Annotated in this window: 52 protein-coding genes and 1 tRNA gene (2 of these 53 cut by a window edge); 25 read left to right on the top strand and 28 right to left on the bottom strand. The window is 70.1% G+C overall.

Translation table 11 applies throughout. From position 1 onward, the window contains the following. The 8 genes from BLU95_RS26655 to BLU95_RS26615 all read right to left on the bottom strand — a co-directional run. Positions 1-1,128 carry the 5' portion of an ATP-grasp domain-containing protein gene (locus BLU95_RS26655; protein WP_093862196.1) on the bottom strand. The gene continues 123 nt to the left of window position 1, outside the view, so 1,128 of the gene's 1,251 nt are visible here — the first part of the coding sequence; it begins with the start codon at positions 1,126-1,128; its stop codon lies off the left edge, out of view. Positions 1,129-1,196: 68 nt separating this feature from the next. Beyond that, positions 1,197-3,230: a fatty acid desaturase gene (locus BLU95_RS44380; protein WP_231977795.1), complete on the bottom strand. Its 2,034-nt coding sequence runs from the start codon at positions 3,228-3,230 to the stop codon at positions 1,197-1,199. 62 nt (positions 3,231-3,292) lie between these two features. Further along, a complete protein-coding gene (gene folE, locus BLU95_RS26640; RefSeq protein WP_093862195.1) occupies positions 3,293-3,889 on the bottom strand; it encodes a GTP cyclohydrolase I in 597 nt (198 codons plus the stop codon). Continuing rightward, a complete protein-coding gene (locus tag BLU95_RS26635; RefSeq protein WP_231977794.1) occupies positions 3,890-4,597 on the bottom strand; it encodes a 7-carboxy-7-deazaguanine synthase QueE in 708 nt (235 codons plus the stop codon). Next, positions 4,594-4,956: a 6-carboxytetrahydropterin synthase QueD gene (gene queD / locus BLU95_RS26630; RefSeq protein WP_093865148.1), complete on the bottom strand. Its 363-nt coding sequence runs from the start codon at positions 4,954-4,956 to the stop codon at positions 4,594-4,596. The genes BLU95_RS26635 and queD overlap by 4 nt, the downstream gene beginning before the upstream one ends. Positions 4,957-4,959: 3 nt before the next feature. Then, positions 4,960-5,622 (bottom strand): 7-cyano-7-deazaguanine synthase QueC, encoded by a 663-nt coding sequence (gene queC / locus BLU95_RS26625; RefSeq protein WP_231978853.1) that lies wholly within the window; start codon positions 5,620-5,622, stop codon positions 4,960-4,962. Positions 5,623-6,026: 404 nt separating this feature from the next. Next, positions 6,027-7,205 (bottom strand): ATP-grasp domain-containing protein, encoded by a 1,179-nt coding sequence (locus BLU95_RS26620; RefSeq protein WP_231977793.1) that lies wholly within the window; start codon positions 7,203-7,205, stop codon positions 6,027-6,029. Between the two features lie 245 nt (positions 7,206-7,450). Next, positions 7,451-8,521, bottom strand: coding sequence for a helix-turn-helix transcriptional regulator (locus BLU95_RS26615; RefSeq protein WP_093862193.1), 1,071 nt, complete (start codon positions 8,519-8,521; stop codon positions 7,451-7,453). Positions 8,522-8,983: 462 nt separating this feature from the next. Here BLU95_RS26615 and BLU95_RS26610 point away from each other — a divergent pair, with 462 nt between their 5' ends. From BLU95_RS26610 to BLU95_RS26600, 3 genes are read left to right on the top strand one after another with little or no spacing between them, the layout of a single operon-like run. Next, positions 8,984-10,123, top strand: a complete 1,140-nt coding sequence (locus BLU95_RS26610) for an ATP-grasp domain-containing protein (RefSeq protein WP_231977792.1) — start codon at positions 8,984-8,986, stop codon at positions 10,121-10,123. Next, complete coding sequence (locus BLU95_RS26605; protein WP_093865145.1) at positions 10,123-11,343, top strand: MFS transporter; 1,221 nt, start codon at positions 10,123-10,125, stop codon at positions 11,341-11,343. The genes BLU95_RS26610 and BLU95_RS26605 overlap by 1 nt, the downstream gene beginning before the upstream one ends. Before the next feature lie 47 nt (positions 11,344-11,390). Then, positions 11,391-12,143 carry a B3/B4 domain-containing protein gene (locus tag BLU95_RS26600; protein WP_093862191.1) on the top strand — a complete coding sequence of 251 codons (753 nt, stop codon included), beginning with the start codon at positions 11,391-11,393 and terminating at the stop codon, positions 12,141-12,143. Between the two features lie 95 nt (positions 12,144-12,238). Here the strand turns inward: BLU95_RS26600 and BLU95_RS26595 are convergent, their stop codons facing one another. Next, entirely contained in the window at positions 12,239-12,877 is a 639-nt protein-coding gene (locus tag BLU95_RS26595; protein WP_093862190.1) for a helix-turn-helix domain-containing protein, read from the bottom strand. Between the two features lie 220 nt (positions 12,878-13,097). Further along, positions 13,098-13,568: a hypothetical protein gene (locus BLU95_RS26590; protein WP_093862189.1), complete on the bottom strand. Its 471-nt coding sequence runs from the start codon at positions 13,566-13,568 to the stop codon at positions 13,098-13,100. Between the two features lie 650 nt (positions 13,569-14,218). On the opposite strand from BLU95_RS26590, the gene BLU95_RS26585 reads away from it, so the two are divergent. Next, positions 14,219-15,148 (top strand): SRA domain-containing endonuclease, encoded by a 930-nt coding sequence (locus BLU95_RS26585; RefSeq protein WP_093862188.1) that lies wholly within the window; start codon positions 14,219-14,221, stop codon positions 15,146-15,148. A gap of 1,297 nt (positions 15,149-16,445) precedes the next feature. On the opposite strand, the gene BLU95_RS26580 is transcribed toward BLU95_RS26585, so the two are convergent. From BLU95_RS26580 to BLU95_RS26555, 6 genes are all read right to left on the bottom strand, one after another. Further along, positions 16,446-17,075, bottom strand: a complete 630-nt coding sequence (locus BLU95_RS26580) for a HEPN domain-containing protein (protein ID WP_093862187.1) — start codon at positions 17,073-17,075, stop codon at positions 16,446-16,448. Positions 17,076-17,085: 10 nt separating this feature from the next. After that, positions 17,086-18,276 (bottom strand): DUF262 domain-containing protein, encoded by a 1,191-nt coding sequence (locus BLU95_RS26575; RefSeq protein WP_093862186.1) that lies wholly within the window; start codon positions 18,274-18,276, stop codon positions 17,086-17,088. Positions 18,277-18,805: 529 nt separating this feature from the next. Further along, on the bottom strand, positions 18,806-19,273 hold the full coding sequence (locus BLU95_RS26570) for an NUDIX hydrolase (RefSeq protein WP_093865144.1): 468 nt from the start codon (positions 19,271-19,273) through the stop codon (positions 18,806-18,808). Between the two features lie 250 nt (positions 19,274-19,523). Beyond that, entirely contained in the window at positions 19,524-20,348 is an 825-nt protein-coding gene (locus BLU95_RS26565) for a protein phosphatase 2C domain-containing protein (protein WP_093862185.1), read from the bottom strand. 4 nt (positions 20,349-20,352) lie between these two features. Next, positions 20,353-21,195, bottom strand: a complete 843-nt coding sequence (locus tag BLU95_RS26560) for a sigma factor-like helix-turn-helix DNA-binding protein (protein ID WP_093862184.1) — start codon at positions 21,193-21,195, stop codon at positions 20,353-20,355. 144 nt (positions 21,196-21,339) lie between these two features. Continuing rightward, complete coding sequence (locus tag BLU95_RS26555) at positions 21,340-21,774, bottom strand: ATP-binding protein (protein ID WP_093862183.1); 435 nt, start codon at positions 21,772-21,774, stop codon at positions 21,340-21,342. A 100-nt stretch (positions 21,775-21,874) separates the two neighbouring features. Between BLU95_RS26555 and BLU95_RS26550 the strand changes: the two genes are divergently transcribed. The 9 genes from BLU95_RS26550 (at position 21,875) to BLU95_RS42470 (ending at position 29,240) form a co-directional block, all read left to right on the top strand. After that, positions 21,875-22,660 carry a GntR family transcriptional regulator gene (locus BLU95_RS26550; RefSeq protein WP_231977791.1) on the top strand — a complete coding sequence of 262 codons (786 nt, stop codon included), beginning with the start codon at positions 21,875-21,877 and terminating at the stop codon, positions 22,658-22,660. Positions 22,661-22,825: 165 nt separating this feature from the next. Then, the gene (locus BLU95_RS26545) at positions 22,826-23,221 is read left to right on the top strand and encodes a plasmid replication, integration and excision activator (protein ID WP_093862182.1); all 396 of its coding nucleotides are present in this window, start codon (positions 22,826-22,828) and stop codon (positions 23,219-23,221) included. Positions 23,222-23,321: 100 nt separating this feature from the next. After that, positions 23,322-24,908 carry an FtsK/SpoIIIE domain-containing protein gene (locus BLU95_RS26540; protein ID WP_197698623.1) on the top strand — a complete coding sequence of 529 codons (1,587 nt, stop codon included), beginning with the start codon at positions 23,322-23,324 and terminating at the stop codon, positions 24,906-24,908. Next, positions 24,905-25,099, top strand: a complete 195-nt coding sequence (locus BLU95_RS26535; RefSeq protein WP_093862181.1) for a hypothetical protein — start codon at positions 24,905-24,907, stop codon at positions 25,097-25,099. The genes BLU95_RS26540 and BLU95_RS26535 overlap by 4 nt, the downstream gene beginning before the upstream one ends. Before the next feature lie 14 nt (positions 25,100-25,113). After that, positions 25,114-25,317: a hypothetical protein gene (locus BLU95_RS26530; RefSeq protein ID WP_093862180.1), complete on the top strand. Its 204-nt coding sequence runs from the start codon at positions 25,114-25,116 to the stop codon at positions 25,315-25,317. Next, the gene (locus BLU95_RS26525; RefSeq protein ID WP_173862130.1) at positions 25,317-26,930 is read left to right on the top strand and encodes a replication initiator; all 1,614 of its coding nucleotides are present in this window, start codon (positions 25,317-25,319) and stop codon (positions 26,928-26,930) included. Before BLU95_RS26530 ends, BLU95_RS26525 begins: the two co-directional genes overlap by 1 nt. After that, a complete protein-coding gene (locus BLU95_RS26520) occupies positions 26,927-27,142 on the top strand; it encodes an excisionase family DNA-binding protein (protein ID WP_093862179.1) in 216 nt (71 codons plus the stop codon). The genes BLU95_RS26525 and BLU95_RS26520 overlap by 4 nt, the downstream gene beginning before the upstream one ends. After that, positions 27,142-28,299, top strand: a complete 1,158-nt coding sequence (locus tag BLU95_RS26515) for a tyrosine-type recombinase/integrase (protein ID WP_093862178.1) — start codon at positions 27,142-27,144, stop codon at positions 28,297-28,299. The genes BLU95_RS26520 and BLU95_RS26515 overlap by 1 nt, the downstream gene beginning before the upstream one ends. A 434-nt stretch (positions 28,300-28,733) precedes the next feature. Then, the gene (locus BLU95_RS42470; protein ID WP_159425002.1) at positions 28,734-29,240 is read left to right on the top strand and encodes a hypothetical protein; all 507 of its coding nucleotides are present in this window, start codon (positions 28,734-28,736) and stop codon (positions 29,238-29,240) included. Positions 29,241-29,514: 274 nt separating this feature from the next. On the opposite strand, the gene BLU95_RS26510 is transcribed toward BLU95_RS42470, so the two are convergent. Beyond that, positions 29,515-29,586, bottom strand: a tRNA-Val gene (locus tag BLU95_RS26510). 214 nt (positions 29,587-29,800) lie between these two features. Between BLU95_RS26510 and BLU95_RS26505 the strand changes: the two genes are divergently transcribed. After that, positions 29,801-31,129, top strand: coding sequence for a hypothetical protein (locus BLU95_RS26505; RefSeq protein ID WP_231977790.1), 1,329 nt, complete (start codon positions 29,801-29,803; stop codon positions 31,127-31,129). Positions 31,130-31,228: 99 nt separating this feature from the next. Continuing rightward, on the top strand, positions 31,229-31,459 hold the full coding sequence (locus BLU95_RS26500) for an FmdB family zinc ribbon protein (protein WP_093862177.1): 231 nt from the start codon (positions 31,229-31,231) through the stop codon (positions 31,457-31,459). On the opposite strand, the gene BLU95_RS26495 is transcribed toward BLU95_RS26500, so the two are convergent. The 3 genes from BLU95_RS26495 to BLU95_RS26485 form a co-directional block, all read right to left on the bottom strand. After that, on the bottom strand, positions 31,456-32,421 hold the full coding sequence (locus tag BLU95_RS26495; RefSeq protein ID WP_231977789.1) for an HAD family hydrolase: 966 nt from the start codon (positions 32,419-32,421) through the stop codon (positions 31,456-31,458). The two genes, BLU95_RS26500 and BLU95_RS26495, sit on opposite strands and share 4 nt — an antisense overlap. A 5-nt stretch (positions 32,422-32,426) precedes the next feature. Beyond that, positions 32,427-34,958: a phosphoribosyltransferase gene (locus BLU95_RS26490; protein ID WP_231977788.1), complete on the bottom strand. Its 2,532-nt coding sequence runs from the start codon at positions 34,956-34,958 to the stop codon at positions 32,427-32,429. Positions 34,959-35,220: 262 nt separating this feature from the next. Continuing rightward, positions 35,221-36,480 (bottom strand): HpcH/HpaI aldolase/citrate lyase family protein, encoded by a 1,260-nt coding sequence (locus tag BLU95_RS26485; RefSeq protein ID WP_093862175.1) that lies wholly within the window; start codon positions 36,478-36,480, stop codon positions 35,221-35,223. Between the two features lie 342 nt (positions 36,481-36,822). Here BLU95_RS26485 and BLU95_RS26480 point away from each other — a divergent pair, with 342 nt between their 5' ends. Continuing rightward, positions 36,823-37,995 (top strand): TerD family protein, encoded by a 1,173-nt coding sequence (locus BLU95_RS26480; RefSeq protein ID WP_093862174.1) that lies wholly within the window; start codon positions 36,823-36,825, stop codon positions 37,993-37,995. A gap of 70 nt (positions 37,996-38,065) precedes the next feature. Here BLU95_RS26480 and BLU95_RS26475 read toward each other — a convergent pair whose 3' ends face one another. Then, the gene (locus BLU95_RS26475) at positions 38,066-38,794 is read right to left on the bottom strand and encodes a TerD family protein (RefSeq protein WP_173862128.1); all 729 of its coding nucleotides are present in this window, start codon (positions 38,792-38,794) and stop codon (positions 38,066-38,068) included. Between the two features lie 344 nt (positions 38,795-39,138). On the opposite strand from BLU95_RS26475, the gene BLU95_RS26470 reads away from it, so the two are divergent. Next, a complete protein-coding gene (locus BLU95_RS26470) occupies positions 39,139-40,314 on the top strand; it encodes a DUF2637 domain-containing protein (RefSeq protein WP_093862173.1) in 1,176 nt (391 codons plus the stop codon). Between the two features lie 169 nt (positions 40,315-40,483). Here BLU95_RS26470 and BLU95_RS26465 read toward each other — a convergent pair whose 3' ends face one another. The 5 genes from BLU95_RS26465 to BLU95_RS26445 form a co-directional block, all read right to left on the bottom strand. Beyond that, entirely contained in the window at positions 40,484-41,581 is a 1,098-nt protein-coding gene (locus BLU95_RS26465; protein ID WP_093862172.1) for a DUF475 domain-containing protein, read from the bottom strand. Positions 41,582-41,690: 109 nt separating this feature from the next. Further along, positions 41,691-42,266: a TerD family protein gene (locus tag BLU95_RS26460; RefSeq protein WP_093862171.1), complete on the bottom strand. Its 576-nt coding sequence runs from the start codon at positions 42,264-42,266 to the stop codon at positions 41,691-41,693. A gap of 252 nt (positions 42,267-42,518) precedes the next feature. Next, positions 42,519-43,094, bottom strand: coding sequence for a TerD family protein (locus BLU95_RS26455; protein ID WP_030395854.1), 576 nt, complete (start codon positions 43,092-43,094; stop codon positions 42,519-42,521). 252 nt (positions 43,095-43,346) lie between these two features. Next, positions 43,347-43,805, bottom strand: a complete 459-nt coding sequence (locus tag BLU95_RS26450) for a peroxiredoxin (RefSeq protein ID WP_093862170.1) — start codon at positions 43,803-43,805, stop codon at positions 43,347-43,349. Between the two features lie 249 nt (positions 43,806-44,054). Continuing rightward, positions 44,055-44,492 carry a DUF3052 domain-containing protein gene (locus BLU95_RS26445; RefSeq protein ID WP_030395852.1) on the bottom strand — a complete coding sequence of 146 codons (438 nt, stop codon included), beginning with the start codon at positions 44,490-44,492 and terminating at the stop codon, positions 44,055-44,057. A gap of 516 nt (positions 44,493-45,008) precedes the next feature. Between BLU95_RS26445 and aceE the strand changes: the two genes are divergently transcribed. Then, entirely contained in the window at positions 45,009-47,759 is a 2,751-nt protein-coding gene (gene aceE, locus BLU95_RS26440; protein WP_093862169.1) for a pyruvate dehydrogenase (acetyl-transferring), homodimeric type, read from the top strand. A 154-nt stretch (positions 47,760-47,913) separates the two neighbouring features. Further along, complete coding sequence (locus BLU95_RS45240; RefSeq protein WP_159425001.1) at positions 47,914-48,693, top strand: hypothetical protein; 780 nt, start codon at positions 47,914-47,916, stop codon at positions 48,691-48,693. Positions 48,694-48,822: 129 nt separating this feature from the next. On the opposite strand, the gene BLU95_RS26430 is transcribed toward BLU95_RS45240, so the two are convergent. After that, complete coding sequence (locus BLU95_RS26430) at positions 48,823-50,427, bottom strand: MFS transporter (protein WP_093862167.1); 1,605 nt, start codon at positions 50,425-50,427, stop codon at positions 48,823-48,825. A gap of 228 nt (positions 50,428-50,655) precedes the next feature. On the opposite strand from BLU95_RS26430, the gene BLU95_RS26425 reads away from it, so the two are divergent. The 6 genes from BLU95_RS26425 (at position 50,656) to BLU95_RS26400 (ending at position 57,543) form a co-directional block, all read left to right on the top strand. Further along, positions 50,656-51,318 carry a TetR family transcriptional regulator gene (locus tag BLU95_RS26425; protein ID WP_093862166.1) on the top strand — a complete coding sequence of 221 codons (663 nt, stop codon included), beginning with the start codon at positions 50,656-50,658 and terminating at the stop codon, positions 51,316-51,318. Between the two features lie 89 nt (positions 51,319-51,407). Further along, positions 51,408-52,772, top strand: a complete 1,365-nt coding sequence (locus BLU95_RS26420; RefSeq protein WP_093862165.1) for a sensor histidine kinase — start codon at positions 51,408-51,410, stop codon at positions 52,770-52,772. 22 nt (positions 52,773-52,794) lie between these two features. Continuing rightward, complete coding sequence (locus tag BLU95_RS26415) at positions 52,795-53,469, top strand: response regulator (protein ID WP_030395846.1); 675 nt, start codon at positions 52,795-52,797, stop codon at positions 53,467-53,469. A gap of 159 nt (positions 53,470-53,628) precedes the next feature. After that, on the top strand, positions 53,629-54,765 hold the full coding sequence (locus BLU95_RS26410) for an alpha/beta hydrolase (RefSeq protein ID WP_093862164.1): 1,137 nt from the start codon (positions 53,629-53,631) through the stop codon (positions 54,763-54,765). Between the two features lie 61 nt (positions 54,766-54,826). Beyond that, entirely contained in the window at positions 54,827-56,077 is a 1,251-nt protein-coding gene (locus BLU95_RS26405) for an acyltransferase family protein (protein WP_093862163.1), read from the top strand. A 254-nt stretch (positions 56,078-56,331) separates the two neighbouring features. Then, positions 56,332-57,543 carry an alpha/beta hydrolase gene (locus tag BLU95_RS26400; RefSeq protein WP_093862162.1) on the top strand — a complete coding sequence of 404 codons (1,212 nt, stop codon included), beginning with the start codon at positions 56,332-56,334 and terminating at the stop codon, positions 57,541-57,543. A gap of 120 nt (positions 57,544-57,663) precedes the next feature. Here BLU95_RS26400 and BLU95_RS26395 read toward each other — a convergent pair whose 3' ends face one another. Beyond that, positions 57,664-57,671: the 3' portion of a helix-turn-helix transcriptional regulator gene (locus BLU95_RS26395; RefSeq protein WP_093862161.1), read on the bottom strand. The gene runs 985 nt beyond the window's last position; the window shows 8 of its 993 coding nt (coding positions 986-993); the start codon falls outside the window, past its right edge; its stop codon occupies positions 57,664-57,666.

Below are 57,671 nucleotides of genomic sequence, written 5' to 3'. Positions count from 1 at the left end.
GGTGATCGGCACGTAGTCGCCCGGCTCGTAGATCGACAGGACCTTGTCGACACCCGGCATGTTCCGCACCTCGTCGAGGCCGCGGATCTCCTTGAGAACGCCGGCGGGGCCGTCGTTGCGTATGGCACTCGCGCCGCAGGCCTGCCGGAACCGGACCGGCGCCCGGAGACAGTCCGGACGGATGCCGAGGTAACAGTCGAGGGCCTGCTCGAAGGGGTTCAGGTCGGTGTGCGCGAGCCACTGGTCCGTCATCGGTCCGCCAGGCAGCCGCGCACCCACCTCCATGAGGTGGACGCCATCGTGAGCGACCTTCACCTCGGTGTGACTGGGACCCAGCCGTACCTCGAACGCGGTCAGAGCCTGGAAGACGTAGTCAGCGGCGGCCTGCCAGTCCGGGTCGTCCTCAGGCAGCTTGGCCGACTCCCAGTACGGGAAGTCGTAGTCGCCGTCATCGGGCTGCCGGTACTCCCAGATGTCGACGACGCGGTGTTCGCCGTTGTGGCTGAAGCAGTTCACCGCGAGTTCGCGGCCCCGGACGTACTCTTCGACCAACCACTGGTCCACCTCCCATCCGAACTGGTTCTTCACGTGCATGCCGGATGTCCGCGCCGCGTCCTCAGGGGTGCTCAACAGGTACGTGCCGTAGGAGCCGGCCCCCGTGGTGTGCTTGGCGATCGCCGGGAAGCCGATTTCCCCGGCGGCCTCGGCGATCCCGGCAGTGCTGTCGACGAGGACGAACCTGGGAATGCGCAGGTCCTCTTCTGCGGCGACCCTGCGCATCTCCGCCTTGTTCCGGCGTGCGGACGCCTTTGAGGTGCCGTTGCCCGGCAGGGACATGCGGTCCGCCAGTGTGTCGGCCAGGTGCACCGCGGAATCCATGGCCGGAACCACGCCGACGAGCTTCACACCGAGCTCGTCCAACTGAGCGAGGATCTCGTCGGCGTCGGCGGAGTAGATGCTGGCGTCGTCACCATCCGCGTGGTTGGGCCAGTTCTCCGCGATGACGTCCTTCGCGACGGTGTACACCGAGATGGCCAGGTAGCCGCGGCGACGGACCTCGGCCTTGTAGTGGGAACCGGTGCGTACGGGGTCCAGGAGCAGAACGGCTGGTGATTCATTGACAGGCATGGTCTGAGAGAACTCCTGTGGAGCGGAGGGAGCACGACGGAGTCGGTCCGCCGGCGGGCGAGAGATGGTCAGAACACGCCCAGGATGTCCTCCGTCGCCGGCAGGACCCGCTCGCTCGTCATCATCCGCCTCGCCCATCCGGGCACTGCATTGTGGGAGTAGAAGCGGCGCAACCACCGGTCCTGACCGTCGTAGCGCGGCGTGAAAGCAGCCCGCCCGTGGGCCGCGATGTGGTTGTCGAGGAGCAGGAGGTCCCCCGGCTTCAGAACGACTTCGACGCACACCTCCTCGAGGGCCTCGGCCAGCGCGGCGAACGCCTTCTCCGCCACACGGTCGACCGGCTCGGTGTTGAACGAGTCGAAGCGGAAGAACTCGGTTCCGGGGCTGCCGAACACAATCCGGTGCTTCGTCGTCGTCGGTCGCTCACCGAGCGCTTCCCTGGTGAACGAGGTCGGGAAGCGACTCTTGAATCGCGCTTCCCGCAGTACGGCGATCTCGGCGGCGGACAGGTGAGGCAACGCGCGCCGGACAGAGGCGACCCGAGTCGCGACACTGCTGTCGTGCCCCTGCCTCAGGCCCAGCAGCCCCAGGAAGTCGGGCCGCAGAGGGTGATGAACGTTCTCGGTATGGAAGTCGAACTCGATCGAGCCGCTGTTCTCCATCCGACGTTCCTCCCCCGGCACGGGGTGCACGTCGTGGAAGAGCTCACCGTTCTTCTCGTCGGCATAACCGATGAGGGTGCCCAGCACCTCGGCCACCAGGGCCAGCGTTCCGTTGGTCGGGTGTCCGGCGAGCGACTGTGTTCCGTGTACCAGCGGCGTACCGGGGAGTTCGCCCGTCAGCATCCCGGTGACAAGCAGGCACCCGCTGCCCGACGTCCCCTCCCGGAAGTCCACGAGCGCGCTCCGCAGCCGGCCGGGGGCGTCCGCGGAGAGCTCGGAGAGGTCGCAGGAGAGCGAGCGGCCCATGACACCGACCGCCTTCTCCGACAGGTTCCACATGGTCTCGCTCTCAGCCTGCGTGAGGTTGACGACGGGCTGGTCCACTTGTCGTGCTTGCACGGCGACTGCCACGCCTACTCCTTGATCACGGGGAACTCTGGAACTTGGGGGACGGGGCCGGGCGGGCACGCGGCCCGGTTCAGTCGGCGATACCGCGCTCGACGGTGTCAGCACGCTGTTCCGTATCCGGATCCGTCGGGCGAACTCTGTGTCCTCGGCCAGGAGGAGGCGGTGAACTCGGCGCACCGCGTGATGAGGGATTCCCGGCCACATGTGGTGAACCGTGTGATAGCCGTCGGCATGGGGATGGAAGAGCAGCCGCTGGACCCACCCGATGTTCGACACCGTCGCGTCGAACACCGTCCGCGCGTCGGAGTACACGTGCTCGTCCGCCTCCGCCACCAGACGCAGCGGCGGAAGCAGTACGAGGTATGCGAAGAGCCAGACGCCGGTGGCGATGGCGCCGGACCGTACGCCCATCAGGAGGGCGGCGGGGCCACCCACGACCACGGTGCTCCACAGCACGGTGACGACCGGAGCGAGGGCGTTCGTCCGGAGCTCGCGCAGCCAGCCCAGCTGGTAGCGCAGCAAACGTGTGGCTACGCCGGCTGTGAACGCCCCGACCGAAGTCCTGGGCAGGGACTCCAGATCCAGCTCCCGATAGCGGTTGCGATCCGGATCACTCGTCGTGCCGAACCGCCCGTGGTGCAGCAGATGGCCGGTGCGGTAGGTGCTGATGCGGCTGCCCGTGGGCGCTGCGGCGAGCAGATATCCGGCGACGTCGTTCAGTCTCCGTCGGCGCCGACTCCAGTTGAAATGGGAGGCCTCGTGGACGAGATTCTCCAACGCCCGCAGTTGGCGGGCGATGATGACGCCTGCCAGTAAAACCGGGACCGGCGAGATGAGCAGGTGATGTGTGATCAGCCAGGCCGATGCCGAGGCTGCCGTCCCTGCGACGAAGTGGTCGAGCAGCGCGCAGAGCACAGTGGTCGAGAGCCGTGTGCGATGGGCGTCCTTGATGTCCTGGCGAAGCCGCGAAGGGGCCCTGTACCCCTTCGCGTACGCCTCGTCAGTTGTTTGATCCTTTTCCGACAGAAGCATGAACAGTCCTTCGATGACAGCGAACGGTCACAGTGCAGGCCGTTCTGTCAGCGGTCGCCGACTCAGGAGTCGTTCATCAGGCTCAGCAGCTCGGTCCGCTCGAAGCTGTTCTCGCGGAAGACCCCTTGGAAGACCGCGGAGGTCATCCGCGCACCGGTCTTGATGCCCCGCATCGTCATGCAGAGGTGCTCGCCCCGGCCGATGACAGCCACGTCCGGGGACCCGGTGATCTCGGAGATCTCAGCGGCGATGTCGGCGACGAGACGCTCCTGCACCTGCAGCTTGTGAGCGTGCTTGTGTGCGATCCGGGCGAACTTCGAAAGCCCCAGGAGGCTGTTGCGCGCACGGTAAGCGACCTGGATGTCGCAGTTGAAGGGCAGCAAGTGGTGCTCGCACAAAGACCACACGCGCATGCCGGAGACCATCACGGTCTGGTTGCCGGCCACACTGCTGAAGACCGTGTCGAGGCTGCCGGGGTCGTACTCGGTGAACTCGCGCCACCATCGCGCGTAGCGCCGGGGAGTGTCGCGCAGGCCCTCGCGGTCGGGGTTCTCGCCCAGCTCGATCAGCAGTCGGCGGGCGATGGCCTCCAACGGGTCGGCCGTCTGCCTTTCCCGCTCCAGAACGGAGACGGCGGAGGTGTCGAGGTCGATGCTCATCTAGATTCCCCTCTTGTCGCCCCAGGCGAGGACGTGGAGGCGGGTGGAGAGATTCCAACCACGTCGCACGACCTCGTCGGCGATCGAACTCAAATGCTGACTGATGTGTGCCGCGTTTTTGCCCTCGGGCATGATCCACACCGGCGAGATGCCGAATTCCCGCTCAAGGAGAGCGACTTCATCGAGATCGGCGGTGTTGCGGCAGACGAACTTGAACGCTACGTCAGGCGTCTGCGCCAGCTTTCGCAGCGCGGCGGGAACGATCCGCTTGGACGCCGGATCGCCGGCATGGGAAAGCTTCGGCGAGACGTTGAAACGGATTCCCCCCGTGATGATCTCGTCATCCGGGACCACGGTTCCGTTCGTCTCGAACTCCACCGTGACGCCGGCTTCGCGCAGCCCCTTCAGGAGCGGGCGCAACCGACGCTGCTGGTTCAGCGGCTCGCCGCCACTGATCACGACGAGGGGGGCGCCGAGCGCGAGGAGCTCGCCGAGCACCCCGTCGACGTCCCGATTGTTCAGCTCCTTCCGGGGGTCGAACGCGATTCCCTCGTCGCTCTCCCCCGTCCAGTCCCAGGTGTACGGCGTATCGCACCAGTGGCAGGACAGGTTGCACCCGCCGAGCCGCAGGAAGGCGCACTGGCGGCCGGCCGACGGCCCCTCGCCTTGGATCGTCGGACCGAAAATCTCGTTGACGACGATACTCACGGCCGGTACTCGGCCCAGGTCTTGCCGGTTTCCGAAACCCGCACGCCGGTGAGCTCGGGGTAGCGCTCCGACCACTGCGCGAATATCCACATGGCCATGTTCTCGGCCGACGGGTTGCGGTCCTCGACAACGTCGTTGAGGTGCCGGTGGTCGAGGGTGCGGTCCAACCACTTCTTGAAGTCGGCCAGGTCTCCGTAGTCCCGCACGAAGCCGGCCTCGGTCAGCTTGTCCGGCGCTGCGGACAGGGCGAGTTCGATCACGTAGTTGTGCCCGTGCAGGCGAGCGCACTGGTGGTCCGCCGGCAGGTGAGCGAGTCGGTGACTCGCCGAGAACTGAAATTCCTTCGTGATGCGCAGCATCATCTACTCCTTGAAATAAACCGTGGGGTCGGTCGTTCCGGCCCGCTCGAAGGCCTGGATCCGGTCCACGCACGCGGCGCAGGTTCCGCAGTGCACTTCGGCCCCCTTGAAACAGCTCCAGGTATCGGTCCAGTCGACGCCGAGCCTCTCCCCGAGCCGAATGACGTCGTGCTTGTGGAGATCCATGAACGGCGCGACGACCTCCAGGTGATCCGGCGCGTAGCCGGCGCAGGCAACCTTCTCCATCGCATTGAACGCCGAGATGAATTCGGCCGAACAGTCGGGAGCGGTGGACGCATCACCCGCCAGCGCGCCGATGGCGACTTGATCCGCCTTGACGGCGGCAGCCTTTCCATACGCGACGGACAGCAGAATGACATTTCGATTCGGAACGACATTAACACTTCCCGGCGCCGTGTAGTGCTGATCCGGAACATCTACCTGTGAATCCGTCAGTGAATATCCGGGAAGCATGTTCGCGACATTCGCGAGGTCAACCGTCTCGTGCTCGGCACCGATGCGTTCGGCTGCGATCCGTGCGAAATCGTGCTCCTTCCGGTGCCGCTGACCGTAATCGATCGACAACAGCTGAACCTGATGTCCCTCCTTATGCAGGTAGTGGGCGAGAACGACGGAGTCCAGGCCGCCGGAGACGATAGCGATCACATGTGCCAAGGTGATGACATCCTTCTGCGAGGAGAGCTGGAATTAAATCGGCGCGCACCGAAAAGCCCTACGGTCGCCGGTAGGAACGCGCACCGCAGGCGAACGAGAGCCGGAGGCTCCTTGTGAGGAAGGCGAACCCCGCGGTGTCGGGGGAGAGAAGCCGTCGTAGCCGACGCACGTCGCAGCCGTCCCGATCATTGTGTGGCCCTCGGGTACGGCCGGGCGGGACCGAACAGGCACGACTCGTCGGTCTTTCCGCGAGGCAGCACGCGCGTCGCGCTACCGGCCGTGCCGTCGCCGGGCGACCCACGGCATCGGACGCGCGGAATGACGGGCCGGGCGCGGTGCCGGCGACATGGCGAATTCCAGGGCGAGGTTGCCGCAGGACGGTATTGCGGAGCCGTTCAGGCCACTGGCCGAACCGGCGCAACCCCCGCCAGGTGGACGAGCCGCGTGGCGGACTCGACTGCCTCGATGCACTGTTCCGTCGTCTCGCCGGTCGTGATCACGTAGGCGTAGCGCCCCCCCACGTGGTCACGAGGGGGCAGCCGGAGCCGTCGACCCGGCCCGACCATGGGCACGATCTCGTGGACCCCCGGCGGCAGCCCGTCGTCGACCGTCAGGGAGGTGACGTCGAGATCCTGGTCGGGGTACAAGAACTGGACATGAGCCACTCCGGACCACGTGGGCGCTACGGTCGGCTCGGCCCCGGCGACGAGATCTGCGACCACCATGCCGTAGTCGACCCCAGTGGCCAACTGGGCCACATAGGGGATGAGGTCCCCACCGAGACGGGCGTTGACCTCGACGACGCGCGGGCCCGTCCGGGTCAGGCGCAGCTCCGTGTGGGTCACCAGAGTGTCGAGGCCGAGTGCCGTGTGCGTCTCCTGCAGCACGCGCCGAACCGTCTCGTCATCGAGGAGCGGGTCGGCCGCACTGACCGTGTGGCCGACCTCCTCGAACTGCGGAGGAAAGCCGAGGGACTTGCGCGCCACGAAGAGCGGCGTTACACGGCCGCCCCTGCACATGCTTTCGACGCTGATCTCCGGACCGTCGAGGTACTCCTCGACCAGGACCCAGGCGTCGTCGCGCGGGACCTCGTCGAAGCGCGCTTCCGAGGCCTCCCGGTAAGCGGTCTCCAACGCATCGGCCCCGTCCACCCGAACGACACCGACGCTGGCGGCGAGGGCACGCGGTTTCAGCACGACCGGGTAGCCGATCGCCTGGGCTTCCTCCCGCGCCTGCTCCAGTGAGGCCACTGCCCGGGAAGCCGGCTGCGCCACTCCCGCCGCGGCCAGCGCCTCACGCCCGAGATGTTTGTCCCGGCACGCACGAACGCCTTGGATGTTCGCGCCGGGAAGCCTCAGAACCTCGGCCACGAAGGCTGCCACCGGCACCCGGATCTCGTCGTAGCAGAGGACACCTGCGATCGGCACGCTCTCGCCCAGCCGCACTGCGGACTCCGCCGTGGCTCGCGCGTCGAGCGTGTCGACGACCGTATTCCCCTTGAGATACGGGGATTCCCATGAGGGCTCGTTCGGCGCGAACAGCCAGAGGTCATAGCTGCTCGCGGCGGACTTCAAGATGTACTCGCGCCAAAGCCGCCCCCCACTGCCGACCAGAAGAAGCAGCGGGCGATTCTCCCGATCCTCTGTCCCGGTTCCTGTCACGTTCCCCCGTGACCCGTCGTGCCGCGCCACAGCGCTCCCCGTTCGATGTTCTGTGTGCAAAACCTTGTTCCAACCTCGACTCACTCTCCATGGTCCGGTGCACTCCGTCCATGGCGGCACGGGGTCGGAATCCCGTTGGCAACAACCCGCAGGATGGACTAAACGGACATCGGCTGCGAAAGCGGTTGACGGCCGACAGTCGACTCCCGTTCCGGCTCTTCCCCGGCCAGCAGGTCGCGCATGCGGTAGCCGGCTTGGAGGCGGTTGCGCGCCCCCAGCTCCTGCATCAGATCGGCGATATGCCTCTGGCAGGTCCGCAGCGACAGGCCCACCCGGGTGGCGATGTTCTTGTCACTCACCCCCTCCACCAGGAGCCGCATGATGGCCCACTTGACCTCGCAGGAGACACTGGCGACCTGTGTCCTGCTCGTTCGTACGGGAAAGGGCCCGGCGGCGTTCCAGGTCCGCTCGAAGGCGTCCACAAGTGTGGTGATGACGTCCTCGCTGCGGACGACGACACCCCCCTGGAGCTCGTTCCGGAGCGGAACGACGGCAACCCGCCGGTCGAAGACGAGCATGCCGGTGAAGCCATTGGCCGTGGTTCGCGCTTCGCCTCCGAGTTCCAACAGGTGCTCGACATGGGCGATCATTCCCTGATTGAACTGCGCAGCATGCTGATAAAGAGCACGCAGAACGGTGTCTCGACCGGTCAGTTCTCCGGCGAACGAGGCGACGATGTCCAGGTACCTCTCCGGTCCGCTGGCGCCCGGCCGAGAGAAGAGAATTTCGGTCTCAGCCCGCACGCCAAACTCCTTGACCAACGTCCTCAGCACGTCCGGATCGCTGACAACCTCGATCTGGCCGTCCATCCGGCCTGGTGCCGCCCCTTCCGCATCCAGATAGACCGGCTGGAGCGCACCGAATTCGGCGCGTATTCTGTCCACCTGTTCCTGAATCACCGACATCTGACGCACCAATGGCTCGAGAAGTCCGAGCTGTGCGAAGTCCGGTGCCACCGCCACGAAACATCTGGCGTCGGTGTGCGGATGCAGTAGCCGCAGATCCAGCAATTCGGCGAGCCGGCGGCCCGCCTCGCGCTCGTCCATGCGGAGTTCAAGACTCACATCCTCTGCGGACACGACACGACGGCGGACCGCGAGAGCATAGACGCGCCGCATCTCCGCGTTCAGCTCAGTCTTGATATTCATTACATCGGATCCGATCTCCATATCGCCCTTCCGTCCTCTCGGCGCAGTCGCCGTGCGACGACTTGAGGCCGAATCCGCAGCTCGCGGGTGCCATTGGCGATCGATAACGAACCTGGCATCCGACTTGCCCGATTGTCAAACATCATCATCGCGACTTCCTGCGTCTACGGTCGATCGTCAGGACTGTGGAAGCCTTGCGCGCCCATGTGCCTCCGGAAGAGGCACGTCGCCCCGAACCAGTTATGGACGGTACTGTCGACCGAAGGGAGCTCCGCCATGTCCTGCACGGGGCCGACAGCGAGCTCCTCCCGCAATTACGTGGCCGGCTTCAGAGCTTCTGCCATCCCCATTCCAGCTGTTCTTCAATCCCTACGAGGGAGCGCCTTGTTTCACACGCGTCGTCGTCCTGTGAGTTCCGTACTTGTCCTTGGAGGTACGCGCCCCGAGCCGATCAGAGCCGCCAGGGAGGCCGGGCTGCGGATCGTGTACCTGGGTGCGGCGGAACGGACGCCCGGCGCCGTCCTCGATGACGTCGACGAATCCGTACTGCTGGACCACCTCACAGCGGAGGTCGTCGCCCGTGCTGCCCGGGACCTGCACCGTCGGAATCCCGTCGGCGTGGTCATCACCGTGCTCGACGAGTTCCAGGAGGTCGCGGCTGTCCTCAACGAGGAGTTCGGCCTGACCGCCAACTCGGCCGATGCCGTACGAACCACGAACGACAAGTACCGGATGCGCACCAAGGCCATTGCCTCGACCTGCGCCCCCGTGGCCCACAGCAGCGTCCGCGGCGCCGAGGACCTCCGTGCCTTCGGCCGTCGGAACGGCTACCCCTTCATACTCAAGCCGGTCGACGGCTCCGCGAGCCGGGGGATCACCCTCGTCGACGATGAGAGCTCCATGGAAGCGGCAGCGCTGGCGTTCGAGGCTGATTCTCGCTCCGCGGAGTCCAGTTGGATCGCCGAGGAGTTCCTGTGCGGCCCCGAGTTCAGCGTGGAGACTTTCAGCGGCGAGGGCCATCACCACGTTCTCGCCGTCACCGAGAAGTTCAAGACCGACAACTTTGTCGAGGTCGGCCATCTGGTTCCGGCCCGTATCGCCGACGAGGACAGGGTCGCCCTGGAAGCCGAGGTGACGGCGCTGCTCGACGCTGTCGGTCTCACCGAAGGGCCGGCTCACACCGAAGTGGTCCTGACCAGCCGCGGCCCACGTGTTGTCGAGACCCACAGCCGGCCTGGTGGGGACGGAATCGTCGAACTCGTGCGGTTGGCGACGGGCCTGGACATGCAGCAGCTGACCTTCGACTGGCTCGCCGGCAAGCCTGTCGACCTGCGACCCGTTCAGCCCCACCGCGCAGCAGCAACGTGGTTTCTCATCCCACCCCAGGGAACGGTCGCAACCGTCACCGGACTCGACGAGGCGCTGAAGATGCCTGGAGTGACGGAGGGCTACACGGCGTTCGAGGTCGGCGACGTCGTTCTCGCGCTGCACAGTTCGGATGACCGGGGCGGCGCGTTCATCGCCGTTGCCGACGACCCCGAGACCGCGCTGACTCGAGCGCAGGCCGCTGCTTCCAGGGTCGAGATCGCGGTGGTCGCCGCGGACGCGGAGCCCGCTTCGTGATGACGAGCGATGCCCCGGCAATCGGGTACCGACAGCTCTTGTCGGAACCCGGCATCTTCAGGTGTGTGCTCGCGTCGGCCTCCGGGAAGCTCCAGGCCGGTATGTTCTCGCTGGGCATCCTCTACGCGGTCGCCGACCAACGGGGCTACAGCACCGGCGCATTCGTGGTCGCCGTGTCAGCACTCGGGGGGCTGTCCACACCGTTGCGTGGCCGACTTCTCGATCATTACGCGTACCGCGTCGTGCTCTGGTCGACATTGCTGCTCCACACCGTCCTGCTGGCCGGGCTGCTGATCAATGAGCACGCTCACGGACCCTTTTGGTTCACGGTCGCCTCTGCTCTGCTGGGTAACCTCGCGGCTCCTCCCATCGGAGTGGCCACCCGCGTGATGTGGCGGTCCGTGACCACCGAGGGCAGCCGACCCGCAGCCCTGGCCTTCGACTCGGTCCTGGCTGACGCCGGCTTCATCCTCGGCCCGACCTTGGCCGCACTGGCTTCCTCCGCGCTCGCCCCATGGGCCGGTGTCACAGCTGCCGTGCTCTTCACCGTGACGGCAACCCTGCTGCTTCCCCGCAACATTGATGACTGCATGCCGGCAGCCACGGTTGCTTCACGCCACTGGGCCGGACCACTCACGAGCTTGCGGTTGGTCCTCCTCCTGGGCGCGGCCGTCTGCTTCGCGACGGCCGTGAGCGTGCTGGAGATCGTCCTCGCATCACCAAGAGACGACAACGGCTCGCCGCTGCTCGGTGGCCTGCAGCTGAGCGTCCTGTCCATCGGCAGCATCGTGGGCGGATTGCTGATCGGGGCGGTGACACCGAGCCTGGCCGCGCAGCTGACCCGGTTGCCCCGACTGCTACTGGGCCTCGCTCTCTTCGCGACCGTGCTCGCCATGGCTGCCGACACAAGGTGGTTCATCACCGTACCGCTCTGTTTGATGACCGGTCTTGTCTTCGGGCCCTCCTTCGTCGCCATCTACGGCCGGTCGGGAGACCTCGCGCCGCCGGGTACGGCCGCGGAGACCCAAGCGTGGGTCGGCACAGCCCTTCAACTCGGCTCGGCCGCCGGCGCCGGTGCGGGCGGAGCGCTCCTGGGCGGTTGGGGGTCGGCCGGAGCTCTTGTTCTGGCTCCCGCCGCCGCGCTGCTGGGCTCGGCGGTCGCCCATATGGGCGACCGCGTACGGACGAGGATGTCCGGGGCCCCGGCAGCGAGCGCCTGAGGCAGAACCTAGTAGCTGCAACTGAAGCATCGACACAGGGGAAGACAATGCTTGAGGGTTTCTCTCTGGATCCGACCGTCTCTCGCGACTTCCCGGACTGCCAGGTGCGCTTCGTCAGAGCCACGGGTCTGCGAAACCGCGAAGAATGGGCAGCGACCGAGCAGGCCATCAGCAACCTGCAGGCCGAAGTAGCGGATGGAACGCGGGCCCTTTACGGCGAAGAACACGCCTTCACCGCTTCATGGTTCGAGGCCTACCGCAAGTTCGGGACGAATCCACGGCGCAGCCGACCGAGCGTCAACGCGCTGGCACGCCGGATGGAGAAGTCCGGCACCCTGCCTCGGGTCAATCCGGCCGTTGACACATACAACTTCGTGTCGGTCTCCCACGGGCTCCCGGCCGGAGCGTTCGACCTCGATCGGCTGACCGGTCATGTACTGATCCGCTACAGCGCAGAAGGCGACTGGTTCGCCCCCATCGGCGAACCGGGCTCACCGGAAGCACCGAAGCCGGGCGAGGTGGTCTACGCCCAGGGATCCCAGGTGCTCACCCGGCATTGGAATCACCGGGACGCTGATGCGACCAAGATCACCGAGGAGTCGTCCGACATCGTCTTCCTGCTCGAGCGGGTGGACCGCTCCGCTGTGACCGATGCCCACATGCGAGCGGCGCAGGAACTGCTGGCCGACCTCGTCCGCCCACACGCGGACGAGGTCATGCTCGACGTGATCGAGCCCGCGACCCCGGACACCACGCTCGCCGCGAACGAACGCACCCTTCGTCGCCCAGGTGTCAGATGACTTCCTGATCGTCGAAGAACACCGAGGCGTATCGAGGAAACGCCGGCGCCGGCGCTCGCATCGGCGCCGGCGCCGTCGGCACTCGACGCGAGCAGCTACGCACTCATTGCCCTCCGCTCGGCCAGGAGGCTGTAGACGGTGGATCGAGACACTCGCAGGGTCGAGCCGACAATCCGAGCAGCGTTGCGCACCGCGAACACCTGGTCCTCATCCAGACGTCCGACGACGGCCAGACGATCCTTGCGAGTCATCCGCTCCACGCTGCGCCCCGTCTCGCGTACATAGCTACTGACCGTGCACTGGATACGTCCGGACCAGTCCGGCTCGAACGATGACACCTGGCGCCGCGGGGTCGGCGCGCCGATGGTCGAGAGGACGGCTACGGCCTGCTCCAGCGGAGTGCGGTCGAGATTTATGCAGAGCACTGCCGCCGGGCCATTCCGAGAAGCTCTCAGGATCGTGCTGACCGAAGACAGCCGGCGACCGTCCGCACTCAGCTCCAACCGTGGGCCGTACACATCGTTCCCCATCGAGAGGAAATTCTCCAGCCGGCACGGCGGAACAAGATGCGCACGATCGTGAGAAGTTATCGGATTCCATATCCCCAGAATCCGACCGCTGCCCAAATCCCGCAGGACAACCTCAGCGTGCGGGGCGAGCAATAGGGCGATGGCTTGACAAGCCGGCTCCCACACACGCAGGAAAGCGTCTGAAAACTTGTTCGCATTCGTCACATACGAACCTTATTAGCCCGTTCGATAACTCTGCAACAGGCTTCCGGGGTGCTTTCCGGCGCACAGCTTTCGATAATCCGGGTGACCGCCGGGCCGGCCGCACCTCTCCAATGGCGAGCCACTGGGCTCCAACGGGCACGCGGCCCGCCCCAGGGCACTGCAACAGCGCCACGCGAGCTGAACGTTCGCCCGCAGGATCCGGTACTCGCGGAGGGTGCAGTCAGGGGGCACCGACGTCGTTCGGGCGGTCGAGGGTGTGCCTGATGAGGGGTTCGCGCTGGTGGGGACTCGGTCGACGGCGGTAGTTGTGGGCCCGGCCCGAGGGAAGAGTGCCGGCGAGGTCGAGGGCTCGGTGGACCAGCGCGGAGGCGACGTCGAGTTCGCCGAGGGCCGAGTGGGTGTCGACCGCGTACAGCGGCCACGGCGCGGCGACGGGGTGGCGAGCGGCGTCGTGCGGCCGGAAAAGACCGTCGGTGAGGGGACGGAAATGCGGTGCGGCCCTGCCGGGCCGGTTCAGGAAGCACAGCACGGAGCACGGCAGCACCGAGAGACACAGTGGGATACAGGGGCCGAGGGATCCGTCGTCGGGCACATCCGCCACGTGCTGTTCGGTACTGTCCATCGCGGCTTCGGCTGCGGCGACCCGGCCGAGGAGGGCCAGCGCGACCGAGCCGAAGCAGCGTGCCGACACCCGTACCCCCGCCGAACTGCGGGGGCCGGCACGACGAGCGGCGCGAGTGAGTGCGAGAGCATCCTCCGCCCTCACCCACGACCACATCGGCCGGGGCGCTTCCACGTCCGCCCCGCCCCTGCTCCCCATCATGACCAGCAAGAACGCCATGATCGTTCAGGGGAGATTCAGGCGCCGACTCCCCCGGGTGAAACACCAGAGAGACTCGGATGTCGTACAGGAAGTCTCCATGCACGACTGCGGCCCAGGCCGGGACACCTGTCCTGACCTGGGCCGCAGCCTGCGTTTCACCTGTTCGCGAGGTGGGCGCGGACGGTTTCGAACCGCCGACATCTGCTTTGTAAGGCTTGGCGTGGGGCACCCGCTCTGACCTGCACCCCGCCTGAGCTGCCCGTTCCCCGGCCGCCGCACCACCAGCGCCCGCGACTGACCGCCACATACCGCCCGATCTGGCACGCCTGTGGCACGGGTCGGCCATTGAGCCGCCAGTCTCCATTGGCTACCGCCGCCGCGAACACCACCTTCACCCGGCCGAGCCGGACAGGCACATCCAAGATTGACATCAGATTCCAATGCCAAAATTCGGTATCCGATTAGTGCATACACCGTTACGGTGGCGGCAACGCTCACACACGCAAAGGGGAGTAGCCGTGACCGAGACACCCGCCACCTGGCACCTCAAGCCGGGCGACCAGATCGAGCGCAAGCAGCTCCACATCGAGTTCGGGGGAAGGACACAGGGCGGCATCGGTCCGTCGGCCAAGTCCCCCCACGTGATGGTCTTCACCGACCCCGCCGCCGGCGAGAAGCACGGGTACTACGACGACTGGATGCCCGACGGCTACTTCCACTACAGCGGGGAAGGGCAGTACGGCGACCAGCGGATGATCTCCGGCAACGCCAGCATCCTGAACCACAAGGAAGAGGGCCGTGCGCTTCGCATCTTCAAGGGAGCCCGCGGCACGGTGACCTACCTGGGTGAGTTCGAGATCGCCCCGACCGACCCGTGGTACGAAGCCGACGCGCCGGAGACCAACGACGGTCCGCTACGGAAGGTCATCGTCTTCCGCCTCCGACCTGTCGACGCCGAAAAGCAGCCTCCGGCCACGCGCCTCGGCCGCCTACTGTCGGAGACCTCACACGCCGTCCAGAGCCTGCCGCTGGAGCAGCAGCTGACGGAGAAGATGTTCGTCAACCCGAATCGCGAGCAGTACGAAGCAGAACGCAAGGAGGCGAAGCTCGTCACCGCCTTCGGTGACCACCTCCGCAGCCAGGGCCACCAGGTCGACCGCCGCCAGATCCTGCCCCCCGGCGAGACCCGCCCCCTCTACACCGACCTCTACGTCGAAGCTCTCGAGCTACTCACCGAAGCCAAGGGCAGCGTCACGCGCGAGAACATCCGTATGGCTATCGGCCAGCTCGCCGACTACGCTCGCTTCCTTCCCTCGACCACGAAGGCCATCCTGGTCCCCTCCAAGCCCCGCCCGGATCTCCTGGAGCTGGCCACCAGCCAGAACTGCACGGTGATCTGGCCTGAAGGAAAGACCTACGGAACCACCGACCCCAACTTGGCACTGTAGCGCGCCGGCCCTCTCGGCCCACGAAGGCAGCGATCCCCGCAGCACCAATGCCGCGGGGCTCGCTGACCTTACTTCCACTCAGCGAGGCGTCCGCTTCGCCCCGAAGCAACCCGGGTACTCACCCGACCTTGGCGCGTAGTGCCGCCGACCTGCCTAGACAGTCTGCGGGCGTCCATGGCCGTTCGCCGTCGTGCGCACTCGTTGCACCGCAGTTAGACACTCAATCTCACGCAGTCTCCACCGTGGCGGTAGCCCACTCGTCCCGTTGGCTGGTGACGTGTCGGCTTCGGAAGTCTGCCCTTGGGGACACTCGTTCGGCTCCCAGGATCAAGGCCACGATGCCAGCTGCTGCTGATAGCGCGGCCGACATGGAGTTGGGTGGAACCCGCAGCACGATCACGACGATGATCACCGTAACTGGCCAGATCTGCGGGAGCCCGGTTGACAGATGCGGTGGGGTCCGAGTCAGACTCACGATGGTGCCTCCTGGGCATCGACCCGCTTGTACCCGATGCCGCCAAGCTGGAGGGTACAAGCGGGTTTTTGTCTTATCGGCAGGGGGGTTCCGCTGCCGATAATGGACGCTAGCAACGTGACGACCTACAGCCTCAGACTGTAGGCGCAATCCGGCTTCCGCGACCAAGGGGAAACGATGCGCAACGGATTGCGCATCGTATCGACCTTTGTACCACTTGCCTATGGGCACCTATAGGGACCTATAGCCACCCCACGTGCGGTGTTTCCCTAGATGGACGTTTTGTCTACCGATGTGGTCGCCCATCGGAGTGGCAACGAGTTCCCACGAGGGAGAACCGATGGGAAGTGTCCGACAAGTCGGACCCCGGAAACTCGGCCGGATCTGGACTGTGTGAATCGCCGGATCCCAGCGACGGCGCTCAGCGCCCTCATTAGGACTGAGCTTGGAAATCTCGCCCACTGTGACGACCGAACGTGCCCCTCACCTCAGTTACGGTCTTGGTCGCATCAATCGCGATGCCCCTAACCGGGGCCGCTACTGACCGTCATCTACAGTGGGCTGCTCTCTCCTTGAGGGCACGACTGGGGCACAGCATCAGGCAGCATGCCGGGTGGCCGGCGGACTCAGTACACACTGCCCAACCTCTTCATCTCGAAGCACCCCAGCCGCTCGCCCGACCTCGGCAAGCAAGCCGCCGACCTGCATCCAAAGCCGCCCCTGAGCCGCAACCATCTGCTGAAGTACCATGCCATGCATGGCAGTTACATACTCAGCTCGGCAGCCGGCAACGGAGGCTTACCGACCGAAGATCCATCGAGCTTAGGTCGTCGAAGCTGAATTTCCCGTACTTAGGTAATTGTCGAGCTGGTGCGCCAGATTGACGACGTCCTCCACCCAAACGATGGCTTGACTCGCATACACGGTCTCACTCGCAGCCTGATTTCGCGACGACGTGTGAGCCATTCGTCCCCGCTTGCCGCCGAGCGTATTCAAGGTTGCAAATAGCTGCTCGCACTCGCCTGAAAGATTCTCGCCGTGAACGCCGAGCGGCTTGGCGAGAGCCATCACATTGGACTCTTTGAGCCCGTGGTTCGTATTGACCACCTTTGAGATGTAAAGATTCTTGGCTGTAGTGCAGATCTGGCGCGTCTGAAGCTTATTTCCAGCCCCTTGGCCGATCAAGTCCGGCGAGAAGTGAAGCGCCAGCTTCACAAAGCAATGCGGAACGGCCAAATCGGCAATCTCTTTCTCACGCATCTCGACATACCGCAAGAAGAGGTTCTCGATGAACTCTTCAATGTGAGCATGGGAGAGAATTACAAAAGATGCAATGAGCAATTCCTGGCGGCGGGTAAGATCGTCTGGAGCCTTTACCTCAAGAACATCGTCCGAAAGTAACGACGCCTTAAGCTCGGCAATGTCGCTTTTTAGCGCATCGAGGAGTTCCATGGTCAGTCTCTCAACTGTCAAGGCAGGCGGGCCGAGAAATGGGAACCCCTACCACCCTCCCGAGCTCGGACGCCCAAATTTCAAAGCGACTCTTGGTGGCATCGATACTCTTAGTTGTACTAGTAATGGCCGCAATAAACTTTTCATTTTCGACGCAGAGTCCCTGGAAGGCCTTCAGGACCGCATCCTTTCGGCCGAGCGCGGCATCTCGAACCCGTTCATCCGAGAGAGCGTGGATCTGAACATCGAACACCGCACGGTTTAGAGAGCGCTCCCAGCGGACTCCTGACCACTTGTGACACGCCCCGAAATCGCTAAAGATTTGCCGGGCAGCATCAATCCCGCGCTCCATTTCTGACAGCTGACTTCTGATGAGATCTGACTTTGAAGACCAGTTCTTGTTGAGATAGACACAGGTCTTGTCCAAGAAATCCTTAAGATTTCCCTTATATGGCACGAAGTCGTTCTGGAAACCGAAGTGTCGTACGAGAATCTCCGCATCAATCATTCGCCTGTCGGGGCCTTTATTGCCCAGAAGATGCTGAAGGCCTGGACTGATTCCAGACTGCTCGTCAACAAAATTGACGAATGCTCCGGGGACCAATGCCTGACGTAGCTCCTGCGGCGAGAGTGGGACACTTCCCGTATTAAGCCTCAAAAAGAGAGTATAGAGGAAGTCCTCAGACTCCCATCCCTTGATGGTTACGGTACGGATAGTATGGTTCTCGAAGGCGTCAAATAGGTCGGATCGTTCGTCTTCAAGCCTGGTGATATCGAAGCCGCGAACACTACCCAAGATGGACGTTCCAGTGATCTTAAACGGCTCAAAATCGACATCGATTTCCTGCCCCTGGCCAGAATAGAACTGACGAAGAGCAAGCAACCTCTGCTTTCCATCAATCACAAAATAGTGCCCGGCGCGATCGGGCTTTTCGGCCAAGACGATCTGCGGGATCGGATATGACAAGATCGCCGACTCGACGAACCGACTCTTCGTCGGATTGGTCCACGCTGCGCGGCGCTGAAACGCCGGATTAAGATCAATCCTACCCTTGCGCATTTGCGCGACGATCGTCTCAATCGTCCAGTCGGTTGCCGAAACGCTGGCACGAGCAGCCGTGAGGCGTTCGATTACGTCTTCTTCGCTCTCGCCTGATTCGGGGTCGACAGGAAGCATTCCCTCTGGGCTCTGGCTGGTCACATCGGCCTCCAAGATCTCGGGTGACCAGGATAGGGGATCTTCAGTCGGCTTGTCCGGGCAAGAGCGGATTGATCAAGCTCGATAGTGAAGCGTAATCAGCCACCGCATGAAGCGAGAGGAGGAGGCAACTCGCGGGTGGTGGAGCGGTTTTGGCCGGTGTCCTGTCTGGTCTGGGTCCGAGCATGATCGGGGGGCCGTAAGCTGTTGCGACTCGGTCAGGGCTGTTGGGCCTGACCGCAATTTGGCCGAGTGGCCCCCCGGTCTTGCTCGGTGCGGGTCCCGGTCCTGGCAGGTGGGTAAAACCGTGTAGCCACCCGCCCCAGCCACGGCGCGGTTCTGGGCTCAGCCCTCTTCTGCCATCCGTCCGCCGGCGTGGCCGGGGCGCCGCCGGAGCGGGGCGGAGACAGGAGCGTCGGCGAGCGGCCAGGGCCGCGCGCTGGCGCGCTGTGCGCGGCTTGATGAAGTAGCGAAGTCGTAACAACTCCCTCCTGCACTCCACCTTTCGTTAAGACTTTTAACGACGCCAGCCTCAGCCAGCAGCCCGTTTACCAAGCAACTGCCGACCGTCATGGGTCCGGATTCTCGGGACCGCGTCACCCTGGAGGGCGTCCAGCATGCGCACGGCGAAGACCTCGCCCATGCGGTCGTCGACCTCGGCCGGGGTGAGCCACTCGACCGCCGTGGACTCGTCGGACAACTGCTCGGCGCCGCCTTCGGGGTGGCACCGGAAGACCAAGGCGACGATGCCGCGCGTCACGTTCTTGTAGACGCCGGTGAGCCGTTCGACGCTCACCTTGATGCCGGTCTCCTCGAAGATCTCCCGGCGCACGCCGTCCTCGACAGTCTCAGTCAACTCCAGCACTCCGCCCGGAGGCTCCCAAGTGCCGTTGTCGGCGCGGCGGATCGCCCGGAGCCGGCCGTCCTCGCGCACGACCACTCCCGCCACGGACACCGAGTGGAGCGGCGTTGTGTGAGACTGTCGCGCCTTGTCGCTCATGCAGAGAAGAGTAGGGCTCAGGGCTGTGTCAGGTACCGCCATGGCCCTCAGCGGCGACCAACGCACCTGCGCTCGGAATGGTCCATATGCCCGCGCTGCCCCGTCCGGGCGGTCGCGCCGGGACCGGGCGCCAGCCCGCACGCCCGGCGTCGGCCGCCGCGGGCGGGGCAGCGGCGCGCGCAGGGCGCGCGCCCTTGACCTTGTAGAGCGGAATTCGGCAGTGACTTCGGGTGGTTGCGGGGTTCGCGCTCTACAGCGTGACGGTGGCGACGGCGGTGTCGTCGTGGGCCTTGCCGCGGGGCCAGCGTTTGCCGTCGGCGTCGCCGAGTTCGGCAGTGCGGACGGCGCGGATGAGGGCTGCCGGGCCTTGGTCGTGGATGAGCTTCAGGGCCTCGGGCCAGTCGGCGAGGTGGAAGCGGTCGACCAGGCGGGAGGCGCCATCGCTGACCATGGTGAAGCCGGTGACCTCGGCACGGGGGACGGTGCCGGTGAGGGAGGCGTGGGCGGCGGTGGGGTCGGCGGCGGCGACCCAGAAGCCGTCGGGCTGGTTGCGGTGGGCTCGCATGGCCTCGACGTAGCGGCGGAGGGCGTCGCCGTGTTCGGCAGTGCCGGTGGGCACGGCATCCATGCTGCCGCGGAGGGTTGCGCCGACCAGGGCCTCGCGGTCGTCGGTGATGGCGACCGGTCCGGTGGCGGGGTCGGCGTGTTCGACGATCAGGGTGGAGTCGGCGAGCACCAGGTATTCGAGGTCCTGGTCGGTGAGGCGGACCGCGACGACAGTGGCCGACGGGGTGCCGGGGTGGGTGAGATCGCACTCGGTGTGCAGTGCGGCGGTGGTGGTGATGGCGTCCGCGAGGCAGTCGGTCAGTGCCCGGTCGGGCCGGTTGGTCGCGGCGGCGAGCAGGTTGACGCCGAGCCGGGCCACGAACCACGCCACGCCGTGGGAGCAGCCGGAGTCGGATCCGGGCGGGGTGCCGGCGCCGTCGAGCAGGACGACGGCGCTCGGGCTGGCCGCCACGAAGTCCTCGTTGGGGCGGTCCTGGCGGGCGGGTTCGGTGGCGATCTCCAGATGCACCCGGTCAGTCTGCCTCGTGCCGGTAGAACGGCGACAGTAGGCGGACGCGCACGGGTTCGTTGTCCTGGGGGTTGTAGTCGACGTTCAGCAGGACGGAGAACCTGTCGGTGCCGGCCTGCTGGTAGAGGTCGGCGAGGTCGTTGACGATCAGGTGGACGACGCCGAGCGTGCCCTGCGGGTGGATGCCGGTGAGGACCATGACCAGGCCCTGGCCGTCGGGCCGCGGGAGTCGGCCGAGGTAGGCCACGTCGGAGTTGGCCGCGGGCTCGGAGTCCATGCCGGAGCGATAGGCGACGCCGGCCTCGCGGTCGCGCAGGGTCCAGGGTCCGTCGGGGGCACGCTCGAAGCAGATCGACGGGTCCTGGGCGAGCACCCCGGCGACGTGGCTGGAGAGCCGGGGGCCGCAGATGACGATCATGTCCTCGCGGTTGAGGTCGATCTCTCCGCCGATCGGCACGTGCTCGAAGCTCGGTTCGAGCTTGTAGGAGCGGGCGAGATCGCCGAGCCGCTGAGCGGCTGCGAAGTCCTCGGCGGCCAGGACCGGCCTGGCGTTACCGGCCTCCTGCTTGAGCGGTGTCGCGATGATCAGCCGCGCATTGCCCAGGAACGCCCCCTCGGGCGCGGGCGCAGACTGCTTCAGCTGGTGGATCCGCCCGCGGGTGAGTCCGGCCTCGGCGGCGATCTGGGCGTAGGACATGCCCTGTTCGTGCAGCTCGGAGATCACCCGCTGCCGCAGTCGCGACAGCTCGGTGACCTCCTGCTGTGCCTCGGCGAGCCGCACGGTGGCTGCTCGAAGCAGCTCGAACGGATTCTTGATGGCGGCGATCCGCTGCGTTTCTCCCGCCATGTCCCCTCCGGTGTCTGCCCCAGTCAACGCAGAGTCTAGGGGGATAGACAGGATCAGCAAACGCAGGTGTCGGCCGGTTCGCTGTGAGTCGTGGGGCATCGCGGGGTCTCCTGACGGCCTCGTCGGCCGCCGTTGTATAGGGGGCTATACACCCTGTGAAATGGGCGAGTGATTTTTGGTGCAGGCGTTTTCCTCTGCGGTGGATGTTAGCTGCGCCCACACCGAGCGGAAATCATCGCCGTCGTTGTGCGCGCCCCACGAGTCGGCCAGGGCGTCCACCAGGGTGAGGCCACGACCGAAGTCCGCGGCCTCGTCGGGCGCTCGATGCAGGGGAAGGCCGTCGCGACCACCCTCGTCGGCGACGTCGATCCAGACCGTGTCGGCCGAGCGTCGGACCTCGACCCACACCGACCCGCCGGGGCGACCGGACTTGCTGTGGAGAACGGAGTTGGTCACCAGCTCGGAGACGATCAGCTCGGCGTCCGCGACCCGGGGGTGGTCGCCGAGCGCGTCACGAACCAGCTTGCGGGCGGCACCCGCGGACTCGGGGACTCCGGGGAAGCGAGCGATCCATGGCATGGGGGTGCCCCTCTGCTTCTCTGTGGCGCGATCAATCGGATACTTTGCGTGAAGCTCGGATTCGAGCTTGAAAGCTCGGGTCCGAGCTTGTCAAGCTGATGTGAGAAAACGTGAGATAGGGGCGCTCGTGCGAGAGTTGGGACGACCGGCGTATCTGCGCCTGGCGGATGCCTTGCGCGCCGAGATCGTTTCGGGCGACCGGGCGCCGGGCTCCCGGATGCCGAGCATCGCGGACCTGTGCCGCGACCACGCGATCTCGGAACAGCCGGTCCGACAGGCCCTGCGGGTGCTGACCGCCGAGGGATTGATCGAGGGGCGCCCGGGCTCGGGAACCTATGTGCGGATCAGGCCGGTGCCAGCACGGATGGCGCGCGGGCGCTACCACGCGGCCGGCAGTCCGTTCGCTGCTGAGAGCCGCGCCCGCGGGGTCGAGCCGTCGTGGTCGTGCGACTCCCAGAAGACCTACGCGACCGCCGCCCTGGCGCTCCGGCTCGGCATCCCGGAGGGCGACCCGGTGATGCAGAGCCAGTACGTCTTCCGCGCCGACCGCGAACCGACCCAGCTGTCGACCAGCTGGGAGCCGATGACGGTCACCGGCGGGACGGCCGTCGTCCTGCCCGAGAACGGTCCACTGGCCGGCTCCGGAGTAGTGGCGCGGATGTCCGCCATCGGCATCGTGGTCACGCGGGTGACTGAGGACGTGTCCGCCAGGCCGGTCCTGGAAATCGAGGCGGAACCCCTCGGCATCCCGCTGGGATCGACCGTGCTTGCGATAGAACGCACCCACTGGGCAGGCGAGTTGGCGGTCGAGACGGCGGACATCGTGCTTGCCGCCGACCGGTTCCGACTCTCGTACGAGATCGACATCCCGCCCGTTCAGGCCTGATCCGGGACGACAGGGCCGAATGCACCTGACGGTCAGTCAAGATCTTTGTATATCCCCCTAGACAGTCGAGCGGGCAACGCTCTACCTTGTTGTCTACCCCCCTAGACGGCAATCTCGGGGCGGTCGGCTTCCGACTGTCCAGGGGGGTAGACAGGAGAGATCCTCATGGCCATCCGTGGTGCGATCCCCGTCCGTTTCGAGGACGTCTTCCCCGCCGGCGCGTTCGCCGTCTCGGTCGAGCCGGTCGCCGACTTCGAGGCGAGCAAGAGCGGTACGAAGGTGCAGGCGCGCGACAAGTCGACCGGGCACCCGCTCTGGGTCGTCTCGGTGGTGGACCCGGACCCGGAGGCGCGCGACACCTCCGCTCGCGTCAAGGTCGTGGCCCCGGTCCTTCCGGTGCTGCCGGACGCGGCGCCGGGTCTGCCCTTCCGGCCGGTCGAGTTCGACGGCCTGACCGTGACGGCCTACGTCAACAACAGCGGCCGGGTCGCCTACTCCTTCAAGGCCACCGGCGTCCGGGCGCCCGCCGCGGCCCGCTCCTCCGCGAAGTCCGCGGCCTGACCCCGGCTTCGCCCGTCCTGGCGCGCGGCTGCACGTCGGCTCGCGCGCCGGGCGGCGCCACCCAACTTCCCCACGGTGTGAACTGAGGTGAAACGCAGACATGTTCAAGTTGAGCAGCACCCTCAAGTCCGTGCTCCTGGCCCTGCTGGCCGCCTTGATCGGCTACTCCTGGGTCGTGGCCCACCTCGGCCCGAAGGCCGGACTACTGGTGATCGCGGCCCTCGTCGCCGGACCGGTCGGCCGGCTGGTGTACCGGGCGAAGTCCTTGCGCTCACGGATCCGGCGCGGCTGGCCGGAGTTGAGCTACTCCCTGGGACTGTGGCAGCAGGCACCGCTGCCCCGCTTCGACGCTCCCTACGAGTACGTGTGGCCGCGCATCGCGCGGATGCGCAAGCACCCCGGCGGCCTGGACGTCCTGATCGGGCTCCTGCCCGGCCAGGTCCCCGAACAGGTCGCCCAGCACGCGCACGGGATCGCCCACGCCTGGCGCGTCCACCGGGTGGAAGTGACAAGCCCCCGCCGCGGGGCCGTGGTCCTCCGCGCGTGGACCTTCGACCCGCTCGCCAAGCCGTTCACGGTGGCCGGCCGGACTCCCAAGCCTGCACGGCGAACGTTCCGCAGCCGGGCGAGGGGGTGGTTCGGCCGGGCCCGAGTGCTGGTGGGGAGGTGCCGGTTTCGCCTTCGCCGCGTGGCGGTCGGAACGCGGAAGGCCGCCGCGTCCGCCTGGTCGGAAGCTTCGACACCTGGGCTTCCGGACACTGGTGGCCGCCCTGAGGCTGGTCCGCCGGACGGCACGACTGCTGGCGGAGGTCGCGGCGGAGAGGGAGCTGAGGCCGAACCGCTCGGCCAAGTCCCGTGGCGCTCGGTGAAGATCGGCACCCAGGAGGACGGCGAGCCCTGGCGCCTGCGACTGCACGGCACCCACGTCCTGGTCGCCGGAGTCACCGGCTCCGGCAAGGGGTCGATCCTGTGGGGCGTGGTCCGCGAGCTGCTCCCCGAGGTGTCCGCCGGCCTGGTGGAACTCTGGGCGCTGGACCCCAAGCGCATGGAACTGTCCTTCGGTGCCGGGCTGTTCACCAGGTACGCCAGCGACCCCGAGGCCATGGTCGAACTACTGGAACAGGCCGTCGACCGGATGCAGGAACGCGCGCTCGCCTTCGCCGGCCGCCTCCGGGCCCACGTTCCCACCCCTGCCTCGCCGTTCGTCGTCGTCCTGGTCGACGAACTCGCCTTCCTCACCGCCTACCAGCCCGACCGCGACCTCCGGCGCCGCGCCGAAGCCGCGATCGCCACCCTGACCAGCCAGGGCCGTTCGGTCGGTTTCTGCCTCGTCGGGGCGCTCCAGGACCCCCGCAAGGAGGTCATGAACCTCCGCAACCTGTTCCCCGACCGGATCGCCCTGCGCATGGACGAAGCCGCCCAGGTCGACATGGTCCTCGGCAGCGGCGCCCGCAACCGGGGCGCGTACGCGGACCTGATCTCCCCCGACCCCACGACCGGCGCGGGCGTCGGCTACGTCCGCAACGAGGGCAGCCCGACCCCGGTCCGCGTGCGGGCCGCCTACGTCTCCGATGCCGAGATCGACGCCCTGGTCGCCCGGTACGACAACGACTCCGTCTACGGGGTGTCTAGCCCCCTGGACATCAACCCCTCGGACACGTCCTCGGAAGGTGGTGCACAGCCGTGATCGTCACCGGCTCGCTCGTCCTGTTCCTCGGCGCCCTGATCGCCGTCCTCCTCCGGCACCAGGCCCTGAAGGCCACGCACCTGATCCTCTGCGGTGCCTTCGGCTTCCTCCTCGCCGAGACCGGCGCCTCCTCCCTGATCAAGCACCTGCTCGCCTGGCTCACCAAGACCCTCGCCACCATCCACCCCTGACCGGAGGTACCGCCATGACCCACCACCGCCTGCCCACCGCCGCCAACTACCCCGTCCCCACGCCGGCGAACGGCCAGGACCCGCGCTTCACCCGCGGCCTGCTCTTCGACATCGCCCGCCGGATCGAGGACGCTGGCTTCCCGCCCATCACCACCGGCCACGACCTGGTCCGCCTGATGGAGACCATCTACGTCTTCTGCTACTCGGAAGACCGCTGATGACCGGAACCACCCGCGCGGAACGGGCCCGGATGCCCCTGGCCCGTACCGTGCTCCGCCAGGTCGCCGAGGAACACGGCGTCTGCGTCCGGCCGGTGGCTGTCCGTCGCACCGACACCGCCACCGGTCACACCGAGATCATCGACATCCCCTGCGGCGCCACCCGCGCGAGCCTGTGCCCCAGCTGCGCCGAACGCAAGCGCCGCCTGCGCGCCGCCCAGTGCCGCGAAGGCTGGCACCTCACCGAGGAACCCGTCCTCGAACCCGACCCCGCCACCGCCGCGCAGCAGTTCCTCGGCGAACTGCGGGCCGACCTGACCAAGGCCCAGACCGCGGCCACCGGCGCGGAGGCCGACGAACTCGCCTCGCTGCTGGTGGAGATCGACACCGAACTCGCCGAGACCGGCGTCCGCGGCTCCCTCGCCCCCGCGCCGACCGCGCGCCGGGTCCGCTCCACCCGACGCCGGCAGGACACCAGCGACCTGCCCCGGCGCCCGGTCGAGAACCGCACCCTCGGCAAGGCATACACCACCCCCGACGGCCGAACCTTCCGCCCCTCGCTGTTCCTGACCCTCACCCTGCCCTCGTACGGACGCGTCCGCACCGACGGCACCCCCGTCGACCCGACCACCTACGACTACCGCCGGGCCGCACGCGACGCCCTCCACTTCCCCAAGCTCATCGACCGGTTCGTCCAGAACCTGCGCCGCTTCGTCGGCCACGACGTCCAGTACTTCGCCGTCGTCGAACCCCAGCGCCGCCTCGCCCCGCACCTGCACCTCGCCCTGCGCGGCACCGTCTCCCGCGCCGAACTGCGCCAGGTCGTCGCCGCCACCTACCACCAGGTCTGGTGGCCGCCCGCCGACCACCCCGTCCACGCACCCGACGCGCCGCCGCACTGGTCGCCCGAACTTGGCGCCTTCCTCGACCCGACCACCCACGAACCGCTGCCCACCTGGGACGAAGCCCTCGACCAACTCGACGACGAACCCGAAGCCCAGCCCACGCACGTGCTCCGCTTCGGCCCCCAACTCGACGCCCAGGGCATCCTCGTCGGCTCCCCCCAGGCTGCCCGCTGCGTCCGCTACCTGACCAAGTACCTCACCAAGTCCGTCGCCGAGTGCCACACCCCGACCGGCACGACCGAGAGCGACCACGTCGACCGCCTCGCCGCCGAACTCGGCCACGAACCCTGCTCGCCGACCTGCGCGAACTGGTTGCTTCACGGCGTCCAACCCAAGAACGCACACCCCGCCCTGCGCCCCGGCGCCTGCCGCTCCCGCGCCCACAAGCGCGAACACCTCGGCTACGGCGGGCGCCGCGTCCTGGTCTCGCGCAAGTGGTCCGGCAAGACCCTCGCAGACCATCGCGCCGAACGCCGGGCCTGGGTCCTCGACGTCCTCGGCGACACCGCCGGCCGCGCCGAGCCCCACCGCTACCTCTGGGAACCGGTCCGGCCCGGCGATCCGGACATGGCGCCGCTTGCGACCCGCCTCCTGCGGGCCGTCGCCGAACGCGTCCGCTGGCGGGAGGCCCTGAACGAAGCCCTGGCCCGTGCTGAAGGACCCCTCTCCCCCGCATCCGCGGTCACACCCGAAGGGAAGGCAGCATGACATCCCCGGACCCCCTCCTGACCATCGCGCAGGCGGCCGAACTGCTCGGCACCACTGAGCGCTTCCCCCGACGGCTGATCGCCGAACGGCGCATCGCCTTCGTGAAGGTCGGACGCCACGTCCGCATCCCGGCGTCGGCCGTCGCCGGGTACATCGCCGCCCGCACGGTCCAGCCGGTCAGCCGGACCCGTCAGCTGCGGAGGGCCGCCTGATGGCCAACAGCAAAGGAAACCGCCGGCGCTTCGGGTCGCTCCGCCAACTGCCCTCCGGGCGCTGGCAGATCCGCTACCCGGACCCGGCCACCGGGCTGATGCGCAATGGGGAGGAGACCTACCCGACCAAGACCGATGCCGAGATCGCGCTCACGCTCATCGAGGCGGATATCAAGCGCGACAAGTGGACCGATCCGGACGCCGGGAAGGCCAAGCTAGGCGACTTCGCTGCCACCTGGCTGCGGGACCGCAAGCTGGAGGAGAGCACCCGGGAGCGGTACGCGATCACGCTCCGCCAGTACATCCAGCCCGGTCTTGGCCACCGGACGCTCGCCGAGATCACCCCGGCACGGGTACGGTCCTGGCGGTCCGCGCTGCTGGAGGACGGGGTCGGCGAGCCCTCGGTGGTCAAGGCGTACCAGCTGCTGCGGGCCATCATGAACACCGCCCTCGACGACGAGTTGATCCAGCGCAATCCGTGCCGGATCAAGGGCGCCGACACCTACGACGTGCCGGAGCGGCCCGTCCTCTCCGTCACCGAGGTGTTCGCCGTCGCCGACGCGATCGGGCTGCGCTGGCGGGCCCTGGTGCTGCTGACCGCCTTCACCACGCTCCGCTTCGGCGAGCTGGCCGCGCTCCGCCGGCGGGACGTCGACCTGGCGAACCGGCTCGTCCGGGTACAGCGCAACCAGGCGGAGCTGAACAGCGGGCGGCTCTACGACAAGGCGCCGAAGAGCCGTGCGGGATTCCGGCCGGTAGCCTTCCCCGCCGAGATCGTCGACGACCTGGCCCACCACCTCGACCGGTACGCTGGCCCCGGCCCGGACGGCCACCTGTTCATCGGGCCCCGCGGTGGCAAGCTCCGCCGCAGCAACTTCCGGGACGACTGGATCCGGGCCCGCACGGCGGCCGGGGTGAGTGAGGATGCCCACTTCCACGACCTGCGGCATACCGGCAACACTCTCGCCTCGCAGAACGGGGCCAGTACCCGGGAACTCATGACCAGGATGGGCCACAGCAGCACCCGGGCCGCGCTCATCTACCAGCACATGACCAGCGACCGCGACCGCGCCATCGCCGATCGGATGGGGGCTGTTGTCCGACAGGAACTCGGCCAACCACAGTCACCTGGTGCGCGGGCGCTACGGGACGTGTAAGACGCTGGAACGATCAAGGGCCAGCTCGGGATGATCATCCGAGCTGGCCCTTCGTGTTAGCAGAAGCGAACGGCTTCGCACCGCCGACTGGCTGCCATCGTGCTCATCTACTGGAACCGCCACCGCATAATTCACCGCAGCACACCCGCCTGTTCTCAGCGGGCAGGACTCGCCCCGAAAGGCTGGCAGCCTGCGAGATTTACCAAGGGTACGACTCAGGGTGTTGCGATCAGTTGGCGCATCGATGTTGCAACGTCATCTCTTGCTGCATCTCGCTGACCGCTGGGCATTTCATCGCTAGCATGACGAAGCACGCGAAGAGCGCTGAGACTGATGCCTGCGGGCCACCGCACTCCTGCACTCGCGCCTGGCGCCATGACACCGGCTGCGGCACTCGACCACCTGAACGCGATGCCGCCATCGAAGGACCTGTGATGACCAATCACCCCAGCACGTACCCGTACTGGCCTCCCCCGCCAGAGCGTGAAGCCCCGCTCCACCGGTGGATACGGCGCAACCCGCGGCAGACCACTGCGATAGCGATAGCTGCGCTACTCGTGCTGGCGGCCGTCATCACTGGCTCTGCAACCTCGGACGACTCTGACCATAGAGAGTACGACGCGAGCGGCGACGTGGTCGGGGTGACCTGCAGAAGCAATGCTGAGCTCACCGTTGGGATTCTCATGGAGTGGACCGGATGCACCGCGAGCATCCACAACACCACCGGCCGCCTGCAGGCATACATGATCTACCTCAATTGCCATACGTTCGCCAGCTACGAACCAGGCGCAATACACGATCTCCAGTACGTTGCCCCTGACCCGAACCCCAGTAGTCAGTTCGTCAAACTGAGTCGATTCGCGAGCCAGGTCACCTACGGACCGCAGAACTGCACATTCATATCGGCGACGCGGCGAAACGTTCGTCCTGACGAGCTCTAGAGAGCCGACTTCTCGTACAGCGCAGCCTGCAATTATGCTCCGGGCCGCTGACCCGGAGCACATACTCAGAATCAGCCGCTGCGGCGCTTGGGGCGACAGCAAACCCACAGCGACCAGGACCGAACGACCACCAATCGAATGAGGCCGCGGTCAGGGAGGCGCTCAGCCGGCCGGGGGCTTCTGGCACGCCAGTGGCACGGGAGAAGTAGGACCCCGGGAACGATCAAGGGCCAGTTCGGGAGGATGCTGCCTCCGAACTGGCCCTTCTCTGCTGTGGGCGCGGACGGTTTCGAACCGCCGACATCTGCTTTGTAAGAGCAGCGCTCTACCACTGAGCTACGCGCCCCCGGTCGGGCGGGTCCCGGGGTGGGGCGCACGACGAGTGCCTAGGGTACCTGGTCCCGGGGGTGGTGTGGTGCAGGTGGTGGGGCGGTGGGGCGGGTGGGGTGCCGGGTCCGGGGGGTGATCGGGAAGAATGGGTGGTGGATCAGCGGTCGGGAACCAGGGAGCGCGCAGTGAGGGTGGCCGGCGGAGGCGGGCGGGGGCGACGGCGGGGGCCGGTGAGCGCGGTGGCCGAGGCGCTGGTGCTGCCGGTGGTGGTCGCCGGGGCGTTGGGGGCCGCGGGGGCGGCGTCGTTCGGGGCCGGTGGCGGCTGGTGGGGGCGGCGCGGCGGTGACGGGATGCGGGCGGACGCGCGGGCGGCCAGGGACGCGGCGCAACAGGCGTTCTACGACGTGGACTCGACCCAGCGCGAGGTGCGGCTGGCGGTGGAGACGGTGCGTTCCGTCGGGGACAGTGCGACGTCCCGGCGGGCGGTCGCGGACTTCGAGGCGATCTCGGGCCGGGTCGACCAGGTGACCGTGAACTATCTGTCCGCGCTGGACGCGCACGACCTGGACGCGGAGGAGCTGGAGTCCGGCGCGGCCGCGCGGGCCAAGCACCAGTTGGACGACGTGAAGGGCCAGCTCGGTTCGGCGTTGGCGGAGCTGAACGACTTCCTGCGTCGGCTGCAGCCGACGCTGGAGCGGGCCGAGTCGCAGCTGATGCGGGTGGCGCCGGCGGTGGAGCAGGCCAAGCGGGCGCTGCTGGAGGCCAGCAACGCGCTGGACTCGGCGCGTGGTGCCGGACTGCGGGCGGACGGGCCGGCGGCGCGGCTGGCCGAGCTGGCGCCGGAGCTGGGGCGGCTGAACGAGGGGGTGGGCCGGCACGGGGTGCCGGACACGCTGGAGCGCGCGGAGCGGGTGAAGGAGCGCGCGGAGGCGATCGCGACGGAGGTCGGGCAGCTGCCGGAGCGGGCCCGGGAGATCGACCGGCGGGTGGCCAGTCTGCGGACCAGGATCCAGGCGCTGGAGACCAAGGCCGGCACGGTGCCGCCGGCGCTGAGCGAGTTGCGGCGGCGGTTCTCGGCCGCGTGCTGGCAGGACCTCCAGCGGGTGCCGGACCAGGTGGCGGAGGCCGGGCGGGCCGCCGAGGAGAAGCTGGCGGAGGCGGCGCGGGCCCGGGACGAGCAGCGGTGGGCGGACGCCACCGGGGCGCTGGGCACGGTGCGGGCGCTGCTGGACACGGCGGACGGGTCGGTGGTCGCGGTGAACGAGCGGCTGCGGCAGCTGAACGAGGTGCAGATCGACCCGAACAAGGAGGTCGAGCGGGCCCGGTTCGCGCTGCGGGACGCCCAGCGGCTGGCGATGGCCGGACGGCAGGCGCCGGATCCGCGGCACGCCGCGCCGCTGGACGCGGCGGTGGCCCGGCTGGACCGCGCGGTGGCCGAGCTGGAGGCGGCCGGGCGGCACCCGGACTACTGGCGGTTCCTGACCGAGCTGGCGGCGGTGCGGGAGTCCGCGGCGCACGTGGTGGAGCTGATCCGCGGCGAGCTCGGCGGGCAGAAGTAAGCGGAAGTAGGGAGAAGCAGGCGGAAGGGGGCGGAAGCGGGCCCCGGAGGGCAGCGGCCGAGGGGGTTCGGCCCGGGGCGGCGCGGATACCCTGACGGTATGCCTCGTTATGACTTCCGCTGCCGCTCCTGCGGCGCCACGTTCGAGCTCCGCCGTGCGATGGCGCAGGCCAACGACCCCGCCGTCTGCCCGCAGGGGCACCAGGACACCGTGAAGCTGCTGTCGACCGTCGCCGTCACCGGCGGCGCGGCCTCCGCCGGCGCCGCCCCGCAGCAGGCCCCGTCGGCCGGCGGCGGCGGGGGTTGCTGCGGGGGCGGCTGCTGCGGCTAGCCGACGACCGCCGCCCCGGCGGCCGGGACGCCGGCACCGCCCCGGACCCGGGACAGGAAGCGGCGGGCGATCTCCTCGCCCGCCGCGACGCCGATCTCGTCGAGGGCGGTGACGCCCGGCGCCGTCCAGCCGGTGTCGGCCAGTTCGCCGTGGCCGGGGCGCCAGGCGGCGTCGGCGGCGAGCAGCAGGTCGGCGTCGAGCAGCGAGTCGCCGGCCGACAGCACGGTGGACGGGCCGACCCGGCGGACGACCTCCGCCAGCGCCGCGCTCTTGCTGAGCGGCGCCGGCACCGCGTACACCTTGCGGCCCTGGAGCGACACGTTCCAGCCGCGTTCGGCGCACCAGCCGGTGAGTTCGGCGATCCAGCCCGCCGGCAGTTCGGCGCGCTCGACGACCAGGTAGGCGAACAGCTCGTCGGCCACCCGCCGCTTGTGGGTCCACTCGGGGTCGGCGCAGAGGGCCAGGTGTTCGACCACCTCCGCCAGCGGCGCCGCCCCCTCGGCCAGCCGGCCGGCCATCTCGGTCTGCCAGTCCTCGTCCGGCACGCCGTCGACGAGCAACCGGCCGCCGTTGGCGCAGATCGCGTAGGGCGGGACCCAACCGGGCGTCGGGCCGGGCAGGTTGACCCGCTCGTACTGGGCCCGGGTGCGGGTGGTGGCGGGGACGAGCACGGCCTCGGCGGCGAGTTCGACGAGCAGTGCGGCGGCCTGCTCGGTCATGAAGGACAGCGCCTTGCCGTCGTGCACCTCGACCGAGAGCAGGCGCGGCGCGAGCCGGTCCGGCACGTCCAGGGCGAGGGCCCGGTTGGAGTAGATCAGGGTGCGGTCGAGGTCGCTCGCGACGACGAAGCGCGGTTCGGCCGGGCCCGGTGCGTCGGGACGAGGACGAGGTTCGACGAGAGGAGCTTCGACGGGACGCGGTGCGTCGGCGGAGCCGCCGTCCGGGTGTGCGGGACCACTCATCGGGCTCAGGACTCCTTGCTGAGGACGGCCGTCCCGGAGGCGCCGGTCGCCCCACGGGTGTAGCGGGGGTGGATGAGGCCGACGCAGGAGTACGGCAGGTCGTCCACCTCCTCGACCGGCACTCCCCGCTGGGCGGCGAGCAGCCGGACGTGGTCGAGGTCGGCGCCCGCGCCGCGGCGGGCGAGCACCCGCCAGGGGACGCGGCGCAGCATGACCCGGGTGGTCTCCCCGACGCCGGGCTTGACCAGGTTGACGCTGTCGATGCCGTACTCGGCGCTGATCCGCTCGACGGCGGCCCAGCCCGCCCAGTCGGGGGCGCGCTCGTCGGCGTGCTCGGGGGCGAGGAACCGTTCGGCCGCCGCGAGGGCCTCGGCCCGGACGTCGGCGAAGTGGTCGGCGACGGTGTCCAGGAAGGCGCCGGAGACGTCGGCGCCGGCCAGCTCGGTGTAGTGCTTGGCGCCGTGGAAGTCGTCGGGGCCGATCAGGTCGGCGCGCAGCACGGTGCGCGAGACCAGGCCGGAGACGGTCGAGTTGAGGCAGGCGGAGGGGATCAGGAAGTCGTCCCGGGTGCCGAAGGTGCGCACGCAGCGGCCGGGGTCGGCGAGGACGGCGAGGTCGGGGTCGAAGCCGGTCCCGGCGAGGGCCTCGGCGAGTTCGCGGGTGATCGCGCCCTTGCCGGTCCAGCCGTCGACGAACACCACGTCGGCGGCCCGGTGGTGCGCGTCGAGGTAGCGCAGGGCGGCCGGGTCGATGCCGCGGCCGCGGACGATCGAGACGGCGTAGTGCGGGGCGTCGAGTCCGTGGCCGGCGGCGAGCCAGCGGCGGATCAGGATGCCGACCGGCGTCCCGGCCCGGGCCAGCGAGGCGAGCACCAGACCGGGGCCGCGCTCGCGCAGCAGGGTCTCGGCGACGGTGCCGACGGCGAGCGCGATCCGCCGGGCCGAGACCCGCAGCGCCTGGTGGAACAGCTCCTGGTACTCGGGGCTCGGCTGGTACTCGACCGGCAGCGACTCGGCGTAGTGGGCGCCGCCGCTCTGCACGGCCTCCTCCCGCTCCTCGGTGGGCGCCTCCAGGTCGACGCCGGTGAGGTCCTTGAGCAGCCAGGCCACTTCGTCGGCGCGGTAGGAGGAGAACTCGGGGCCGTACAGCGGGCGGGCCGGAGCCGCCGGGCCGACGGGGGCGGTCGGCCGGTGGGACGGCAGGACGGCGAGCACCACCCGGTCGGTGACCCGGCGCAGCTGGGCGAGCAGGGCCCGCTCGCCCTCGTGCAGGGCGGGGGTGTCGGCGGTGTCGTCGACCACCAGCACCACCGTGCCGAAGCGGCGGGCCGGGTCGGCTCCGGGGGCGACGTTGTAGGCGTAGCGCTCGCGGGAGGAGTCGTCGGCCGGGTCGTCGTGGGCGGGGAAGGCCAGCCGGGTGCGGATGGCGTAGCCGGGGTCGTCGACGGCGAGGACGGGCGAGCGGGTGGTGGTGGAGTAGCGGACGCGGTCGGTGCCGCCGGGCAGCCGCTCGGCAAGGGCACCGGCCAGCCGCAGCGGCGCGTACATCAGCTCCTCGAAGCCGAGCACCAGCACCCGCGAACGGTCGGCATCGGCATCGGAACCGACACCGGCACCGACACCAACACCGGCATCGGCACCGGCATCGGCACCGGCACCGGCACCGACAGAACCACTGGAACCACCGACACCGACCGCCGCCGCCAGCTGCTCGGCCAGGCCGGGCAGCGCCGCCTCCAGCCGGGCCCGGTGCTCCCGGGTGAACCCGTGCCGCCCGCCGTCGGGCAGCCCGGCCGGCCAGTCCAGGCCGACCCGGACCAGCGGGGCGGCCGGGGCGGCCGGCGGCTCGGGCGCGGGACCGACCTCGGCGATCAGCCGCTCGGCCCGGTCCAGGACGTCGGCGGGCAGCTCGACGCCGCCGTCCGCCAGCGCCACCAGGTCCAGCCGGACGCCGAGTTCGGCCGCGGTGTCGGCGAGCCGCCGCCGGTCGGCCGGGCCGCGCAGGTCGACCAGTGCGACCACCACGTAGTGCTCGCGCGGGTGGTTGGCGTGCAGTTCGCGGATGGTGTTGAGGACGGTGGTACCGGTGGAGAACTCGTCGTCCACCAGCACCAGCGGGCCGTCACCGGTGAGCAGCCCGGGGTCCGCGGGCAGCAGCAGGTGGGAGGTGGCGTGCGAGTGCTCCTCCTCGAAGCCGCCGACCGGGGTGAGGCCGGCCACGGGGCGGCGGGTGGAGTGCAGGTAGGCGGCGTCCAGGCCGTCGGCGACGCTGTGGCCGAGGCCGGTGGCGGTCTCCGCGTAGCCGAGGACGACGGCGCGGTCGACGCTCTCCCCCGGGAGCGACGTCAGCAGGTCGCGGACCCGGCGCCCGAGCTCCAGTCCGGCGCCGTGCACCACCTCGGGCCGCTGCGGGACGTGCTTGCCGAGCACCGTGGAGACCAGCAGGTGGGCCCGCTTGCGGTTCTCCCGCAGCGCCAGGCCGACCAGTTCGGGCAGGCGCTCGGAGCCGGTCAGTGCGACGCCCGCCCGCTCGGCCACCCAGCGCCCGGTCCACTCCCCGGATCCCGCAGGCCCCTCGGCACTCGCTCCGGAGGAGCCGGCACCCCCGAGGGTCCCGCCGGCTCCAGTGGTCCGATCCTGCTGCGCTGCTGTCACTACGGGTCCTGCCTTCGGTCTTCGGGTGGTGCGGTGGTAAGAGGGGCGGGCTTTCGGGCCGGCCGTCCGACTCGGCGACGGAGGTGGGCCGTCCGACTCTGCGACAAAGGCCGTCCGACTCCGCGACGGAGGCAGGCCGGCCGGCTCAGCGGCAGAGGCAGGCCGAGAGCAGCTCCGCGAAGCTGACGTCCTCCCGGGCCACCCCGAACACCTCGGCGCGCAGCAACACCCGCTCCGCCCAGGCCCGGTGGGGCTTCGCCTCGTTCATCTTGTTGGTGTACGCCGAACGCAGCACCCCGCCCCCGCCGCGCTCCTGCTGGAGGATGTCGTGGGCGTCGCTGTACTCCTCGTGCGTGACGACGGAGAGCGCGTGGACGGCCGGCACATGGCTGGGGTGGATGCAGGTCTTGCCCAACAGGCCGTTGGCGCGGTCGAGTTCTATCTCGCGGATGAGCCCGTCCAGGTCGTGCTCGATGATCCGCCGGCGGACGGCCTCGCGCGAGGGCTCGGCCTCCGCGAACGGGGTGCGGCGCAGCTGCGGCTTGAACATCCGCTCCTGGACCGGGAAGTACTCCCAGACCGGGCCGGTGACGGTGAACCCGGTGCCGTCGGCGCGGCCGAGCACGTTCACCACGTCGCCGATCACCGAGGCGACCAGCGCCACGTCGTACGCGGTCAGGTCGGGCGAGCGGCGCAGGCCGTACGCGGAGCAGAGGTCGGTGACGCCGAGGCGGACCGCGAGGACCCGCTCGCGGTGCTTGTCGAGCAGCCTGGCTATGCCGAAGAGCTGGTCGCGGCGGGTCTCCAGGTGGGCGAGTTCGGGCGATTCCAGTACCGGCATCGCGAACAGCCGGCGCCCGGTGGCGGCCTCGGCGGCGGCGAGCGCCTCCAGGAAGTCGCCGCCGGTGTCCTCGGTGAACTTCGGCAGGACGAAGCCGGTGAGCAGTCCGATCGCGGGTCCGAGCCGGCCCGCGAGGTCGGTCAGCTGCGCGGGGGTCCGCACCCGGACGAAGAGAAGGGGAAGATCCTGTGTGCAACCGGTGGAGATTCCGTCCGGGCCGACACCCTCCGTCACGGTGGTCCCGACACCCTCCGTGACGCCGGACCCGCCACTCTCCGTGACCTCCGCCCAGAGCTCGCCGAGCCGGGCCACCAGGTTGGCCTCGGCGTCCGGGACCTCGTGGTCCGCGATGGCGTCCTCCAGGCAGAGCACCATCGAGACGACGCCCTGCCCGGCCTGCTTGCGGATGTCCGTGCGCAGGGTGGGCCGGGTGGCCGGGCTGTAGAGCGTGGCACCCAGCGCGGTGGCGAGCACGGCCGCCGCGCTGTCGGCGGTGAACTCCCCGGGAGCGCTGAGAAAGAGCCGGTCGCGGACGTCGTCCGCGAGGTGGCCGAAGTGGCGCAAGGTGCTCTCCTCAGGAGGTTCGGCCGCCGGTCCGGCGGAGGCGGGGAAGTACGGGGAACAACGGGGAAGGACGGTGTCGACACCCGGCCCGGCCCCCCGGTTCAACCCGCTCGACGGCCGTGGTGGTTCCCGGTCCGGCCCCGTCCGGTCACCCTCGTCCGGCCAGGAGCCCCCCGCCCACCCATCGTACGGACGGTGCCGGGCCGTGGAGGGTTCCGAAACATCGAATTCTCGGAAGGTTACCGTCCACTTCACAAAGCGCAAGCATTGGCAAAGTCCCACCACAACGCCTCCTCCGGTCACGTTGTCCGAAGGGGTGGCGAACAGGCAGGATGGTCGGCTATGACGCACGTGATGGCCAAGGGCGCCAACATCGCACTGCCGGTGGCGGCTGTCCGCGCCGTGCTGCGCTGGAGCGCCACGCCCGGTGCGCCGGACGTGGACGCCTCCGCGCTGCTGCTCGGAACCGGCGGCAAGGTCCGCTCGGACGCCGACTTCGTCTTCTACAACCAGCCGCGCCACCCGTCCGGCCTGGTGCGCCACCTGCCCAAGCAGCAGACCTCCGGCGGCGGTGAGATCACCGACACCGTCGAGGCCGAGCTCGGGAAGCTGCCGGCCGAGGTGGACCGGGTGGTGCTGGCCGGCTCCTCCGAGGGCGGCACGTTCCGGTCGGTGAGCGGGCTGCGCCTGCTGCTGTTCGACGCCGCGGCCGGGGACGGCGCGCCCGCGCTGGCCGAGTTCGCGATGGCCGACGGGGACGAGGTGACCGCGCTCGTCGCGGGCGAGCTCTACCGCCGGGCCGGCGCCTGGAAGTTCCGCGCGGTCGGCCAGGGCTACGCGTCCGGGCTGATCGGGCTGGCCACCGACTTCGGCATCACCGTCGAGGACGAGGGCGACACCCGGGCCGGGGCCGCCGCCGGCCCGCCCGCGGGCGACCCCCGGGCCGCCGTGCCCGACCCCCGGCCGGCCGGCCGCCCCGAGCCGGGCACCTTCACCCTGGCCCCGGCCGTCCCGCAGCCCCCCGTCCCGCAGGCACCGGCGACCGCCCCGGCCGCCGCGCAGGCCGGTGGCGCGCAGGCACCGGCCGGCGTCCCGGCCGGCACGCCCCCGCCGCCGCCCAAGCCGCCGACGGTGCCGCCGAACCTCCCGCCCGCTCCGACCGCGCCGCCGGCCGGGCGCCCCGGTTACGGCTACCCGCCGCCGAGCACCGCGCCGCAGTCACCGCAGCAGGGCGGCTACGGCTACCCGCCGCCGGCCCCGCGCCCGGGTTACGGCTACCCCCAGCAGCAGCCACCGGCACCCGCCCCCGGCTACGGCTACCCCCAACAGCAGCACCAGCAGCAGCCCCAGCAGCAGCCGGGCTACGGCTACCCGCCGCCGAACACCGCGCCGCAGTCGCCGCAGCAGGGCCACCAGGGCCAGCAGGCCGCCCAGCCTCCCGTCCCGCAGCAGCCGGCCCCGCCCGCCGAGGAGTTCGCGCTGCCCCCGCAGGGCCCGCAGTTCCAGCCGCGCTGAAGCCGCCCCGCCCCGCCCCGCCCCGCGCGACGGCGAGAACCACGCCCCCCCGGAGGCGTCCGCCCCGGTCTCACTCCGACTTGTACCCGCGCTGCCACTGCATCCCGAAGCCGTACAGCCGGTCGATGTCCGCCTGGAACCCGTTCACGTACCGCACCTCGCGCCGCACCGTGAGGGTGTTGTCACCGGTGTTCTCGATCAGCACCACCGCACAGGAGCGGGCCGCCGGCGCCCGCTCCTCCAGGTGGACCTCGATCCGCGGCCCGGACTGCGGCACGATCGTCACCACCGCGTTGGTCTGCTCGAAGGCCGGCGTGCCGTCGTAGATGTACACGAAGATCAGCAGCCGCTTGAACTGGTCCTTCTTCTCCAGGTTGACGTACATCGTCTCGCCGGACGGCGCGCCGTACTGGTCGTCGCCGCTGAGCTTGATGTACGGCGGGTTCCGGAGGTCACCGAAGAAGCCGCCCAGCGGCTGCACCACGCCCCGCTTGCCGTCGGTCAGCTCGTACATGCAGGCCAGGTCGAGGTCCACGTTGACCTGGGCGTTCTGGCTGGAGTCCGGCTCCATCGGGCTGAGGATGCGGGGGCTGAACACCCGCCGCAGGGAGTCCCTGGCGCTCGCCCTCGGGGCTCCTATCCGGGTGGTCCAGTGCAGGTTGACGTAGAGGTAGCCGGTGGTCGCCGCCGCACCGGTGATCGCGTGGTGCGGCGAGGACTTGGTCAGGGTGACCTTGAACTGGCCACCCGGGTCGAGCGTGTTCCGCTCTCCGCGCAGGTACTCCCAAATCGAGGCCATGCCGTCCTCCCCCAGCCGCGCCAGCCGATCTGACGGTCCGCCGCTCCATGATCGGGCATCAGCCCGCCCGCGGGTACCCGAAGTCCCCTACCCGCAGCCGCCCTCCGGACACCGGCCGGACACCGGCGGGTCGATTGGCGGGGCGAAGCTCACCTCCCGTACCATGCGGCCACTTCGGACGCGATATCGTCTAGCCGCACAGGTGTCCCGCCCGCCCGCCCGGGTGCGTCGGCGCACCCGTCCGACGACGACGCTTAGTCAGGCCCGGTCCCGGGGACGGATCCTGATCATCGTGTCGCACTTGAGACCTTTGTCCCCTGCGGAAACCCGAGGCCCGACCCGCAATGAACCTGACCTCCATACAGCTGGTCTGGACCGTCATCGGCGGTGTAGCCCTGCTGTTCACCGCCATCCTGGTGGCGACGCTGCGCTTCAAGAACAACAACCGGAAGGACGAATCCAGCGACTCCTGGGAGCGCAGCGAGGAACGCCGCCGACGCAAGGAGATGGTCTACGGGATCTCCTCCTACGTCCTGCTGTTCTGCTGCGCCGGCGTCGCGGCCGCGCTCTCCTTCCACGGCCTGGTCGGTTTCGGCAAGGAGAACCTCGGCCTCTCGAACGGCTGGGAGTACCTCGTCCCGTTCGGCCTGGACGGCGCCGCGATGTTCTGCTCGGTGCTCGCCGTCCGCGAGGCCAGCCACGGTGACGCGGCCCTCGGCTCCCGCCTGCTGGTCTGGGTGTTCGCGGTCGCCTCGGCCTGGTTCAACTGGGTGCACGCCCCGCGCGGCATGTCCCACGACGGCGCCCCCGAGTTCTTCTCCGGCATGTCGATCTCGGCCGCGATCCTCTTCGACCGCGCGCTGAAGCAGACCCGCAAGGCCGCGCTGCGCGAGCAGGGCCTCGTCCCCCGCCCGCTGCCGCAGATCCGCATCGTCCGCTGGCTGCGCGCACCCCGCGAGACCTACGCCGCCTGGTCGCTGATGCTGCTGGAGAACGTCCGCAGCCTGGACGAGGCCGTCGACGAGGTGCGCGAGGAGCGTCAGGCGAAGCTGGACGCCAAGGTGCGTGCCCGCAGCGCCGACCGCCGCGAGCGTGCCGAGCTGAAGGCGATCTCCCGCCAGTCCGGCGGCATGCTGTCGCGCAACCGCGCCGGCCGCCAGGTCCCCGCCCTCGCCGCTGCCGGAGACGGCCCGAGCGCTTCGGAGCCTGCCCTAGCCGTTGAGGCCGACGCCTTCTCCTCCCGCACCACCGGCTCGCTGCTGGACTCCGCCCCGCTGAGCGCCCTGGAGACCCGTCGCTCGCGCGGCTCCGAGTCGGCCTCGGGCTCGTCCTCCTCCTCGTTCTCCTCGTCGGGCTCGTCCTCGAGGCTCTCGTCCTCGACGACGACCTCGTCCTCGTCGTCCTCCTCGTCCGCCTACCGCTCGACGGTGGACCTGACGCCGGACGACGACACCCTGTCGATGCCGAAGCTCGACTCCCTGGAGCGCAAGCTGCGCGCCATCGAGCAGCAGCTCGGCTGAGCAGCGGCGACCGCCGCACGCAGAACGCGGACACCGGAAGAATACGGACACCGGAACGCGGACACCGGAAACGCCGAACGGCCGTTCCCCACTCGGGAGGAACGGCCGTTCGGCGTTTGCCGGGAGACCGGCGGGACGGGCAGGACGGGCGGAACCGGCAGGACGGGCCCTAGCTGTCGCTGCCCACCAGTTCCCGGTCCCCGCCGTCGGCACCCTCCCGGCGGTTGCGCAGGACCGACGAGCCGAGCGCGAGGCCGATGAAGGCGACGCCGATCAGGCCGGTGACGATCTCCGGGATGTGGTACTCGATGCCGACCAGCAGGATCACCGCGAGCGCGCCGATCGCGTAGTGCGCGCCGTGCTCCAGGTAGACGTAGTCGTCCAGGGTGCCCTTGCGGACCAGGAAGACGGTCAGCGAGCGGATGTACATCGCGCCGATGCCGAGGCCCAGGGTGATCTGGAAGATGTCGCTGGAGATGGCGAACGCGCCGACGACACCGTCGAAGGAGAACGAGGCGTCGAGCACCTCGAGGTACATGAAGAGGAAGAACGCGGCCTTGCCGCCCACCTGCACGATGGACTTTCCGGACTTCTCCTGCGCCTCCTCCTTCTCGGCCTCCTCCTCCAGGCCCGCCTCGAACACCGAGGAGAGGCCGTTCACCGAGAGGTAGGTGACGAGGCCGAGCACGCCGGCGAGCAGGACCGTCTCGGCGTGGTCACCGGCGAAGAAGTTGGCCGCCAGCAGCAGGGTGACCAGGGCGACGACGGTGGAGAAGGCCTCCAGCTTGCCGACCTTCTCCAGCGGGCGCTCGATCCAGGCCAGCCAGTTGTAGTCCTTCTCCTCGAAGATGAAGTCGAGGAAGATCATCAGCAGGAAGACGCCGCCGAAGGCCGCGATGGCCGGGTTGGCCGCTTCCAGGTACTGGCCGTAGGTGAGGCCCTCGTAGGTCTTGTCGCTGTGCAGCGCGAGGTCGACGACCGTGGCCGGGTTGAGGTGCGCGGTGAGGCCGACGACCAGCAGCGGGAAGATCAGCCGCATACCGAACACGGCGATCAGCACGCCGACGGTGAGGAAGATCTTCTGCCAGTACGGGTTCATCCGCTTCAACACCGTGGCGTTGACCACCGCGTTGTCGAACGAGAGGGAGATCTCCAGGATGGAGAGGATCAGCACGATGCCGAATCCCTCGGCTCCCCAGAGCAGGCCGGCGGCGATCAGCCCGAGAATGGTGATCGCGAATGACCAGCCGAATGTGCGGAGGAACACGGGACTTGGTTACCTTTCGGGTTCATGGCGTCGACGAGGGTCGACGTTCGCCGGGACGCGTCCGGCCGCGCCGGGGCGCCGAACGGGACGATCGCGGCGGTGAGGGCCTTTACTGTACGTTTACGCCGAAATCGAGGGCAATGCCCCGCAGGCCCGAGGCATAACCCTGGCCCACCGCGCGGAACTTCCACTCACCGGCGTACCGGTACAGCTCGCCGAAGATCATCGCGGTCTCGCTGGACGCGTCCTCGGTGAGGTCGTAGCGGGCGATCTCCTGACCGTCCACCGAGTTGACCACCCGGATGTAGGCGTTGCGGACCTGGCCGAAGTTCTGCCCCCGGTTCTCGGCGTCGTAGATCGACACCGGGAAGACCACCTTGTCGACCTGCGGCGGCACCAGGTCCAGGTTGACCAGGACGACCTCGTCGTCCCCGTCGCCGTCACCGGTGAGGTTGTCGCCGGTGTGCTCGACCGAGCCCTCGGGGCTCTTGAGGTTGTTGTAGAAGACGAAGTACTCGTCGCCCAGCACCCTGCCGCCGGAGCACAGCAGCGCGCTCGCGTCGAGGTCGAAGGGCGCGCCGGTCGTCGACCGGGCGTCCCAGCCGAGACCGATCTGCACCTGCGTCAGATTCGGCGCGGCCTTGGTGAGCGAGACATTGCCACCCTTGGCGAGCGTGACACTCATTGGCGGTCCTTCCTCCCTTGCCTCCCGGGGCGCATCTCAGGTCTATTCCCCCGCGACCCCGGCCGGCCCCTTCCGGCCGGCTGAACTTTCCTGAACTCCCATCCTTCCAGTGCGGCCGAGCGGGTCGTAGCCCGGGCACGGCAAACCCCGCGCCGACACAAGGCGAACGGCCGGGGCGGCCGCCGACGCTCTCGCGTCCGCGGCCGCCCCGGCCGTGGTTCACCAGCGGGCCGTCACCGGCCCCGCCCCGTCTCAGACGTTGACGCCGAAGTCCTGGGCGATGCCGCGCAGGCCGGAGGCGTAGCCCTGGCCGATCGCGCGGAACTTCCACTCGGCGCCGTTGCGGTACAGCTCGCCGAAGACCATCGCCGTCTCGGTGGAGGCGTCCTCGGTGAGGTCGTACCGGGCCAGCTCCTTGTTGTCCGCCTGGTTCACCACGCGGATGAACGCGTTGCGGACCTGGCCGAAGTTCTGCGAGCGGTTCTCGGCGTCGTAGATCGACACCGGGAAGACGATCTTCTGCACATCGGCCGGCACGGTCGCCAGGTTGACCTTGATCGCCTCGTCGTCGCCCTCGCCCTCACCGGTGAGGTTGTCACCGGTGTGCTCGACCGAGCCGTCGGGGCTCTTCAGGTTGTTGAAGAAGACGAAGTTGCCGTCCGCGCCGACCTTGCCCTGGTCGTTGCAGAGCAGAGCGCTGGCGTCCAGGTCGAAATCCGTGCCCGTGGTGGTGCGGACGTCCCAGCCGAGGCCGACCAGTACGGCGGTCAGGCCGGGGGCCTCCTTGGTGAGCGAGACATTGCCGCCCTTGCTCAGGCTGACACCCACTTGTCCTCCAAGATTCGGGAGGCACTCCTCGGTGCCCCCGTGGTGCGGTCCGAAGCTCCGGCGGCGAACCGTCCCGAGCCTCTGACCAGCCAACGGACCGATCGTAGTGCGGGGTTCCCGTCCGCGCCGGGGAACCGTGCGGTCCCGGTGCCCCGCGATGCTCCCGAGCGCGCCGGGGAACCGTGCGGTCCCGGTGCCCCGCGATGCTCCCGAGCAGGCCGGGGAAGCCGGCGGGCCGGGTGCCCGCAGGGCTCAGAGTGCGCCGAGGGCCGCCAGGTACTCCTGCTCGTCACGGGCGTCCGGCAGGCCGTTCACGACGCTCCAGCGGACCACACCGGCCTTGTCGATCACGAAGGTGCCACGCACGGCGCAGCCCTTGGTCGCGTCGAAGACGCCGTAGGCGCGGGAGACCTCGCCGTGCGGCCAGAAGTCGGAGAGCAGCGGGAAGTCCAGGCCCTCCTGCTCGGCGAAGATCCGCTGGCTGAACGGCGAGTCGTTGGACACGCCCAGCACCTGGACCTCGTCGTTCTGCAGCCGCGGCAGCTCCTTCTGGATCGCGCAGACCTCACCGGTGCAGACACCGGTGAACGCGAACGGGTAGAAGACCACGACGACGTTCTTGGCGCCCCGGAAGTCGGAGAGCCGGACCAGCTCGCCGTGCTGGTTCTTGAGCTCGAAGTCCGGAGCCTCGGTGCCGATCTCGATGGCCATGCGGTGACCTTTCCCACTCGACGCGACTGGGCCGCGCGGGTGACGCGGCGAGCGCCATCCTCGCATTCGCCGAGGTCGGTTGAGCCGGACGGGTGAGGGCTGCGCCGTCCGGGGCCACCGCTTTCGCCCTGGGCGAACGGTTCGGCCGTCCGGGTTCCGGCGCCCTCCGGACGGCCGTCCGGGAAAACGGACCGGGCCCCGCCGGAGGGAGGCTCCGGCGGGGCCCGGTGGGGCCGTCCCTGGCAGGACTCAGCGCTTGGCCGGCTTGGCCGTCGACTTGGTCGCCAGGCGGGTGGCGGCCCAGTCCTTGGCGATCGCGATCGAGCTGGTCTGGGAGAGGCCCGCGGTCTTCGCGGCATCGGCGATGTCCGAGGCCTCGATGTGGCCGTCACGGCCGGTCTTGGGCGTCAGCAGCCAGATCAGGCCGCCCTCCGCCAGGTATTCCAGGGCGTCGACGAGGGAGTCGGTGAGGTCTCCGTCGTCGTCGCGGTGCCACAGCAGGACGGCGTCTGCGACGTCGTCGTAGTCCTCGTCGACAAGATCGGTCCCGGTGATCTCCTCGATGCCCTCGCGGAGGTCCTGGTCACTGTCTTCGTCGTACCCCAGCTCCTGGATGATCTGGCCCTCGTCGAAGCCGAGACGGGCTGCCGGGTTGGACTTGTCCGCGGGGTCCGCGGTCGCGCTCACGGGAATAACCTCCAGTATTCGGCCCGGCGTCCATGCCGGGGCTGTGGCCGTAGTCCACACGGGCGCGGCGGTTCGCGCAAGTACCCGACCCCCGATCCCCTCCAAAGGTTGACGTGTCGCAGGGGGACACGCCGGGCGACGTGTCGGGAATCACACCGATTTGCCCTTCTCTGCACAAGACAAGGATGCTTCGGGAGGTCCCGGTCCACAGGCCGTACGCACGCCCGAGATGCGAACAGCATTCGGGTCCGCGCGCACGCGGGCGTAGAGTCTCCTGTTGGCCCTCACCCCGCCCGTCCGCCATCGGACGGACGGGAAACCAGGTCGGACCACCTCTGTTCGTAACACCCGGGGGTGTGCGGCACGGACGACGCTGTCCGAACCGCACATCGCCAGACCGTTCCTTCTGTTGGGCGGAACGGTTACCGATCGGTAGAGATGACGGATCTCCGAGCGCGGTAGCACGATGGAGGCGGCGCGACACACCTCAGTTTCGACCGACAGTGAAGGAACAGCGTGGCTTCCGGATCCGATCGCAACCCGATCATCATTGGCGGCCTTCCGAGTCAGGTCCCGGACTTCGATCCCGAGGAGACCGCGGAATGGCTGGAGTCGCTCGATGCGGCCATCGACGAGCGGGGGCGCGAGCGTGCCCGTTACCTGATGCTGCGGCTGATCGAGCGCGCCCGCGAGAAGCGTGTCGCCGTGCCCGAGATGCGCAGCACGGACTACGTCAACACCATCGCCACCAAGGACGAGCCGTTCTTCCCCGGTAACGAGGAGATCGAGCGCAAGATCCTGAACGCGACCCGCTGGAACGCCGCGGTGATGGTCTCCCGGGCGCAGCGCCCCGGGATCGGGGTGGGTGGCCACATCGCCACCTTCGCCTCCTCCGCGTCGCTCTACGACGTCGGCTTCAACTACTTCTTCCGGGGCAAGGACGCCGAGGGCGAGTCCGGCGACCAGATCTTCTTCCAGGGTCACGCCTCCCCCGGCATCTACGCCCGCGCGTTCCTGCTGGACCGGCTCACCGAGCAGCAGCTCGACGCCTTCCGCCAGGAGAAGTCGAAGGCCCCCTACGGCCTCTCCAGCTACCCGCACCCGCGGCTGATGCCGGACTTCTGGGAGTTCCCGACCGTCTCGATGGGCCTCGGCCCGCTCGGCGCGATCTACCAGGCCCGGATGAACCGCTACCTGGAGCACCGGGGCATCAAGGACACCTCCGACTCGCAGGTCTACGCCTTCCTCGGCGACGGCGAGATGGACGAGCCCGAGTCGCTCGGCCAGCTGTCCCTGGCCGCCCGCGAGGGCCTGGACAACCTCACCTTCGTGGTCAACTGCAACCTGCAGCGCCTCGACGGCCCGGTCCGCGGCAACGGCAAGATCATCCAGGAGCTGGAGTCGCAGTTCCGCGGCGCCGGCTGGAACGTCATCAAGCTGGTCTGGGACCGCAGCTGGGACCCGCTGCTCGCCCAGGACCGCGACGGCGTCCTGGTGAACAAGCTGAACACCACGGTCGACGGCCAGTTCCAGACCTACGCGACCGAGACCGGCGCGTACATCCGCGAGAACTTCTTCGGCGGCGACCTGCGGCTGCGCAAGATGGTCGAGAACATGACCGACCAGCAGATCCAGCACCTGGGTCGCGGCGGCCACGACCACGCCAAGGTCTACGCGGCGTTCAAGGCGGCCCGCGAGCACAAGGGCCAGCCGACGGTCATCCTGGCCCAGACGGTCAAGGGCTGGACGCTCGGCCCCAACTTCGAGGGCCGCAACGCGACCCACCAGATGAAGAAGCTGACGGTCGAGGACCTGAAGCGCTTCCGCGACCGCCTGCACCTCCCGATCACGGACAAGCAGCTGGAGGAGGGCTACCCGCCCTACTACCACCCGGGCCGTGACTCGGAGGAGATCCAGTACATGCACGACCGCCGCAAGGAGCTGGGCGGCTACGTGCCGACCCGCAAGGTGCGGCCGCGGCAGCTGGAGCTCCCGGGCGACGACGCGTACAAGGCGGTCAAGAAGGGCTCCGGCAACCAGACCATCGCCACCACCATGGCGTTCGTCCGGGTGCTCAAGGACCTCATGCGGGACAAGGGCATCGGCAACCGCTTCGTGCCGATCGCGCCCGACGAGTACCGCACCTTCGGCATGGACTCGCTGTTCCCGTCGGCGAAGATCTACAACCCGCTGGGCCAGACCTACGAGTCGGTCGACCGCGACCTGCTGCTGGCCTACAAGGAGTCGCCGACCGGCCAGATGCTGCACGACGGCATCTCCGAGGCGGGCTGCACCGCCTCGCTGATCGCCGCCGGCTCGTCCTACGCCACCCACGGCGAGCCGCTGATCCCGGTCTACGTCTTCTACTCGATGTTCGGGTTCCAGCGCACCGGCGACCAGTTCTGGCAGATGGCCGACCAGCTGGCCCGCGGCTTCGTGATCGGCGCCACCGCCGGCCGCACCACGCTGACCGGTGAGGGCCTGCAGCACGCCGACGGCCACTCGCACCTGCTGGCCTCGACCAACCCCGGTGTCGTCGCGTACGACCCGGCGTACGGCTTCGAGATCGCGCACATCGTGCAGGACGGTCTGCGCCGGATGTACGGCTCCAGCGCCGAGCACCCGCACGGCGAGGACGTGTTCTACTACATGACCGTCTACAACGAGCCGATCAAGATGCCGGCCGAGCCGGAGAACGTGGACGTCGAGGGCATCCTCAAGGGTCTGCACCGGTACGCCCCCGGCACCGCCGGCCAGATCCCGGCCCAGATCCTCGCCTCCGGCGTGGCCGTGCCGTGGGCCCTGGAGGCCCAGCGGATCCTGGCCGAGGAGTGGAACGTCAAGGCCGACGTCTGGTCCGCGACCTCCTGGAACGAGCTGCGCCGCGACGCGGTGGAGGCCGAGGAGTTCAACCTGCTGCACCCCGAGGAGCAGCAGCGCGTCCCGTACGTGACCAGCAAGCTCCAGGGCGCCGAGGGCCCGTTCGTCGCCGTGTCCGACTGGATGCGCGCGGTGCCGGACCAGATCGCCCGCTGGGTGCCGGGGCAGTACCAGTCGCTGGGTGCCGACGGTTTCGGCTTCGCCGACACCCGCGGCGCGGCCCGTCGCTTCTTCCACATCGACGCGCAGTCGGTCGTGCTGGGTGTGCTCACCGAGCTCGCCAAGGAGGGCAAGATCGACCGCAGCGCGCTGAAGGACGCGATCGACCGCTACCAGCTGCTCGACGTGGCGGCGGCCGACCCGGGCGCCGCGGGCGGCGAGGCCTGAGCGCCCCGCTGATCCCCTGAGGGGCCGGTCCCCCCGCCGTGTGCGGGGGGACCGGCCCCTCGCCGTTCCCCGGAGCGCTCCGGCTGCCTCTTAACCTTCCCGAGAGTCACCCTTAAGGTGTCCCCGAGGGGGCGAGGGGAGGGGGCCGGGTACCGTGCGCGCACCGAGGACGGGGGCCTTCCCCCTGGCGTTGCTGGTCGGAGTGACGACCGGCGCACTGCTGTCCCAGCTGCTGCCCGCGCCGGAGGAGATCGGCGGGCCGTCGGTGGCCCTGCCGGCCGCCTCGGACCGGGCCGTGGTCGAACTGGTGCCGGTACCGGTGCCGGCGGCGCCGGGAACCGTGCCCGGACCGGCCGAGCCCTCCGGGTCCGCCGCTCCCGGCGGACCGGCGGGTCCCGAGGCGACCGCGACCGACCCGGCCGCGCCGCGGACCGCCCCGGACGGCGCCGGACCGGCCGCGTCCTCTCCCGGCTCTCCGGGCACTCCCGCCGCCCCCGGCACCCCGGCCGGGCCGCCGGCGCTCGGGCTGGTCGCCGCCGAGGTCCCGGCGGGAAGCTCCGGCCCGGCCGCGTCGGCACCGCCGTCGGCGCAGTCCCCGGACCGGTCCGGGCCGACCGCCCCGGCCACCGCGCCGTCCGCGCCGTCCACCCGCCCGCCCGCGACCACCGCCCCGCCGACCGCGGGAAGCACCGCCGGAACCGCCGCCGGAACCGGTGACGCCGGGGCCGCCACCACGGTCCCCGCCCCGACCCGGCCGCCGACCGCCCCGCCGGCCGGTGGCAGCGGCGGGGGCGGCGGCCATTTCGGCCCCAGCCAGGTGCTGCCCGCGCCCAGCCCGTCCGCCACCCTCTCCGAGGAGGAGTACTGGCGGCGGGCCGAGGCCTGCTGGGCCGCCGCCGAGACCGACCCGACGCTGGACTGCCCCACCTCCTGACGCCGCACGGCCGCTCCCCCGACCCGGAAGGCCACGGGCCCCGACCCGGTAGGCCACCGGCCCCGGAACGCCACCGGCCCCGGACCGTGGGAACGGTCCGGGGCCGGCGCCCGGCGGGGGCGGGGCTGCTCAGATGTGGACGGCGGGCCCGGCCTCGGTGGTGCCGCGGCGGGTCAGCAGTCCGAGCACGGCGGCGGCGAAGGCGACCACCGAGGCGACCGCGAACGCCAGTGACATGCCGCTGACGAAGGAGTCGTGGACGGCGCCGGCCATCGCGTCGACCACCTGCTGCGGGGTCCCGGCCGGGGCGGGCGGGGCGAAGCCGAGCTGGGCGGCCTGGTTGAGTCCCTCGGCCTGGGCCGGCTCGACCGGGGGCAGCCCGGCCTTCGCCCAGTTGCCGGGCAGCACGTCGGTGACCTTGGCGGCCATCAGCGCGCCCAGCACGGCGGTGCCGAGGCTGCCGCCGACCTGCATCGCGGCCTGCTGGAGGCCGCCGGCGACACCGGACAGCTCCAGCGGGGCGTTTCCGACGATGACCTCGGTGGCGCCGACCATGACCGGGCTGATACCCAGGCCCATCAGCACGAACCAGAGCGCCATCACGCCGTTGCCCGACCCGGAGTCCAGGGTGGACATGCCGAACATCGCGGCGGTGGTGATCAGCATGCCGGCCACGATCGGGATCCGCGGGCCCAGCTTGCCGATCGCGATACCCGCCACCGGCGAGCCGATGATCATCATGCCGGTCATCGGCAGCAGGTGGACGCCCGCCTGGACCGGCGTCATGGCGTGCACGTTCTGCAGGTAGAAAGTCACGAAGAAGATCGCGCCGAAGAAGGCGAAGGCCATCAGGGCCATCAGCAGGACGCCCGCCGACAGCGGCACCGAGCGGAACAGCGCGAGCGGGATCAGCGGCTCGCGGGCCTTGCCCTGCCAGAGCGCGAAGAGCACCATCAGCACCACCGCGCCGCCCAGCAGGAGCAGCGTGGAGGCGTCGCCCCAGCCCCACTCGGGGGCCTTGATGATGCCGAAGACCAGCGCGAACATCGCCACCGAGAGCAGCACGATGCCCGGGATGTCGAAGGACCTGGCGGCGTTCTCGGCCCGCACGTCCTTGAGGATCCACAGGCCGAGGCCGAGCGCCAGCAGGCCGACCGGGATGTTGATGAAGAACACCGACTCCCAGTTGACGTGCTCGACCAGCAGGCCGCCGACGATCGGGCCGGCCGCGGTCGAGGCGCCGATCACGCCGCCCCAGATGCCGATCGCCATGTTGAGCTTCTCGGCCGGGAAGGCCCCGCGGAGCAGGCCGAGCGCGGCCGGCTGGAGCAGCGCGCCGAACAGGCCCTGGAGCACGCGGCAGGCGATCACGGTCTGGATGTTGCCGGCGAAGCCGATCGCGGCCGAGGTGGCGGCGAAACCGACCGCGCCGACCAGGAAGGTGCTCTTGTGGCCGAACCGGTCACCGATCTTGCCGGCCGTGATCAGGAAGACCGCGAGGGCCAGCAGATAACCGCTGGTCACCCACTGGATCTCGGAGGGCGCGGCGTTGAGGTCGGCCTGGATCACCGGGTTGGCGATGGCGACGATCGTCCCGTCCAGGGCGACCATCATCACGCCGACGGCGACGGTGAGCAGGGTCAGCCAGGGGTGTCCCTGGAGGCTCCTCCCACCCGGTGAAGTGCCGGACGGCGGCGTGTCCGCCTCGGCGCTCTTGGTGAGGGACTGACTCATCTGGGCCCTCCGGGGCTGACTGCGGACGGACGTGGTCGTGGCGCCCCGGCCCACCCGTCCCCACGAGTACCCGGCCCGACGGGCGCCACTCCGGCAGATTATGTCAGCAGCTGACATTCGGCAAACACTGTCTTCTGCCACTGCCTGCCATTTGTCAGAGGGCTACAGTAGCCTCCGGAACACCAGCCGAATCACCCAGCCGAACCACCCCTCCGGAAGGCGCCCGCCATGGCCGCTCAGCCCGCTCCTCCCGCCGCCCCGGAGCCCGGGCTCCGCGCGCGGAAGAAGCAGCGCACCCGGGACGCCCTCATCGAGGCCGCGCACCGGCTGTTCCTCGGGCAGGGCTTCGCCAGCACCACCGTCGACGAGATCGCCGCCGCGGTCGACGTCTCGCAGCGCACCTTCTTCCGCTACTTCGCCAACAAGGACGAGGTCGCCCTCGCCGTCCTCGCCGAGGCCGAGGACCACTTCATCGAACTGCTGCGGGCCCGCCCCGCCGAGGAGGGCCCGCTCCGGGCGCTGCGGGCCGCGATCGTCGGCTCCTGGCGCGAGCGCGGCTCCGCCCACCCCACCGGACCGTGCTCGGTGACCGCCGCGCTGGAGCTCATCCGGATGATCGAGGACACCCCCACCCTGCTCGCCGCCCACCTGCGCCGGGTCGCCGAGCAGGAGCGCGTGGTGATCCGGGTGCTCGCCGAGCGCGAGGGCCTCGACCCGGCCGAGGACCTCCGGCCCGCCGTCCTCGCGGCCGCGTTCGGCGCCGTGCTGCGCGCCGCCCACCTGTCCTGGACCGCCGACCAGGAGGACATCGGACCGGAGGGCATGGTCGCGCTGATCGACCGCCACCTGGACCAGCTCGGCCCGGCCCTGGTCGGCGACTGGCGCTCCTGAGCCGCCCGCCCACCCCCTACCGGGGTACTACGCGGGACCCGGGACCTCGGGGGGACGCCCGGCGCCCCGGCCCGCCCTAGGCTGACCGGATGATCGAGCCGTCCCCCGGGCCCGCCCCGACCGGTCCGGTGCGCGCGCTGCTCGCCCCGCTGACCCGCCCCTCCGCGGACCACACCCCGCTGCTCGGCCACGCCGCGCGCCCCTGGGTCCGCCGCCTCCCCCAGCTCGCCGCCGTGGCCGCGATCGCCTCGCTGCTGCCCAGCGGGATCAACGTGCTCAGCAACGACTACGGGATCTCCGGCGGCCTGGCCGCCGCCCTCTCGGTCGCCCAGTCGGTGCCGCTGCTGCTCGCCGTCACCCGGCCGCTGCCCGCCTGGTGGATGATCGGCGGCGCCGACCTGCTGACCGCGCTGGCGGTCCTCGTCGTCGGCACCGGCCCCACCGGCCCCTGGCCGTGGCCGCCTCCCGTCCTGGTCGGCTACCTCCTGCTGATGCTGACGCTGGCGCTGCGCGAGCCCCGCCGGACGCTGGTCGCGGTCTGGCTCACCACCGCGGCGGCCGGCCTGACGATGTCCTTCCTCGGCTTCACCGACCGGTTCGGCGGCGACAACAACCTGCTCGCCACCGCCCTGGCCGGCGCCGTCCTGGTCCTCGGCGGGGCACTGCGCGAACGTGCCGAGGCCGCCCGGCGGCTCGCGGAGCAGGAGCACATCAGCGAGGCCGAGCGCGAGCGCCGCACCCTGCTGGAGGAACGCGCCCGAATCGCCCGCGAGCTGCACGACGTGGTCGCCCACCACATGTCGGTGATCGCCGTGCAGGCGGCCAGCGCGCCGTACCGGATCGCCGGGGTCCCGGACGAGGCGGCGGAGGAGTTCACCGCGATCGCCGGAACGGCCCGCGAGTCGCTGACCGAGATGCGGCGGCTGCTCGGCGTGCTGCGCAGCGAGGACTCCGGCGCCGAGACGGCGCCCCAGCCGGGCATCGGCCAACTGGCCCAGCTGGTCGACACGGTGCGCCGGGCCGGGGTGGCGGCCGAACTCGCCGTCGACCCGGGGCTGACGGACGACGCGCTGCCGCCGGCCGTCGGCCTCTCCGTCCACCGGATCGTCCAGGAGGCGCTGGCCAACGTGGTCCGGCACGCCCCGGGCGCCAGGGCCTGGGTCTCGCTGACCGTCGACGAGGGGTCCCTGCTGGTCACCGTGGTCAACGCGGCCCCGCCCGAGCGCACCGGGTCGCTGGAGGGTTCGGCCGAGGGCACCGGCCACGGGCTGGTCGGCATGCGGGAACGGGTCCGGCTGCTGGGCGGGCGGCTGGACACCGGCCCGCTGGCCGACGGCGGGTTCCGGGTGGCCGCCGTGCTGCCCGTCGACGGTCTGACGGATACTCGGTCGCAGGACAGCCGGCCGAGCGGCACCGCGTCCCCCGATCCGGACGGGACGCCGGCCGGGCCGTAGCGCGCCCCGGGGAGAGCACCGTATGACCATCCGCGTGATCATCGTCGACGACCAGGCGATGGTACGGGCCGGATTCGCCGCCCTGCTGGGCGCGCAGAGCGACATCGACGTGGTGGGGGACGCGGCGGACGGCGCCCAGGCCCTGGAGGTGACCGGCCGCACCCACCCGGACGTCGTGCTGATGGACGTCCGGATGCCGGTCATGGACGGCCTGGAGGCCGCCCGGCGACTGCTGGACCCGGCGGTGCCCGGCGCCCACCGCCCCAAGGTGCTGATGCTCACCACCTTCGACGTCGACGACTACGTCTACGAGGCGCTGCGGGCCGGCGCCAGCGGCTTCCTGCTCAAGGACGCTCCGCCGGCCGACCTCATCGCCGCCGTCCGGGTGGTGGCGGCCGGCGAGGCGTTGCTCGCACCCTCGGTGACCCGCCGGCTGATCGAGGACTTCGCCCGCACCCGGCCGGCCCGGCGCCGGGACCCGAAGCTGCGGCTCAACGGCCTGACACCGCGGGAGACCGAGGTGCTGGAGCTGATCGCCCGGGGCCTTTCCAACCAGGAGATCGCCGCCGGGCTGGTCCTCGCCGAGCAGACCGTGAAGACCCACATCGGCCGGATCCTGGCCAAGCTGGACCTGCGCGACCGCGCCCAGGCCGTGGTGCTCGCCTACGAGTCCGGCCTGGTGACCCCCGGGCAATGACGCCTCCCCCCGGCCCGCGGTGGGGTTCTCCCCCGGGGGAGAACCTCCTGATACCCGGGTAGCACAGGGGAGTTGGCCCCGCGGTGTGACGTCCGCGGGGCCGCCCCGCTCCTACCGTCCCCTCCTGTCGAAGCCGAAACGGCCCGGGAGGGAACGGACATGGGGAAGCAGCGGATCCGGCGCGCACTGGCGGCCGCCACGCTGGCACTGGTCGCGGCACTGGGCGCGGGCGGCTGGGCCGCCGGCGGCGAGCGGGCGGTGACCGGGCCGCCGCCCGGCAGCACCGAGTGGCTCGCCGACACCACCCTCGGCCTGCCGCTGCCCGACCCGGCCACCGCCCGCCCCGCCGAGGTGGCCGCCTTCTTCGCCCGACTGCCGCCCGCCGCCCGGGAGGAACTGGCCGTCCGCCATCCGCTGGTGGTCGGCAACCTGGACGGCGCGCCCGTCGAGCTGCGGCTGCGGGCCAACACCCGGGCGATCGCCGCCGAACGCGACCGCGCCGCGGCCCGGGCCGTCGACCCGGTACTCACCCCGCAGGACCGCGCCGACGCCCGGGAGCGCGCGGAGCGCTGCCGCACCCTGCTCGACGGATCGGCGCCCGGCGGTCCGCGCCGGTTCCTGGCCTTCGACCCGCGCGGCCGGGGCCTGGTCGCCGAGGTGTCCGGCGACCTCGCCACCGCCGGACGGGTCGCCGTGGTGGTCCCCGGCTCCGACATCGACCTGCGCACCTTCGACCGCGCCGGCGCCCCCTACGGCACCCCCGCCGGAATGGCCCGCGCCCTGTACGGGGCGACCGGTGGACGGACCGCGGTGATCGCCTGGGCCGGCTACACCACCCCGCTCGGGCCGGGCCCGGACGCCGCCACCGAGCGGCTGGCCCGGGCCGGCGCCGGGAGGCTGACCCGGCTGCTGGACGGACTCGCCGTCAGCACCCGCCCGGACGCCCCGCCCACGGTGTTCTGCCACAGCTACGGCTCGGTGGTCTGCGGGCTGGCCAGGCCGGGCCCGGACCTCACCTCCGGTGTGGTGGTGCTCGGCTCACCCGGCCTCGGCGTCGACTCGGCCGCCGAGCTCGACCCGCGGGTCCCGCTCTGGGCCACCACCCGCAACGACTCCGACTGGATCGGCCGGGTGCCGTTCGTCCGGCTGCTCGGCCTCGGCCACGGCGCCGACCCGACCGACCCGGCCTTCGGCGCCCGGCCGCTGCCGTCCACCGGCTCGCACGGCCACAGCGGCTACTTCGCCCCGGGCACGGCCTCGCTGGCCGCCTTCGCCGGGCTCGCCCTCGGCCGCTGAACCCTCCCCTTCCTTCCGCTCCACGACCGCCGCGCCGCACCCCGCGAACGGAGACCTCGTCATGCCCGGTTCCCCGCTGGCCCCCGTACTGGCCCCCCTGCACCGCGCCGCCCGCCGGGTGGACGCCCGCACCCCCGAGAGCCGCGACCGCGCCCTCGACGGCCTGCGCGCCCTCGCCCTGCTCGCCGTCCCGGTCGGCCACTGGCTGCTCGGCGGCTTCACCCGCTCCGCCGACGGCGCCCTGCACAACGCCAGCCCGCTGTCCTCCCCCGCACTCGGCTTCTTCGCCCCGGCCAGCTGGGGGCTGCAACTGCTCGGAGTGTTCTTCCTGGTCGGCGGGTACTCCGCGGTCCGCTCGCTGGAACGGGCCCGGGCCCGCGGCACGGGCCCGGCCGGCTGGCTGCGCGGCCGGGCGGTGCGACTGCTCCGCCCGGTGCTCGGGGTGGCCGCCGTCTGGGCCCTGCTGGTCCCGCTGCTGCCGCGCCTCGGCGTGCCCGCCGACACCGTCCGGACCGGATCGACGCTGGTGGTGCAGCCGCTCTGGTACATCGCGGTCTACCTGGGGCTGACCGCCCTCACCCCGCTCTGCGCGGCCGCCGCCCGCCGGCTCGGCGGCTGGTCCGCCGGCCTGCCGCTGGCCGCGGTCGCCGCGGTCGACCTGCTGCGGTACGGGCCGTGGGCGGAGGCGGTGCCGTCCTGGGTCGGGCTGCTGAACATCCTGCCGGGCTGGCTGTTCGGCTACCAGCTGGGCGTGCTCTGGGCCGGGGGCCGGCTGGGCCGTCCGGCGGCGCGACTGCTGCTGGGCGGGGGCGCGGCGCTGTTCGCGACGCTGCTGCTGGTGTTCCACTACCCGGCGTCGATGGTCGGGGTCCCGGGCGCCGCCCGGACCAACTCGCACCCGCCGTCCCTGCTGGTGCTGGCGCTGGCCTCGGTCCAGTGCGGCGCGGCGGTGCTGCTGCGCGACCGGCTCGGCCGGCTGCTGGCCGGGCGTCCGCTGCTGTGGCTGCCGGTGGTGGCGGTCAACCTGTCCGCGATGACGATCTTCTGCTGGCACCAGAGCGCGATGCTCGCCGTCGCGGTGCCCGGCGCGGCCGCCTTCGGCGCGGTGCCCGGACTGACGGTGGCGCCGGACTCGCTCGGCTGGGTGGCGCTGCGGCTGGCGCTGCTGCCGCTGTTCGGCGCGGCGCTGATCGGGATCGGGTGGTTCACCCGCCGGTTCGACGGCCCGTGGACGGCGCTCTCCCGGCCGGCCAAGGCGGCGGCCGGCGCGGCGGCGGCGTTCTTCGCCGCGTACGCGCTCGGCGTGGTCTGAACGCGCGGGCCGGAAGCCGTTCGACGGGCGGCGGCCGCGGACCGGTCCGGGGGGACGAACCGGTCCGCAGCCGCCGATTTCCGCGCGAACGACCGAAACCCCTCCGGGACACCCCGCGTTCATGTGATCCATCCCACAGTTTAAGGCGGTCCAGGTGCCGCTCCGGCCCCCTAGGCTTGCGCTGAAAGTTGGCAGTCGTACCACCCTCGGGTCCCGTCCGGGATCGGTGACGGGACTCTCTGGGAGCTGAGACGATGCGCCGTCGACGGTGGAAGCACGTCCTGATCGGCGCCTTCGCGGGCGCCGCCGTCCTCGCCGACGCCGGTGCGGCCGCCGCCCAGGCCGCCGCCGCCACCGAGCAGTTGGCCATCTCGACCCCGCCGGCCGGCAGCGCCGCCTGGGTCGAGGACCACTCCTACGGGCACGACCTGCCCGACCCGGCCACCACCGCGCCGGCCGCCGCCGCCGAGTTCTTCGACCGGCTCTCCCCGGCCGAGACCGACCGGCTGGTCGCGGCCTACCCGCTGGTCGTCGGCAACTACGACGGCGCGCCGCTCGCCCTGCGCTACCGGGCCAACCGGGTGGCTCTGGCCGCCGAGCGCGACCACGCCCGGGCCCGCGCCGCCGACCCGGCGCTCGACCAGGACCAGCGCGCACTGGCCGTCTCCCGCGCCAACGACGTGCAGAGCCTGCTCGCCCCCGGCCGGCAGATCCTCGCCTTCGACCCGCGCGGCCGCGGCCTGCTGACCGAGGTCTGGGGCGACCTCGGGGCCGCCGACCGGATCGCCGTGCTCGTCCCCGGCTCGGACGCCGACCTCGGCCACTTCGACCAGGCCGTGGAACCGCTCCGCTCCCCCGCCGGGATGGCCCGCGCGCTGTACGAGGAGGAGCACCGGCAGGTCCCGGGCTCCCGCACCGCCGTCGTCGCCTGGACCGGCTACGTCACGCCCTCCGGCCTCGGCCCGGACGCGGTCACCTCCCGGCTCGCCGACGTCGGCGCGCCCCGGCTGCGCCGCCTGCTCGCCGGGCTGAAGGAGACCACCCGCCCGCAGGCGCCGCCCGCGCTGTTCTGCCACTCCTACGGCTCGGTGGTCTGCGGCACGGCCGCGCCGGACATCCCCCGGGCGGCCGCCTCCCCGGCGGACACCGACGGGGTGACCGACATGGTGGTCTTCGGCTCCCCCGGCATGGGCGTGGAGAGCCGCTCCGAACTGGGCGGCGGGGTGCGGGTTTGGGCGACCCGCAACGAGACCGACTGGATCGGCAACGTGCCGTACCTGGAGGTCGGCGGGCTCGGCCACGGCGCCGACCCGACCTCGGTGGACTTCGGCTCCGAACGGCTCTCCTCGGCCCGCTCCTCCGGCCACAACGGCTACTTCGCGACCGGCACCGACAGCCTGTACAACTTCGCCGCCGTCGCCCTCGGCCGGGACCAGGACGTGGTCCGCCCGGCCCCCGAGGCCTGAGGCCCCCGCCACTCCGGCCGCCGACCACCGGCTGCCCGCCCGCCGCAGGCCGCCCGCCCCGGCCGCACGGCCCCCGAGGCTCCGCGCCGCCCCGGGCCGCCCCGCATCGCCCGTCCCCGATCAGACCG

Source organism: Streptomyces sp. TLI_053, assembly GCF_900105395.1.
Classification (GTDB): domain Bacteria; phylum Actinomycetota; class Actinomycetes; order Streptomycetales; family Streptomycetaceae; genus Kitasatospora.
Note: the sequence above shows the minus strand (reverse complement) of the source record. Positions and strands in the feature narration are given on the sequence as shown.

Coding starts and splice junctions, on each gene's coding strand:
- BLU95_RS44380 (WP_231977795.1), bottom strand. CDS start 3,230: ATGCTTCTGTCGGAAAAGGATCAAACAACTGACGAGGCGTACGCGAAG.
- folE (WP_093862195.1), bottom strand. CDS start 3,889: ATGAGCATCGACCTCGACACCTCCGCCGTCTCCGTTCTGGAGCGGGAA.
- queD (WP_093865148.1), bottom strand. CDS start 4,956: ATGCTGCGCATCACGAAGGAATTTCAGTTCTCGGCGAGTCACCGACTC.
- BLU95_RS26615 (WP_093862193.1), bottom strand. CDS start 8,521: ATGGAGATCGGATCCGATGTAATGAATATCAAGACTGAGCTGAACGCG.
- BLU95_RS26605 (WP_093865145.1), top strand. CDS start 10,123: ATGACGAGCGATGCCCCGGCAATCGGGTACCGACAGCTCTTGTCGGAA.
- BLU95_RS26600 (WP_093862191.1), top strand. CDS start 11,391: ATGCTTGAGGGTTTCTCTCTGGATCCGACCGTCTCTCGCGACTTCCCG.
- BLU95_RS26580 (WP_093862187.1), bottom strand. CDS start 17,075: ATGGAACTCCTCGATGCGCTAAAAAGCGACATTGCCGAGCTTAAGGCG.
- BLU95_RS26570 (WP_093865144.1), bottom strand. CDS start 19,273: ATGAGCGACAAGGCGCGACAGTCTCACACAACGCCGCTCCACTCGGTG.
- BLU95_RS26560 (WP_093862184.1), bottom strand. CDS start 21,195: ATGGCGGGAGAAACGCAGCGGATCGCCGCCATCAAGAATCCGTTCGAG.
- BLU95_RS26555 (WP_093862183.1), bottom strand. CDS start 21,774: ATGCCATGGATCGCTCGCTTCCCCGGAGTCCCCGAGTCCGCGGGTGCC.
- BLU95_RS26545 (WP_093862182.1), top strand. CDS start 22,826: ATGGCCATCCGTGGTGCGATCCCCGTCCGTTTCGAGGACGTCTTCCCC.
- BLU95_RS26540 (WP_197698623.1), top strand. CDS start 23,322: ATGTTCAAGTTGAGCAGCACCCTCAAGTCCGTGCTCCTGGCCCTGCTG.
- BLU95_RS26530 (WP_093862180.1), top strand. CDS start 25,114: ATGACCCACCACCGCCTGCCCACCGCCGCCAACTACCCCGTCCCCACG.
- BLU95_RS26525 (WP_173862130.1), top strand. CDS start 25,317: ATGACCGGAACCACCCGCGCGGAACGGGCCCGGATGCCCCTGGCCCGT.
- BLU95_RS26520 (WP_093862179.1), top strand. CDS start 26,927: ATGACATCCCCGGACCCCCTCCTGACCATCGCGCAGGCGGCCGAACTG.
- BLU95_RS26515 (WP_093862178.1), top strand. CDS start 27,142: ATGGCCAACAGCAAAGGAAACCGCCGGCGCTTCGGGTCGCTCCGCCAA.
- BLU95_RS42470 (WP_159425002.1), top strand. CDS start 28,734: ATGACCAATCACCCCAGCACGTACCCGTACTGGCCTCCCCCGCCAGAG.
- BLU95_RS26500 (WP_093862177.1), top strand. CDS start 31,229: ATGCCTCGTTATGACTTCCGCTGCCGCTCCTGCGGCGCCACGTTCGAG.
- BLU95_RS26495 (WP_231977789.1), bottom strand. CDS start 32,421: ATGAGTGGTCCCGCACACCCGGACGGCGGCTCCGCCGACGCACCGCGT.
- BLU95_RS26480 (WP_093862174.1), top strand. CDS start 36,823: ATGACGCACGTGATGGCCAAGGGCGCCAACATCGCACTGCCGGTGGCG.
- BLU95_RS26475 (WP_173862128.1), bottom strand. CDS start 38,794: ATGGCCTCGATTTGGGAGTACCTGCGCGGAGAGCGGAACACGCTCGAC.
- BLU95_RS26470 (WP_093862173.1), top strand. CDS start 39,139: ATGAACCTGACCTCCATACAGCTGGTCTGGACCGTCATCGGCGGTGTA.
- BLU95_RS26460 (WP_093862171.1), bottom strand. CDS start 42,266: ATGAGTGTCACGCTCGCCAAGGGTGGCAATGTCTCGCTCACCAAGGCC.
- BLU95_RS26450 (WP_093862170.1), bottom strand. CDS start 43,805: ATGGCCATCGAGATCGGCACCGAGGCTCCGGACTTCGAGCTCAAGAAC.
- BLU95_RS26430 (WP_093862167.1), bottom strand. CDS start 50,427: ATGAGTCAGTCCCTCACCAAGAGCGCCGAGGCGGACACGCCGCCGTCC.
- BLU95_RS26425 (WP_093862166.1), top strand. CDS start 50,656: ATGGCCGCTCAGCCCGCTCCTCCCGCCGCCCCGGAGCCCGGGCTCCGC.
- BLU95_RS26420 (WP_093862165.1), top strand. CDS start 51,408: ATGATCGAGCCGTCCCCCGGGCCCGCCCCGACCGGTCCGGTGCGCGCG.
- BLU95_RS26415 (WP_030395846.1), top strand. CDS start 52,795: ATGACCATCCGCGTGATCATCGTCGACGACCAGGCGATGGTACGGGCC.
- BLU95_RS26410 (WP_093862164.1), top strand. CDS start 53,629: ATGGGGAAGCAGCGGATCCGGCGCGCACTGGCGGCCGCCACGCTGGCA.
- BLU95_RS26405 (WP_093862163.1), top strand. CDS start 54,827: ATGCCCGGTTCCCCGCTGGCCCCCGTACTGGCCCCCCTGCACCGCGCC.
- BLU95_RS26400 (WP_093862162.1), top strand. CDS start 56,332: ATGCGCCGTCGACGGTGGAAGCACGTCCTGATCGGCGCCTTCGCGGGC.